The sequence below is a fragment of the Petrotoga sp. 9PWA.NaAc.5.4 genome (assembly GCF_002895485.1).
GTDB lineage: Bacteria > Thermotogota > Thermotogae > Petrotogales > Petrotogaceae > AZRK01.
On record NZ_AZRK01000042.1, the window covers coordinates 1 to 57671 of the forward strand.

The 57671-nt window shown below is 31.1% G+C and carries 50 protein-coding genes, 2 tRNA genes and 2 pseudogenes (1 of these 54 running past the window's edge); 37 read left to right on the forward strand and 17 right to left on the reverse strand.

Translation table 11 applies throughout. The annotated features are described in order from the left end of the window. The 3 genes from X924_RS10250 to mcrC form a co-directional block, all read left to right on the forward strand. On the forward strand, positions 1-109 hold a 109-nt coding region (locus X924_RS10250; RefSeq protein WP_233186626.1), incomplete at its 5' end, for an ATP-binding protein. 311 nt (positions 110-420) lie between these two features. After that, a complete protein-coding gene (locus X924_RS08240) occupies positions 421-1446 on the forward strand; it encodes an AAA family ATPase (RefSeq protein ID WP_121958439.1) in 1026 nt (341 codons plus the stop codon). Then, a complete protein-coding gene (mcrC, locus tag X924_RS08245) occupies positions 1446-2492 on the forward strand; it encodes a 5-methylcytosine-specific restriction endonuclease system specificity protein McrC (RefSeq protein WP_121958440.1) in 1047 nt (348 codons plus the stop codon). Before X924_RS08240 ends, mcrC begins: the two co-directional genes overlap by 1 nt. Before the next feature lie 30 nt (positions 2493-2522). On the opposite strand, the pseudogene X924_RS08250 reads toward mcrC, so the two are convergent. After that, positions 2523-2825, reverse strand: a pseudogene (locus X924_RS08250) (ATP-binding protein); the annotation flags it as partial. Positions 2826-3049: 224 nt separating this feature from the next. On the opposite strand from X924_RS08250, the pseudogene X924_RS08255 reads away from it, so the two are divergent. The 6 genes and pseudogenes from X924_RS08255 to X924_RS10500 all read left to right on the forward strand — a co-directional run. Continuing rightward, positions 3050-3262 (forward strand): annotated as a pseudogene (locus X924_RS08255) (hypothetical protein); the annotation flags it as partial. A gap of 67 nt (positions 3263-3329) precedes the next feature. Beyond that, positions 3330-4865 carry a class I SAM-dependent DNA methyltransferase gene (locus tag X924_RS08260; protein ID WP_121958441.1) on the forward strand — a complete coding sequence of 512 codons (1536 nt, stop codon included), beginning with the start codon at positions 3330-3332 and terminating at the stop codon, positions 4863-4865. Next, on the forward strand, positions 4865-6172 hold the full coding sequence (locus tag X924_RS08265; RefSeq protein WP_121958442.1) for a restriction endonuclease subunit S: 1308 nt from the start codon (positions 4865-4867) through the stop codon (positions 6170-6172). Before X924_RS08260 ends, X924_RS08265 begins: the two co-directional genes overlap by 1 nt. Then, on the forward strand, positions 6169-9120 hold the full coding sequence (locus X924_RS08270) for a type I restriction endonuclease subunit R (protein WP_121958443.1): 2952 nt from the start codon (positions 6169-6171) through the stop codon (positions 9118-9120). Before X924_RS08265 ends, X924_RS08270 begins: the two co-directional genes overlap by 4 nt. Next, on the forward strand, positions 9117-9425 hold the full coding sequence (locus tag X924_RS08275) for a M48 family metallopeptidase (RefSeq protein WP_121958444.1): 309 nt from the start codon (positions 9117-9119) through the stop codon (positions 9423-9425). The genes X924_RS08270 and X924_RS08275 overlap by 4 nt, the downstream gene beginning before the upstream one ends. 51 nt (positions 9426-9476) lie before the next feature. Beyond that, positions 9477-9677 (forward strand): type I restriction enzyme endonuclease domain-containing protein, encoded by a 201-nt coding sequence (locus X924_RS10500; protein ID WP_121958445.1) that lies wholly within the window; start codon positions 9477-9479, stop codon positions 9675-9677. Between the two features lie 37 nt (positions 9678-9714). Here the strand turns inward: X924_RS10500 and X924_RS08285 are convergent, their stop codons facing one another. Next, entirely contained in the window at positions 9715-9915 is a 201-nt protein-coding gene (locus tag X924_RS08285; RefSeq protein WP_199172683.1) for an ABC transporter ATP-binding protein, read from the reverse strand. Between the two features lie 273 nt (positions 9916-10188). Here X924_RS08285 and X924_RS10405 point away from each other — a divergent pair, with 273 nt between their 5' ends. The 5 genes from X924_RS10405 to X924_RS08305 all read left to right on the forward strand — a co-directional run bounded on the left by X924_RS10405 (position 10189) and on the right by X924_RS08305 (position 14318). After that, a complete protein-coding gene (locus X924_RS10405) occupies positions 10189-10314 on the forward strand; it encodes a hypothetical protein (RefSeq protein WP_255398043.1) in 126 nt (41 codons plus the stop codon). A gap of 149 nt (positions 10315-10463) precedes the next feature. Beyond that, positions 10464-10616 (forward strand): hypothetical protein, encoded by a 153-nt coding sequence (locus X924_RS10175; protein ID WP_158245356.1) that lies wholly within the window; start codon positions 10464-10466, stop codon positions 10614-10616. A 104-nt stretch (positions 10617-10720) separates the two neighbouring features. Further along, entirely contained in the window at positions 10721-11605 is an 885-nt protein-coding gene (locus X924_RS08295) for a DUF4438 domain-containing protein (protein WP_199172684.1), read from the forward strand. Between the two features lie 203 nt (positions 11606-11808). Then, positions 11809-13203: a YfcC family protein gene (locus X924_RS08300; RefSeq protein ID WP_121958447.1), complete on the forward strand. Its 1395-nt coding sequence runs from the start codon at positions 11809-11811 to the stop codon at positions 13201-13203. Between the two features lie 14 nt (positions 13204-13217). Then, positions 13218-14318, forward strand: coding sequence for a M14 family metallopeptidase (locus tag X924_RS08305; RefSeq protein ID WP_158245357.1), 1101 nt, complete (start codon positions 13218-13220; stop codon positions 14316-14318). A 171-nt stretch (positions 14319-14489) separates the two neighbouring features. Here the strand turns inward: X924_RS08305 and nagA are convergent, their stop codons facing one another. The 9 genes from nagA to pheA form a co-directional block, all read right to left on the reverse strand. After that, positions 14490-15575: an N-acetylglucosamine-6-phosphate deacetylase gene (gene nagA / locus X924_RS08310; protein ID WP_121958449.1), complete on the reverse strand. Its 1086-nt coding sequence runs from the start codon at positions 15573-15575 to the stop codon at positions 14490-14492. Positions 15576-15895: 320 nt separating this feature from the next. Further along, on the reverse strand, positions 15896-16726 hold the full coding sequence (locus X924_RS08315) for an ABC transporter permease (protein ID WP_121958437.1): 831 nt from the start codon (positions 16724-16726) through the stop codon (positions 15896-15898). Between the two features lie 12 nt (positions 16727-16738). Continuing rightward, the gene (locus X924_RS08320) at positions 16739-17692 is read right to left on the reverse strand and encodes an ABC transporter permease (protein WP_121958438.1); all 954 of its coding nucleotides are present in this window, start codon (positions 17690-17692) and stop codon (positions 16739-16741) included. Between the two features lie 17 nt (positions 17693-17709). Next, positions 17710-19218 carry an ABC transporter substrate-binding protein gene (locus X924_RS08325; RefSeq protein WP_199172685.1) on the reverse strand — a complete coding sequence of 503 codons (1509 nt, stop codon included), beginning with the start codon at positions 19216-19218 and terminating at the stop codon, positions 17710-17712. Positions 19219-20044: 826 nt separating this feature from the next. Next, positions 20045-20530 carry an acetolactate synthase small subunit gene (ilvN, locus tag X924_RS08330; protein ID WP_121958450.1) on the reverse strand — a complete coding sequence of 162 codons (486 nt, stop codon included), beginning with the start codon at positions 20528-20530 and terminating at the stop codon, positions 20045-20047. A gap of 10 nt (positions 20531-20540) precedes the next feature. Further along, positions 20541-22235 carry a biosynthetic-type acetolactate synthase large subunit gene (gene ilvB / locus X924_RS08335; protein WP_121958451.1) on the reverse strand — a complete coding sequence of 565 codons (1695 nt, stop codon included), beginning with the start codon at positions 22233-22235 and terminating at the stop codon, positions 20541-20543. 32 nt (positions 22236-22267) lie between these two features. Continuing rightward, positions 22268-23923, reverse strand: a complete 1656-nt coding sequence (gene ilvD / locus X924_RS08340; protein ID WP_121958452.1) for a dihydroxy-acid dehydratase — start codon at positions 23921-23923, stop codon at positions 22268-22270. A gap of 12 nt (positions 23924-23935) precedes the next feature. Further along, complete coding sequence (gene gdhA / locus X924_RS08345; protein ID WP_121958453.1) at positions 23936-25300, reverse strand: NADP-specific glutamate dehydrogenase; 1365 nt, start codon at positions 25298-25300, stop codon at positions 23936-23938. 30 nt (positions 25301-25330) lie between these two features. Further along, positions 25331-26224 carry a prephenate dehydratase gene (pheA, locus tag X924_RS08350; RefSeq protein WP_121958454.1) on the reverse strand — a complete coding sequence of 298 codons (894 nt, stop codon included), beginning with the start codon at positions 26222-26224 and terminating at the stop codon, positions 25331-25333. Positions 26225-27054: 830 nt separating this feature from the next. Here pheA and argJ point away from each other — a divergent pair. The 12 genes from argJ to proB all read left to right on the forward strand — a co-directional run bounded on the left by argJ (position 27055) and on the right by proB (position 43338). After that, a complete protein-coding gene (gene argJ, locus X924_RS08355) occupies positions 27055-28260 on the forward strand; it encodes a bifunctional glutamate N-acetyltransferase/amino-acid acetyltransferase ArgJ (RefSeq protein ID WP_369826037.1) in 1206 nt (401 codons plus the stop codon). Further along, complete coding sequence (gene argB / locus X924_RS08360; protein WP_121958456.1) at positions 28257-29156, forward strand: acetylglutamate kinase; 900 nt, start codon at positions 28257-28259, stop codon at positions 29154-29156. Before argJ ends, argB begins: the two co-directional genes overlap by 4 nt. Continuing rightward, positions 29143-30324, forward strand: coding sequence for an acetylornithine transaminase (locus X924_RS08365; protein WP_369826038.1), 1182 nt, complete (start codon positions 29143-29145; stop codon positions 30322-30324). The genes argB and X924_RS08365 overlap by 14 nt, the downstream gene beginning before the upstream one ends. 44 nt (positions 30325-30368) lie before the next feature. Next, on the forward strand, positions 30369-33608 hold the full coding sequence (gene carB / locus X924_RS08370) for a carbamoyl-phosphate synthase large subunit (protein ID WP_121958458.1): 3240 nt from the start codon (positions 30369-30371) through the stop codon (positions 33606-33608). Positions 33609-33663: 55 nt separating this feature from the next. Continuing rightward, the gene (locus X924_RS08375; RefSeq protein WP_121958459.1) at positions 33664-34905 is read left to right on the forward strand and encodes an argininosuccinate synthase; all 1242 of its coding nucleotides are present in this window, start codon (positions 33664-33666) and stop codon (positions 34903-34905) included. 299 nt (positions 34906-35204) lie between these two features. Next, positions 35205-36536, forward strand: a complete 1332-nt coding sequence (gene argH / locus X924_RS08380) for an argininosuccinate lyase (protein ID WP_121958460.1) — start codon at positions 35205-35207, stop codon at positions 36534-36536. After that, positions 36533-37567 carry an N-acetyl-gamma-glutamyl-phosphate reductase gene (gene argC, locus X924_RS08385; RefSeq protein ID WP_121958461.1) on the forward strand — a complete coding sequence of 345 codons (1035 nt, stop codon included), beginning with the start codon at positions 36533-36535 and terminating at the stop codon, positions 37565-37567. The genes argH and argC overlap by 4 nt, the downstream gene beginning before the upstream one ends. Before the next feature lie 263 nt (positions 37568-37830). Further along, complete coding sequence (gene nifV / locus X924_RS08390; RefSeq protein WP_121958462.1) at positions 37831-38967, forward strand: homocitrate synthase; 1137 nt, start codon at positions 37831-37833, stop codon at positions 38965-38967. Continuing rightward, entirely contained in the window at positions 38960-40219 is a 1260-nt protein-coding gene (locus X924_RS08395; RefSeq protein WP_121958463.1) for a 3-isopropylmalate dehydratase large subunit, read from the forward strand. Before nifV ends, X924_RS08395 begins: the two co-directional genes overlap by 8 nt. Positions 40220-40699: 480 nt before the next feature. Then, entirely contained in the window at positions 40700-41206 is a 507-nt protein-coding gene (locus X924_RS08400) for a 3-isopropylmalate dehydratase small subunit (protein ID WP_121958464.1), read from the forward strand. 8 nt (positions 41207-41214) lie between these two features. Continuing rightward, on the forward strand, positions 41215-42210 hold the full coding sequence (locus X924_RS08405) for an isocitrate/isopropylmalate dehydrogenase family protein (RefSeq protein WP_121958465.1): 996 nt from the start codon (positions 41215-41217) through the stop codon (positions 42208-42210). Positions 42211-42225: 15 nt separating this feature from the next. Then, positions 42226-43338 (forward strand): glutamate 5-kinase, encoded by a 1113-nt coding sequence (gene proB, locus X924_RS08410; protein ID WP_121958466.1) that lies wholly within the window; start codon positions 42226-42228, stop codon positions 43336-43338. Positions 43339-43393: 55 nt separating this feature from the next. On the opposite strand, the gene X924_RS08415 is transcribed toward proB, so the two are convergent. The 3 genes from X924_RS08415 to tig all read right to left on the reverse strand — a co-directional run bounded on the left by X924_RS08415 (position 43394) and on the right by tig (position 44956). Then, positions 43394-43470, reverse strand: a tRNA-Cys gene (locus X924_RS08415). Between the two features lie 18 nt (positions 43471-43488). After that, positions 43489-43565 (reverse strand) — tRNA-Asp (locus tag X924_RS08420). A 50-nt stretch (positions 43566-43615) separates the two neighbouring features. Further along, complete coding sequence (gene tig / locus X924_RS08425) at positions 43616-44956, reverse strand: trigger factor (RefSeq protein WP_121958467.1); 1341 nt, start codon at positions 44954-44956, stop codon at positions 43616-43618. Between the two features lie 252 nt (positions 44957-45208). Here tig and X924_RS08430 point away from each other — a divergent pair, with 252 nt between their 5' ends. Then, positions 45209-45931, forward strand: coding sequence for a WecB/TagA/CpsF family glycosyltransferase (locus X924_RS08430; RefSeq protein ID WP_121958468.1), 723 nt, complete (start codon positions 45209-45211; stop codon positions 45929-45931). An 8-nt stretch (positions 45932-45939) separates the two neighbouring features. Here X924_RS08430 and X924_RS08435 read toward each other — a convergent pair whose 3' ends face one another. Genes X924_RS08435 through X924_RS08445 form a run of 3 tightly spaced genes read right to left on the reverse strand, consistent with a single transcriptional unit; the run spans position 45940 to position 48387 of the window. Next, a complete protein-coding gene (locus X924_RS08435; protein ID WP_121958469.1) occupies positions 45940-46881 on the reverse strand; it encodes a hypothetical protein in 942 nt (313 codons plus the stop codon). Between the two features lie 3 nt (positions 46882-46884). Continuing rightward, positions 46885-47997, reverse strand: a complete 1113-nt coding sequence (locus X924_RS08440; RefSeq protein WP_121958470.1) for a DUF4097 family beta strand repeat-containing protein — start codon at positions 47995-47997, stop codon at positions 46885-46887. A gap of 15 nt (positions 47998-48012) precedes the next feature. After that, positions 48013-48387, reverse strand: a complete 375-nt coding sequence (locus X924_RS08445) for a DUF2089 domain-containing protein (RefSeq protein WP_121958471.1) — start codon at positions 48385-48387, stop codon at positions 48013-48015. Between the two features lie 467 nt (positions 48388-48854). On the opposite strand from X924_RS08445, the gene X924_RS08450 reads away from it, so the two are divergent. The 10 genes from X924_RS08450 to eno all read left to right on the forward strand — a co-directional run. Then, positions 48855-50135 (forward strand): alpha-amylase family glycosyl hydrolase, encoded by a 1281-nt coding sequence (locus tag X924_RS08450; RefSeq protein WP_121958472.1) that lies wholly within the window; start codon positions 48855-48857, stop codon positions 50133-50135. A 70-nt stretch (positions 50136-50205) separates the two neighbouring features. After that, positions 50206-51117: a signal recognition particle-docking protein FtsY gene (gene ftsY / locus X924_RS08455; protein WP_121958473.1), complete on the forward strand. Its 912-nt coding sequence runs from the start codon at positions 50206-50208 to the stop codon at positions 51115-51117. Positions 51118-51121: 4 nt separating this feature from the next. Further along, entirely contained in the window at positions 51122-51787 is a 666-nt protein-coding gene (locus X924_RS08460; protein WP_121958474.1) for a DUF2225 domain-containing protein, read from the forward strand. Further along, positions 51784-53589 (forward strand): 3D domain-containing protein, encoded by a 1806-nt coding sequence (locus X924_RS08465; RefSeq protein WP_121958475.1) that lies wholly within the window; start codon positions 51784-51786, stop codon positions 53587-53589. The genes X924_RS08460 and X924_RS08465 overlap by 4 nt, the downstream gene beginning before the upstream one ends. Before the next feature lie 53 nt (positions 53590-53642). Then, positions 53643-54119: an Rrf2 family transcriptional regulator gene (locus X924_RS08470; protein ID WP_121958476.1), complete on the forward strand. Its 477-nt coding sequence runs from the start codon at positions 53643-53645 to the stop codon at positions 54117-54119. Beyond that, on the forward strand, positions 54109-55197 hold the full coding sequence (mnmA, locus tag X924_RS08475) for a tRNA 2-thiouridine(34) synthase MnmA (protein WP_121958477.1): 1089 nt from the start codon (positions 54109-54111) through the stop codon (positions 55195-55197). The genes X924_RS08470 and mnmA overlap by 11 nt, the downstream gene beginning before the upstream one ends. 18 nt (positions 55198-55215) lie before the next feature. Then, on the forward strand, positions 55216-55701 hold the full coding sequence (coaD, locus tag X924_RS08480) for a pantetheine-phosphate adenylyltransferase (protein WP_121958478.1): 486 nt from the start codon (positions 55216-55218) through the stop codon (positions 55699-55701). 128 nt (positions 55702-55829) lie between these two features. Continuing rightward, positions 55830-56423: a translation elongation factor Ts gene (gene tsf / locus X924_RS08485; RefSeq protein WP_121958479.1), complete on the forward strand. Its 594-nt coding sequence runs from the start codon at positions 55830-55832 to the stop codon at positions 56421-56423. 157 nt (positions 56424-56580) lie between these two features. Then, positions 56581-57282 (forward strand): UMP kinase, encoded by a 702-nt coding sequence (gene pyrH, locus X924_RS08490; protein WP_121958480.1) that lies wholly within the window; start codon positions 56581-56583, stop codon positions 57280-57282. Between the two features lie 116 nt (positions 57283-57398). Then, positions 57399-57671: the 5' end (the start) of a phosphopyruvate hydratase gene (eno, locus tag X924_RS08495; protein WP_121958481.1), read on the forward strand. Its footprint extends 1026 nt past the window's final position; the window shows 273 of its 1299 coding nt (coding positions 1-273); it begins with the start codon at positions 57399-57401; its stop codon lies beyond the right edge, outside the window.

Below are 57671 nucleotides of genomic sequence, written 5' to 3' on the forward strand. Positions count from 1 at the left end.
AGCTATTTTAGACAGACTTTTGCACCATTCACATGTGATTGCAATAAAAGGAGAATCTTACAGATTAAAAGAAAAACTGGATTTGTTTTCAAACGTTTCTAATTCTTAATTCTATTTTTTGTACATTATTATTTTCCATTTTTTGTACACTATGGTATTGACTTTTACACTTCTGAAATAAATAAAATAACCTTCATTAGAAATTTTGACAAGGTAAGCGCACAATATGGTATAAAATGGAACATAACTATTATACTATATTGGATCAGACCATATTCTTATTTAAGTCTTGACGAGCCAAACAGAGAATATTTATTAAAAGAAGATTCGCTTTATCGTGAAAATATCTTAAACATTTCAAACTTAAAGAATCCCCCTAATGGAAATATTTACTTAGATATAATAGATGTATTCAAAGAAATGTTTAAAAATCCTGATAATCCTCATCACAGTTTTCCAGATTTGTCATATGAAGCATTGAAATTGCGGAAAAATAAAAATAAGGAAACAAACATAAATGAGGACGAAGAATTAACCTTGAAAAAAACTGTACAAGAACTTGACGAAAAATATAAAGAAAGTAAATATGAAAAATATACAAAAGAAGACTTTCTTAAAGAAGTTTTTATGGATGAAAGAAAATACAACACTCTTGTAAATTTATTAAAAATGAAAAAAAATCTCATTTTACAAGGTCCACCAGGTGTTGGGAAAACTTTCGTTGCAAAAAGACTTGCTTATTCTATTATTGGAGAAAAGGATACTGAAAGAGTAACAATGATTCAATTTCATCAAAGCTACAGTTACGAAGATTTTATCTTAGGCTATCGCCCAAAAGAAGACGGTTTTGAACTTAAAACAGGACCTTTTTATGAGTTCTGTAAAAAAGCTAGTAATGATCCTAAAAGAGAATACTTTTTCATAATCGATGAAATAAATAGAGGTAATATAAGCAAGATTCTTGGAGAATTACTTATGCTCATAGAAAAAGATAAAAGAGGGGAAGAGATTAAATTACTTTATACGGATGAATTATTTACTGTTCCCGAAAATTTGTATATAATAGGAACGATGAATACAGCAGACAGAAGCATTGCAATAATTGATTACGCATTAAGAAGAAGATTTTCATTCATTGATCTTAAACCTGCTTTTAAATCAGATACTTTTAAAACTAATATTATAGAAAAAAACAGCAATCCTAAATTTAAATCCCTCATTGACAAAATCGAAGAATTGAACGAGGAAATTCGTAAAGAAGACTCTTTAGGCGAAGGATTTCAAATTGGTCATAGCTACTTTTGCTCTAATGGTGAACCTGTAACAAACGAGTGGTTAGAAAATATTGTTGAATATGAAATAATTCCACTTTTAAAAGAATATTGGTACGATAATTCAGAAAAATGTAAAAAGTGGGAAGAAGAACTAAAAGGTGTTATTAAATAATGATTAAGATTCAAAATATTTACTACATGTTGTGTTATGCTTTTGAAGTTTTGAAAAAAGATTCATACAAAAAACTTGAAACTGAGGATTTTGAAAATGCAGCAGATTTATTTGCTGAAATTTTAGCTTTAGGAATTGCTGAACAAATTAAAAAAGGCATTATCAAAGATTATGAAATTAGAATCGAAGAGACAAGTTATCTAAGAGGAAAAATTGATATCTCTTCTTCTATTAAGCAGCAATCAATGTTACGTTCAAAAATGGTTTGTGTCTATGACGAGTTTACTGAAAATACTTATCTGAATCAAATTTTAAAAACAACCATGAACTTGTTGATTCGAAATCCTGATGTTGAAGCAAAACAAAAGCAATCTTTAAAAAAACTGATTTGTTACTTTAACAAAATAGATGAAATAGATCCTTACAAAATACAGTGGTCACGTTTAACTTATCACAGAAACAATGCAACGTATGAGATGTTGCTGAATATCTGTTATTTAATTATCAACGGATTACTGATGACAGAAGAAAAAGGAACCAAAAAGTTGGCAAAATATTTAGACGATCAGCGCATGAGCAAACTTTTTGAGAAATTTGTTCTCAATTATTATCGTAAACATTATCGAGAACTTGATCCCAGTTCCACCATTATCAAGTGGGACACAGATAATGAAGACACAGAATTTTTACCGATGATGAAAACTGACGTCATGCTTAAAGGAAAAGAGAGAATTTTAATTATCGATACAAAATATTATTCTAAAACCATGCAAAAAAATGTATTATACGACGCTCAAACGATTCGATCGAATAACTTGTATCAAATTTACGCTTACGTAAAAAATGCAGATAAAACAAATTCAGGAAACGTAAGTGGTCTACTATTGTATGCCAAAACTGATGAAGATATTGATTTAAATAAAGATTACATCATTGGAGGTAATCGAATAAGCGTGAAAACTTTGGATTTAAATACAAATTTTAGAGAAATAGAAAAGCAATTAAATAAAATAGTAGAAGAATTAGAACTTTTAAAAAATAGGTAATTTCTAAATTGTTGAAAAAGAGTGATGAAAGATACATTGAAAAAATTGGTTAGAACTGTCATTATCTATAGGCAAATATCCTATCTCATCTATTACAAGAACTTTGCATTTTGCAAAATGTTTTAGTCTTGTTTGTAGTCTATTTTCCAATAATGGCTTTTTTAGTTGTGAGATTAAGTCATAGAAATTGATAAAATATGTTGAATATATGTGTTTTGCACATTCTATTACGATTGAAACTGCTAAATGTGTCTTACCTACACTAGGTGTTCCTACAAAAAGTATATTTTCATTGTTCTCCACAAATCTTAAACTTTTTAAATTCAATATCTCTTATAAGGCTGTTTTATCATTCCCTTATTTTTCTCCAAGTTTGTATATGGGTAATTGTTTGATATAATATTAAAGATAAACACCTCTTGAAAGTATTAGAGTAAAAGAGGGGCGAATAAGCATTTTAGGTAGTTTATAGAAACTGAAATCTTTTCTTTCTAATTAGTTTTATAAAATAAAAAATTGTTTGATGAGCAATTATTTAGAAGAGGGGAAATATATAGATGGCAAAAAAAAGCAAGAATAATGTAAATCAAGAAAAGCCTCTTGAGAAGCAGCTTTGGAAGGCTGCCGACAAGCTGCGAAAGAACATTGATGCTGCGGAATACAAACACAAGGACACAAAAGAAAAAGAAAATCCATCGCTTAAAGGAGTCTTGCCCAAGTTATATGCCCGCGGCAACCTCGGCCCAACAAGCCTTGGCGGATTAAACGATGGTTCGTTTTTAAATGATGTCCATAAAGACCTAAAAGCAGTTATGCAGGGAAGGGGGAGGTTAAACTATGCAGGGAAATGAACTTGACGTAAAAACGTTGGAAAACTGGTTATGGGAAGCTGCCTGTAAAATTAGGGGTCCCATCGATGCTCCTAAGTATAAAGATTACATTCTGCCCCTTGTATTTTTAAAAAGGCTCTCGGATGTATTCGATGATGAAATAAATAGACTCTCCCAAAAGTACGGCTCAAGGGAGATTGTTGAACAGTTATTAGCCCAGGACCACAACCTCGTCCGTTTTTATCTCCCTAAAAAGACCAGGTGGGAGGAAATTGCCAAACAGACCACCAATGTTGGAGAATATCTAACCGATGCTGTTCGCACCATCGCCAGAGAAAATTCCAAACTTCAGGGCGTTGTGGATGCAGTAGATTTTAATGCCACTGCTGCAGGACAGAGAATTATCAGCGATGATAGATTAAAAGAGCTCATAGATGTTTTAGGTAGATACCGACTGGGCTTAGATGATGTAGATGCTGACATTTTAGGGCGGGCTTATGAATATCTATTGCGGAAGTTCGCTGAGGGTTCTGGACAAAGCGCCGGAGAATTTTACACCCCCGGAGAAGTTGCTATATTGATGTCTTACATACTGAACCCCGAGCCCGGGGATGAAATATATGATCCCTGCTGTGGCTCGGGAGGTTTACTGATAAAATCTCATTTGCGGTTTAAAGAGAAATATGGAGGGGATTCTTCTCTTGAACCTCTAAAATTTTATGGCCAAGAGATACTACATTCCACATTTGCCATAGCCAAGATGAATACTTTTATTCACGATATGGAAGCTCATATTGCTCTCGGGGATACAATGAATAGGCCTGCATTTTTAACGCCAGAAGGGTCGCTCAGAAAATTCGACCTCGTTACTGCCAACCCGATGTGGAACCAGAATTTTCCTCCCTCTACTTATGAGAATGACCCATACAATCGCTTCATTTTTGGTTATCCTCCTTCCAGCAGTGCAGACTGGGGCTGGATTCAGCATATGTTTGCATCTTTGAATGAAAAAGGTAAAATGGCGGTAGTAATCGATACCGGTGCAGTTTCCCGGGGTAGCGGGAATGTGGGAAAGAATAGGGAAAGGGATATAAGAAAGGAGTTTGTCGAAGGAGATTTTGTAGAAGCTGTTTTATTGCTGCCAGAAAATCTGTTTTATAACACAACCGCACCAGGAGTTATCATAGTAATTAACAAATCTAAGCGAGACGAGAGAAAAGGGCAGATATTGCTCATCAACGCTTCTAAACTGTTTAAAAAAGGTAGACCCAAAAATTACTTCCCCGATGAGAACATAAAGCAAATTTCTGATATATATCTTAACTGGATAGAGGAAGAAGGTATAAGCAAAATCATCACCCGAGAAGAGGCAGCCAGAAATGATTATAACTTGAGTCCTTCTCGCTATGTTGCTCAAAATGGTGAAGATGATACCCTACCTTTAGAAGATGCCATTGTCCAGTTAAAAGAGGCAGAAGAAGAAAGAGCAAAAGCAGATGCCCAACTAAAGGAAATACTAAAAGGGTTGGGGGTGGAGCTTTAATGTATGAGCTAAAGGGAGGCCTACCAGAAGACTTCAAAATGACAGAACTCGGACCACTACCAGAGGAGTGGGAAGTGGTGAAGCTGGGAGATGCCATAGAAGAATTAAAAGAAAAGAATAAAAGTAACGTGGATCTCAAAGTGTTTACTGTTTCAAATATGGAAGGTTTTGTTCTTTCTGATAGGTTTTTTGGAAAGCGAGTTTATAGCAAAGACACGGATAACTACAAAATAGTTCGGCAGGGTTATTTTGCCTATAATCCTTATAGGATCAATGTAGGCTCTATTGGACTGTTCAAGGAAATAATAGGGTTGGTTAGTCCTGCGTATGTGGTTTTTAAAGTCAAAAGAACAGATTGCTTGCATCCTGAATTTCTCTTTAGACTTTTGAAAAGTCCATTTTACATGTCTGAAATACAAAGAATTGCGATGTCTAGAGGAAGCGTGAGAAGAAGTTTATCCTATAGAGATTTATCGGACTTCAAAATTCCTCTTCCTCCTCTTTCTGAGCAGGAAAAAATTGCCGCTGTTCTCTCCGCTGTTCAAGAGGCAAAAGAGAAAACAGAGGCAGTGATAAGAGCCACCAAGGAATTCAAAAAATCGATGATGAGCTACCTCTTCACCTATGGTCCTGTGGCACTACCGGATGCAGAAAATGTACCACTCAAGGAGACAGAAGTAGGTATGATACCGGAGGAGTGGGAAGTGGTAAGGCTGGGAGATGTTGCTAATAAATCATATAGTGGAGGTACTCCCTCTACATCAAAAGAAGAATATTGGAATGGCAGCATACCTTGGACTACATCAGCAATAATCGGAGAAGAGGACGTATTTCTTGATAAATTTCAAAAGACAATTACCAAAAGTGGATTAGAATCTTCTTCAACGAAGATTACACCTAGGAATACTCTTTTAGTTGGAACTCGTGTGGGCGTAGGAAAGGCTGTTATTACTAGATTAGATGTTGCCATAAATCAAGATCTTACGGCTATTGAACTTAACACACAACGCATGTTACCTGTGTTTATAGCATACTTTTTTAAAATAGAAGGTATTCAAAAATGGTTTGAAAACAATAAGCGGGGGGCGACTATCAAAGGAATACCGAGAAAAGATCTGCTGAACATTTTAATTCCTCTTCCTCCTCTCCCCGTTCAACAAAAGATTGCCTCGATTCTATCTGCTATCGACCGGAAGATTGAAGCAGAGGAGGATAAAAAGAAAGCCCTGGAGGACTTGTTTAAGACTCTTTTGCATAACCTTATGACTGCTAAGATAAGAGTCAATAACCTGGAGGTGGGAGCATGAGTTCATTGGGAGGGGAAAGATATGCCGTTCAGAACCCTATCATTAACTATGTAAAAGAGCAATCGGCAGAATATATTTCCGAGGATGGAAACAAAATATTCATAAAGCTGGGATGGGAATATGTCAGCCCTAATGAAGCATTAAGGTTGAGAGGTGGCAAGACGGGTCTCGTATTCAAGGAGATATTCATCAATCAGATGCAAAGACTCAACCCTAGTTTTATGGACCATCTTCTTGCCGAAGAGGTAATTAAAAAGCTGGAAACTGTTCCACCCAACATTGAAGGTAATTTTACCGTCTGGAAATATCTCAAAGGCTTAGGAACGATATTCGTTCCTGGTGAAAAGCGGGAGAGAAACATAAAATTTCTGGATACCGAAGACATAGACCGGAACACTTTTCACGTAACCGATGAGTTCGAATTTACCAACGGGATTAAGACTATCAGGCCGGATATTGTTTTCCTCGTAAACGGTGTCCCTCTTTTGTTCATCGAAACAAAAGCCGCTTATAAGATAGGAGGGATAAGCGAAGCTTTAGAACAGGTGAAAAGATATCACAGAGAATGTCCTGAGCTTCTGGCTGTTCTCCAGGTTTATGCTCTGACTCACATCTTGAAGTATTACTATAGCGGCACCTGGAACACCTCTGAGAAACTCCTCTTTAACTGGAAAGAAGAAGTTAGTGGCGACTTTGAAAGCCTGGTTAAAACATTTTTAGATAGAGAAAGAGTGGTTAAACTTCTTGTGGATTTCCTAATGTTTACCAAGCAGGATGATGAACGCAAAAAAGTTATTTTAAGGCCCCACCAGATGAGAGCAGTTAATAAAATAGTGGAAAGAGCAGAAGATTCAACCAAGAAAAGAGGCCTGATATGGCATACCCAGGGTTCAGGTAAGACATACACGATGATAGTGGCTGCCCAAAAGATAATAGAAAACCCTATTTTTGAGAATCCAACAGTTATTATGCTTGTAGATAGGAATGAGCTGGAAAGTCAGCTCTTTGGAAATCTTGCTGCTCTCGGCATTGAAAATGTGGAGGTTGCAGAGAATAAAAAGCATCTGCAAAATCTGCTTTCTCGAGATAGAAGAGGCTTGATTGTTACAATGATTCATAAATTTGAGGATATGCCTGAAAATATAAATCTTCGAAAGAATATTTTTGTCTTGGTAGACGAGGCACACAGGACTACGGGTGGGAAACTGGGTAATTTTTTGATGGGCGCGATTCCCAATGCCACGTATATTGGTTTCACAGGCACTCCTATTGATAAAACCAGTTATGGTAGAGGAACATTTATCACCTTTGGTAGAGACGACCCACCCAAAGGATACCTCGATAAATACAGTATTGCCGAGTCTATAGAAGATGGTACCACTGTTCCTCTATATTACACCCTTGCCCCTAATGAGCTTCAGGTTGATAAAGAATTGCTGGAAAAAGAATTCCTCGACCTGGCTGAGGCTGAAGGAATGAGCGATATTGAGGAACTAAACAAAGTGCTGGATAAGGCAGTAACCCTCAAAAATATGCTCAAAAATAGAGAAAGAGTTGAAAAAGTCACCAGGTATATCGTTGATCATTATCAGAACTATATTGAGCCTATGGGATATAAAGCCTTTTTGGTTGCTGTAGATAGAGAAGCCTGTGCTCTATACAAAGAAGAACTGGACAAATATTTACCACCCGATTATTCCAAAGTTGTTTACAGTCCCTCTTATAATGACCCACCTGAACTTTCCAGATACCGTATTTCAGAAATTGAAGAGAAAAGGATAAGAAATGCTTTTAGAAAGCCTGATGAGCTACCGAAAATATTGATTGTGACAGAAAAACTGCTTACCGGTTTTGATGCGCCGATTCTCTATTGTATGTATTTGGATAAGCCAATGAGAGACCATGTCCTTTTACAGGCTATCGCAAGAGTAAACAGGCCTTATGAAGATGATGAAGGAAGAAAAAAGTCCTCCGGATTTGTCCTCGACTTTGTCGGTATTTTTGACAACCTTGAAAAAGCTCTGGCTTTTGACTCTCAAGATATCGAGGGAATTGTCCAGGATATTGAGGTTTTAAAGAAGAGATTTGAGGAGGAAATGAAAAAGGCCAGAGAGGAACACCTTACTCTTATCAAAGGAAAAACTCCCGATAAGGCATTTGAAGCAGTGTTGGAACACTTCAGAGATGAAGAGAAGAGAAAGGAATTTTATAAATTCTTCAAAGAGTTATCTGCTATTTATGAGATTATTTCACCGGATGCTTTTTTAAGACCCTATGCAAACGACTATGAAACACTTTCCAGGATGTATAAAAGTCTTATAGAAAACTATGAGCGGGGGATTCCTATAGACAGAGAATTTACTCGAAAGACTGCTATTCTCGTTCAGGAGCATACCGGAAGCGGCGTAATTGGACCTACGCTGGATATCTGTGAAATAGACGAAGAAACTCTGAGAAGAATTGAAAAAAGTAAAGCCTCTGACACAGAAAAGATATTCAACCTGATAAAGAGCATTGCCCTCACGGTTGAAAAAAAAGGAGACCAATCCCCTTATTTGATTTCTATTGCTGAGAAAGCTGAGTTGATAACCAAGCTGTATGAGAGCAGGCAAAAAAATACCCAGGAAACACTTGATGAGCTGAAGAAAATAATTGATGAAATCAACTCTGCTCAGAAGGAACAAGCGGAAAAAGGTATGTCTGTTGATATTTTCACCATTTACTGGATGTTGAAAGAAAAAGGTTTCCGAGACGCTGAGACAATGGCCAATCAAATGAAAGAAGTACTTGAAAAGTATCCCCACTGGCAAAAAAGTGAAAAATACGAAAGAGAAGTCCGGTCTAAACTCTATGAAGTTATATTAAATTTATGCCCGACAGATATTCCCAAAGCCATAGAGGTGGTTCAGAACATAATGGATATACTTAAAGCAGGTGGTACAGAATGATAGCTCCCGAAGAATTTAAAAAAGATGTTTTAATGTTAGCTAAAGAGGTGAGAGTTAACCCCCGAGAAATCCATATTCAGACGATGAAAAGAAAATGGGCTAGTTGCTCAAGTAGAGGTAGATTAACTTTCGATAAATCCTTATTGAATGAACCTAAACAAGTAAGATTCAAAGTGATTTTACATGAACTCCTTCATCTAAAATATCCCAATCACGGCAAAATGTTCAACTCTCTATTAGATACATATCTGCAAGCAAGCATCAACTCAAATAACGGAGGAGAAACTGAGCCTCCAGTTGCTTAGCAAAAATAAGTGCAAGAAATTTGGGAATTAAAATGTTGAGTCTTAAGAACTATTAAGAAAGAGTTGGTAGCAGGGGTCAGCAATTGCGCATCCATTGATTGGACCATAAAAGAGAGTGCCAGAGCCAAGTTAAGAGTAGCGGTAAAAAGGACTTTGAGGAGGTATGATTACCCGCTCGACATGCAAAAGTTAGCTACCGAAACCTTTATCAAGCAGGTAGAAATGATTGTAGATGAGTTAGTTCTGTCTTAGCCAATGGAAAAAGAGTAATAATCATAATCCTCTTTTATTAAATATATATCCTGACTTTGACAGTTATATAAGGGAAAGGCAAAATCCTGTCACTTTCTTCTTCAGGGAGATCGAGTATTTCAAAGAACCGATGGGAGAGTATGGCTGCTCTTTGTAGTTGGACTAAATTCTCATTTATTATGCTAATTGGTTCATAAATCGATGGTACAAAAGAATAAAATGCAATTAAAGTGTCCAAGGAGATATTTCCTCTTATCGCAAATAATCCTCCAATTTCTAGCTTTCCCTAATACTTTTATAACAGACTTTCCATATATTTTCTATTTTAAATTCTGTAAAAAAGAATGATTTTAGATCACTGGATTTTAATCCGTTTTTTATATGAAAGTTTGTGTATGTCACTTCTACTAATTGAGGTTGTTTAATTTGTTGTAGAGACTCTATATTTTGTTTTATCATTTCGAAAGAAGGGTATCCTCCTTAAGACATAAACACCAAAACAAAGACAAAAATGTTAGAAAGTCATGAAGACATTCAAAATAAGATAGATAACTTAGAAAAATATCAAGAAATAAAAATAACCATAGAAAATTATATGAAAGAATTAGAAAAAATAGAACAAGCTATAAAATTGTAAAAATTGAGTATTATTTTCGCTGGTTTTTAACAATTTAAGGATTTGTTTAAGGAATAGAGTTATAAAAGTTTTACTGTAACTGTAAGATGTAGGATTCCTGCACAATAAGAAATTGGGATGAAGTGAATATTTTGTTGGGGGAAAATTCTTTGATTTCGTCAAAAACGATGTATGTTTCTTCGTCATCCCAATATTCTGCACAGTCTTTCTTACATTTTTCTAACAATGTTCTTGTTTTAAAAGCTATATCGCCTATGATTATTTATCCATCTTCACAGAGTAGTTCTTTCAGTTATAAATAAATCTTTTTTAATTTTGTTATAAATAGTATCATTAGAATAAATAAAAGGGTATCATTAGAATAAATAAAAGATTATTTAATTAAATGCAAAAGGAGGATGTTTGAGTGAGAACAAATCGGGATAGATTGGTTATGATTTCTGTACAAGGTACTATTTCTAATCCAGAACATACGGGTAGACATTCTGTTTCTCATAGTGGAGAACCATTTTTGCTGCCTGGAACAGGTGGCATCACATACAACGTTAGAGTTGGGGACTGTGCTTTTGGTTGGGAAGTTGATCATGTGGAGCCTGGAGTTTCTACGTTGTTAGATCAGAAAGATAGAAATTCCCCACAAAATAGAGGTTACCATTTTTATTCATGCGTTGGTAATGAAGCAAAGGTTGTTACAGGGGATGCTAAAGGAGCAAAAGGAATTGTTACTGGGCATCATGGTGGTGCAGAACATATTCTTATTGATTTTTCTGAAGAAGTTTTGGATAAATTAACCCTTGATGATAAATTTTTAATTAAAGGTTTCGGACAAGGTTTGAAATTGTTAGATTATCCTGATGTACATGTGTACAATTTAGATCCGAATCTTTTGGAAAAGATGGGTATAATTGAGAAAAATGGTGAACTACATGTTCCTGTTGTTGCGGTAGTTCCTCCTTTTTTGATGGGATCGGGAATAGGTTCTACAACTATGGGAACAGGGGATTATGATATTATGACAGCTGATTATAATGCTTTAAAAGAGTATGGCTTGACTGAGTTAAGATTTGGGGATTTGGTGTACATACAAGATCATGACAATTCTTATGGTAGATGTTACAGGAAAGGTGCCGCCTCAATCGGTGTGATTATACACAGCGATTGTAAACTAGCAGGACATGGGCCTGGAGTGACGATTTTGATGACATGTGCAAAGAGCATATTAAAGCCGATTATTTCACAAGATGCGAATATAGCAAAAATTCTTAAGATTGGTAGATTTGAAGAGAAGTAAAAAATTATTAATTTTAAATGGAGGTTAATATGTTTTAAATTTCTGACAAGCTTGAAATAGCTCATGATACTTTTAGTGTATGGGTTGAAGCACTTAAGATTGTCGAGAATGCGAAAGTAGGTCAGTTTGTTATTGTAATGGCTTAAAAGGTAGTGTATAATAGAAAATAAAAAATTTCATTTTTATTAAATGGGGGCAGATATATGGAAAAATCGGCACAAATAGGGAGAAAAACCTTCATAACATCTGCTTTAATAATTTTTTCAATTATGATGATTGCGGGGATTTTAACAAAAGTGTTACCTTCGGGAGAGTATCAAAGACAAATAATTGATGGAAGAACCATTATAATTGAAAATTCTTATCAAATTATTGATAAACCTGATTATCCAATTTGGAGATGGTTTAGCGCTCCTATTGAAGTGTTATGGAGTTCTGATGCCGCTCTTGTTATTACGATAATTGTTTTTATATTAGTGGTTTCTGGTTCAATATATGTTTTAAACAGAAATCATGTAATAGAGTATATTATTAAAAAAATTGTAGCAAAATATCACAATCAAAAAACGATTTTGTTATCTTTAATTATTTTGATTTTTATGCTTTTAGGTGCACTAATGGGGATTTTTGAAGAGATTATTCCTTTGGTTCCAATAGTTATTATGTTCTCATATTTTTTAGGTTGGGATGATTTAACAGGTTTGGGAATGAGTCTTTTAGCAACAGGGTTTGGTTTTTCGGCTGCAATAGCAAATCCTTTTAGCTTGGGAATAGCTCAGAGTATTGCAGAAGTTCCTTTGTTTTCAGGAATTGGGTTAAGAATAATTATTTTCCTTACTACGTATATTCTATTACTCCTTTTTATGATTCAATATACTAAAAAACATGAACATAAAGTAGTACCTCAGAAAGATGATATTTTAGATTATAACAAAGATGTATCAAAGGCTTCTAAAGTTTTGATTTTAATTATTTCTATACTTTTTTTGTTAATTCTGATTTCTGGATTTACTGGATTTATGAGTAGTATGATGCTTCCTATAGCTGGGGTATTATTTTTATTAGCTGGATTAATATCTGGTTATGTTATAGAGAAAAACATTATGAAAGTAATCAAAGACTTTTTTAAAGGAATTATTCCAATACTACCAGGTGTTGTTTTAATACTAATGGCAATGTCTGTTAAATTGATTATAACAAATGGGAAGATCTTAGATACAATATTATACAATGTATCGTCTATCATCTCTAATTTTGATCCTGTTGGGGCGATATTTTCTTTATATTTGTTCTTTTTTATTATGAATTTGTTTATAGGATCAGCTTCGGCTAAAGCTTTTTTGACAATGCCAATTATTGCACCTTTGGCAGATTTGGTAGGAATAACTCGGCAAACAGCGGTTCAAGCTTTTGTCTTTGGGGATGGTTTTAGTAATTTATTATACCCTACTAATGCGGTTTTATTGATTGCTTTAGGTATTGCGGGAGTTAGTTATTTAAAATGGTTTAAATTTGTATGGAAAATCCAATTAGTAATGTTTTTAATTTCATTATTCTATTTGTTTATTGCAGTAAAAATAGGTTATGGACCAATTTGATGGAAGGGAAAATCTTGTATAATTATCATTTTGATTATAATAATTGTAGAAAAGAATTTATGAGTTTTAAGGATGATTTATCAAAATACTACTCTTTAGTTTCTAAAGAGTGCTTTCTGGTTGAAGAGGATTGTTATATAGATAGTTTTCGATGTGAAAATCAAACCAATGACAAGATATTGTTGATAACGACTGGTTTACATGGAATAGAAGGATATGCTGGAAATGTGTTTTTGCAAATTTTTGTAAAGGAATTTTTGTCTTTGATAAAACATGATAAAGTTTCTTTATTTTTGATACATTCAATAAATCCTTGGGGGATGAAAAATAAAAGAAGAGTTAATGAAAATAACGTCGATTTGAATAGAAATTTTTTATTTCAAAATAATGATTTGGAAAATGAATCTTATTTAAAAATGAGAAAGTATTTCAAGAAACAAAGACTTGTTAAAACTTCTGATCTGAATTTGGTATTCAGTTTTTTTCAATTATTGCCTTATTTAACTTCTTTGGGAATAAAAGGAATAACTGAAGCTTTAACAAAAGGACAATATATTGATGAAAATAGTGTTTATTATGGTGGTAGACTCGAGCAAAAAGAGACGAAGTACTTAAAAGAAGTTTACGAAAAAATATATAATAGTTATGGGTTTGTCTTACATTTTGATATTCACACGGGGGCAGGGCCAAAAAATAAAATGATAATTGTTAATTCATCTTTTTATAATGATAAAAAGGAGAAATTAGAAAAAGATTTTGAATATTCTCCAATTACAAAAGTAAGCAAAGATTCATTCTATGATATAAGTGGAGATATGATCGATTATATATATAAAAAATATCAAAATGTTTCGAACTTTTATTCAACATGTTTCGAATATGGTACCTTAGGTGAAGGGTTAATAGGTCAATTGAAAAGTTTAAAAACTCTAATTCTTGAGAACCAAGCATTTTATTATGGAACGAAAAATAGTAGGATTCAGTCAAGAATTGATAAATTATTTAAAAAAATGTTTTTTCCAGAAGAGAAAATTTGGAAAGAAAATTTTGAGAATGATTCTAAAAGCGCATTGAGAGGGATTTTAAAGTATTTTGGGTTTATAGTTGAAAACTAATTTAATAAAATTGAGGATCTTAGTAGTGTTTTTATATAATTGAATACATTATTTTAAAGCAAAATACAAGTTTTAGATGAAGTCTAAAAATGTTTAAAATTTCTGTTATGTTGAAATAGTTCGAATACTTTTATTTTATGAGAATACGTAATTGAGAGTGCTTTTAAGCCTTTACATAGTAATAACTCCTTCAAAAATTGTTTGTATTGTATCTAAGTCTTTATTTAAAACGACGAGATTTGCAAAATATCCTGTTTCTATTCTGCCTTTATTAGTTATTCCAAGGTCTATTAAGGCATTATAAGATGATACTTTAGATAATTCTTGAAATGAGCAATTTGTAAATTTTTTAAAATTTTTAACTCCTTCGTTGAATAGTAAAGTACTTCCAGCTATAGTTCCGTCTTTAAGTCTTGCTTCTTTGTTTTTTACTGTTACATCGAGTCCTCCTAAATTATAGTTTCCATCTTCCAAACCAGCAGCTTCCATTGAATCAGTAACTAAAATTATGTTGTTAGCTCCCTTTGTTTTATAAACTAAATTTACAAATTCAGGAGATAAATGAATGCCATCACATATAATTTCTATTTTGAAATTTAAAAGAAAACCTGCTCCTGTGCCACCTATTTCTCTATGGTGTAAAGGAGTTATAGCATTTGGAAAATGGGTAATTCTATTTATTCCTTCTTGAAAAGCTCTTTTGAAAATATTGTATGTAGCAATTGAGTGTCCTAAAGAAATTTTTACATTCTTTTCTTTTAAATAATTAATTACTTCGAAAAAGCCTTCAGCTTCTGGAGCCATGGTAATTAATTTCACTTGTTCTTCAATGATCTCTTCTAACTCTTCAAGCGATGGATTCCTAATAAAGTCAGGGTTTTGAGCTCCTTTCTTTTCTAAATTGAGAAAAGGCCCTTCTAAATGAACTCCTTCTATTGATAAACCTACATTTTTAGTATTTTTTAACACGCTTAAAATTTCTTCTTTTGATGCAGAAACAGTGGTAGGGAAAAAAGATGTTACCCCATATGAGAAATTATTTTTAGCCCAATTTTTAAAATCTTCTGTAGATGCGCTCATTGTGTCTATTTTCTTTTGGGCATGAGTATGGGTATCTACAAAGCCTGGCATAACGATGTAATCATATTTATGATAATCTTTAACTATAACTCGTGAAATTTTTTTATCTTTTATTTCAATATCACCGGTAAATTCACCTTTTATTGGATCAACAATCAAAACTCTGTTTAAATTCATGTTTTTATCCTCCAAGTGTAAAAATTTTAATCAAAGGCTTTTTTCTTTTAAGGTACTCGGTACTTTATATTGAAAAAGGGAGGGGGGCTTCGCCCTGGACCCGTTTTAAATTCAAAAACTTTTTTCAAAATCTTTATTTCTAAAGTCAATGATATTTTTTAAGGTACTCGGTACTTTACACTGAAAAAGGGATGGGGCTTCGCCCTGGACCCTTTTAAAATTCAAAAGCTTTATTTCTAAAGTCAATAATATTTTTTGAGGTAGTCGGTACTTTATACTGAGAAGAAAAGGAGAGGACTTCGCCCTGGACCCTTTTAAAATTAGCGATTTAATTTAGGATCCAAGACGTCTCTTAACCCATCTCCAAGGATATTTACACTTAATACGATAACTGCAATCACCAAACCTGGAAATAATGTTACCCAAGGAGCTACCATAATGAAATTAGTACCTTGACCTACAAGATTTCCTAAGGTTGCTTCAGGTGGTGGAACTCCTAAACCAAGGAATCCTAAAGATGCCTCCGTCAATATGGCTGTGGAAAAGTTCATGGTGAAACTAACTATAAATATTGATAGTATATTGGGAAAAATAACAGAAATCATTATTCCTAAATCACTTTTTCCTAAAGCTCTTGAGGCTTTTACATAATTTGATTCTTTAATAGAAATGGTTGAGCTTCTTATTGTTCTAGCGAAGATTGGAATATATATTATACCTATTGCGATAATTAAATTAATCATATTAGTTCCAAATAATGCTACAATAAACAAAGCTAATACTAACGAAGGAAATGCGAAAAAAGCATCTATTATTCTTGAAATTATTTGATCTATTATACCTCCATAATAACCAGCTAAGATTCCTAAAAAAGTACCTATTATTGAAGCTATAATTATTGAGTTTAAAGCTATTAGCAAGCTATTTTGAATTCCGTAAATACATCTTGAAAAAATGTCTCTACCAAATTGATCTGTACCAAAAATATGTTCGCGAGTTGGAGGATTTAAAATATATTTAGAATTCATTTCGTTTGGAGGAAATGGGGCGAACAGTTTTGGGAAAAAAGATATAAATATAAACAAAAATATTATAAATGCGCTTATTAAATTTAGTTTGTTTTTGCTAAAATTTTTTAAAAATCTTTTCATCTAATTTCCCCTTTATTCCAGATTTACACGTGGATCAACTAACGTGTATATAAAGTCTATTAATAAATTTAAAACAATAATTAAGACCACAATAAATAAGATTATTCCCTGTATTACTGGATAATCTCTTTGGTTAACTGCTTGAAGTAATAGTCTTCCTATCCCAGGTAATGCAAACATATTTTCTATAACAATGCTTCCACCAAATAAAAATCCTAATTGTATTCCTGTAAAAGTAATTACAGGAATTAAAGCATTTCTAAACGCATGCTTAAAAATTACTTCGTCTTTTTTCAAACCTTTTGACAAGGCAACTTTAACGTAATCTTGTGACAAAGTTTCTATCATGCTTGTTCGCGTAATTCTTAGTATTTGAGCTGCTATCATCAAACCAAGAGTAAAAGAAGGAAGTAAAAAAATTTGTATGTTTTTTAAAGGATTTTGTAAAAATGGAACATATCCAAAAATCGAAAAATTTTTAGAATAAGTGGAAACAAGAACTATAAAAATTGTACCAATCCAAAAAGCAGGAGAAGATAGACCAATTAGTCCTAATACTTTTATTGTGCTATCTACAGGAGTATTCTTTTTTGTAGCTGAAACTATACCAAGAGGAATGCCTAAGATTATGCTGAATATTATCGATAACAAAGCTAACTCTAAAGTAACGGGAAGACGCTGCAGTATCATGTCTGCAACATCTTCCCCACTTCTTAATGAAATACCAAGATTTCCACTTAGAACACTTTTGATCCAAATGAAATATTGAGTAAATAAGGGTTTATCTAATCCAAAATCCTCATACATTTTTTGTATTTGTTCTTCAGATAGATAATTTTGTGTTCCAATAATAATATCAACTACATCACCAGGAACAAGTCTAACTAATGTAAAAACAATAATAGTAACGATAAAAATAGTAGGAATAGAGAGTAACAATCTACGTAGAAAATAAGTAAAACTCACCAAATCACCCTTTATTTTTATTTATTTAACCAAGTTTCTCTCAAGAAAATTAAGCTTTCATTTGCCAAAGGTGTAAATCCTTCAACATAGTTTTGACCAGCATAAATTATATTTGGAGAGTATAAAAAAAGAATAGGAGATTCTTTAACTAAAATTTTTTGTAATTGATTATATATTTGAATTCTCTTTGAAACATCTATCTCTGTTCTTCCATCCTGTAAAAGTTTGTCTACTATAGGATTTGAATATAAAAATACATTAGTTGATCCACCAGAATGAAAAGTTCTATAAAATTGGATATCAGGATCTATAGAACCAGAATTAAGGGAAACAAAAGCATCAAAGTCGCTATTTCTCCATTTGCTTATGAAAATTCCCCATTCTACCAAATCAATATTAACTTTAACATTAATTTTTGCTAATTGTGATTGTATTACTTGAGCAATTTTATCAAGACTATATCTATTTGAGACTACTAAATCAAATTCAAAACCATTAGGATACCCATTGTCAGATAGAATTTTTTTAGCTTTTTCTATATTATATTCATATTCTTCAAAACTGCTTGGAGGTAATGCCCAGGGTTTCAAAGTTGGATTTAAAGGTCCTGTTATTGAACCTTCACCAAAAGCTACCATATTAATTATTTCTTCTCTGTTTATAGCTAAGCTTAAAGCACTTCGAATTGATGGATTGGTAAAAGGTTCTCTTGTAGTATTATATCCTAACAAATAATAACTTAAAGATGGTTTTTTAAATGTTTTATAATTATTAGTTGGTAAGCTTCTTAGTGTTAAGGGTTCTTTTACTTCGATTAAATCAACATCTTTATTTCTTAAAGCAGTGGCTCGCGATATTTCTTCAGGAATTATTCGAAAAACTATTTTGTCTAAATAAGGTTGTTCAGAAATAAAGTAATTATTATTTTTATTTAAGGTAATATGGTTTCCTGTCATATATTGATATAAATAAAAAGGACCTGTGCCGTTGGTTTCTAATTGTAGATTGTGTCCTGAGGTTACAAATTTTTTTGAAACAATTGCGCTGTTAACGCTTGCAAAGTTAGGTAGTAAAGAATTAACCATAGGAACTTTTAATTTAAATTGAATTTTGTTTGGCCCTACAATACTTATGCTTTCAACTTCAACATAATAAGTAGCTGCTGGAGATCCTACATCTTTGTCTCTTATCCTTTCAAAAGAAAAGATAATGTCATCTAATGTTAGTTTATCTCCGTTGTGAAAATAAACGTTGTCTCTTATAGTAAATATTATAGTATATGGATCAGGGATCTCATATTTTTCTGCGATATTTGGTACTAAATTCATGTTTTCATCATATTTTAATAGTCCGTCATAAATATTTTCTAAAATTCTAAAAGATGAAAAAGCAGTTACTAAATGAGGATCTAAACCTATAGGTTCCGTTTCAATTCCGATTTGTAAGGTACCACCTGACTTTTGTGAAAAACCAAAAGCTCCAAATAATAGTGTGATCATTAAGATCACAAAAAATACTTTTTTCATACCAACTACCTCCTAATGTAATATTTTTTACTCCTTTTAGAAATTCCAAAATCTTTATTATATGTATATTTTAGCGTTGATTCTTTTAAAAAATATCTCCCCCCTGGGCCCATTTTAAATTCAAAATCTTTTTTCAAGAACTTTATTTCTAAAGTCAATAATATTTTTAGGTACTCGGTACCTTATACTGAAAAAGGGTATGGCTATGCCCTGGACCCATTTTAAATTCAAAACCTCGTTTTTATAAAATCTCTGTTTCTAAAGTGTCTATCTAATCCTTACAATATATGAATTTTTTAATTCTTTTGGTACATGTAGCAAAGAAAAGGGGTAGAGGGCTCCGCCCTGGACCCATTTTAAAATTCAAAACCTCGTTTTTATAAAATCTCTGTTTCTAAAAGTGTCTATCTAATCCTTACAATATATGAATTTTTTAATTCTTTTGGTACATGTAGCAAAGAAAAGGGGTAGAGGGCTCCGTCCTGGACCCATTTTAAAATTCAAAACCTCGTTTTTATAAAATCTCTGTTTCTAAAAGTGTCTATCTAATCCTTACAATATATGAATTTTTTAATTCTTTTGGTACATGTAGCAAAGAAAAGGGGTAGAGGGCTCCGCCCTGGACCCATTTTAAAATTCAAAACCTCGTTTTTATAAAATCTCTGTTTCTAAAGTGTCTATCTAATCCTTACAATATATGATTTTTTTAACTCTTTTGGTACTTGCAACCAAGGAAGCAGAAAGAGGGCTCCGCCCTGGACCCGTTTTAAAATTCAAAATGCTTACTTTCTGAAACGCTTCATTTTTAGAGTCACTATTTTTATTATTAAGAGACGCTTAATTCTCTATCAAGAGCAATTATTCCTGTTCTTACAATTTCTTTTATTCCAAAATCTTTTAATATTTCTATAAAAGCAGTTATTTTGTTTTCATCTCCAGTAACCTCTACTGTAACAGTTTCTATAGAAAAATCTACAATTTTACCTCTAAAGACGTCTACAACTTGAATTACTTGGCTTCTTTGATTTTTATTGCAATTTACTTTTATCAAAGCCATATCTCTTTCTACCATATTTGTTTGATTCAGATCGGTGATTTTTATTACATCAATTAGTTTGTATAACTGTTTTTTTACCTGTTCAATAGTATCGTCATTACCTTCAACTACAATGGTCATTCTTGAAAATTCAGGTTTATCTGTTTCTCCAACATTTAAACTGAGAATATTGAAGTTTCTTCTACTAAATAATCCAGATATTCTTGCTAAAACTGCAGGCTGATTAGATACCGTTACTGATAAAATATGTCTCATAGTTACCTCCTCAATACTCTACTTGTTTTATTAGCGTTTTAAGATCGAGCATTTTTTTCAAAGATCCACCCTCTGGAACCATTGGAAATACGTTTTCATCTTGAGGAATGATAACATCTAATAATACTGGCCCAGAATACTCAAAAATTTTTTTCAAGGAAATGTCTAAATCTTTTGGATCTTTTACTCTCATAGATACAATACCGTATGCTTCAGCAAGTTTTACAAAGTCTGGATTTGTTAGTATTGTAGAAGAATATCTTTCGTTAAAAAATAATTCTTGCCACTGCCTTACCATTCCCAGAGTGCCGTTATTTAAAATAATTATTTTTATAGGGAGATTATTATTTTTAATAGTAGCTAATTCTTGAAGATTCATTTGAAAACTTCCATCACCAGAAATAGTTACGACTAACTTATCTGGATTACCTATTTGTACTCCCACACTTGCGGGTAAACCAAATCCCATAGTTCCAAGTCCACCAGAAGTTATAAAAGTTCTTGGTTTGGTATATTTAAAGTATTGTGCTGCCCACATTTGATGTTGTCCAACTTCCGTTACAATTATGGTATTTTCATTAGTTAGTTCTTTAATTTTTTCAATAAGATATTGCGGTTTTATATTAGACGTATCTTTTTCATAGTATAATGGGTATTTTTTCTTCCAATCTCTTATCGTTTCTAACCATTCATTTCTTTCAATTTGTTTAACTAATGGAATTAATTTTTTTAATACATTTTTTGCATTTCCTACTATAGGAACATTAACTTTTACATTTTTATTTATTTCTGCAGGGTCAATATCTATATGTATAATTTTAGCATTTGGAGCAAAAGTTTCTATTTTTCCTGTTACTCTATCATCAAAACGAACGCCTATACCAATTATTAAATCTGCTTCAGAAATGGCATAATTTGCATATTTTGTACCATGCATACCAAGCATTCCCAAAGATAGTTCGTCATTCTCAGGGAAAGAACCAAGACCCATTAAAGATGTTGTCACAGGGATTTTAGCTTTCTTTGCTAAAGTTGTTAATTCTTCTGAAGCATCGGAATTAATAACTCCTCCACCAGCAAAAATAACAGGTTTGAGAGAATTATTTATTTCTTCAGCTGCTAATTTTATCTGTAAATAATTTCCTTCATAAGTAGGCTGATAACCAGGTAGATCTATTTTCTCAGGGTATATGAAATCTGCATTTGATTTAAGTACATCTACAGGTAAATCTATAAGTACAGGCCCAGGTCTTCCGCTTTTTGCTATGTAAAAAGCTTCTTTGATAACTCGTGCCAAGTCTTTAACATTGGTAACCATATAGTTATGTTTGGTAATAGGTATTGTTATACCTCTAATATCAACTTCTTGAAAAGAATCCGTACCTAAAAGACTTGTAGGAGCTTGACCAGTAAAAGCTACTATTGGGATTGAATCCATATAAGCTGTTGCAAGTCCTGTTACTAAGTTGGTTGCTCCGGGACCAGAGGTAGCAATGCACACTCCCACTTTTCCAGTGCTTCTTGCATAACCATCTGCAGCATGTGCAGCACCTTGTTCATGACGAACTAACACATGACGAATAGGTGCATCAAATAATGCATCATACAAAGGAATAACCTTTCCTCCGGGATAACCAAAAACAACATCGACATTTTCTCTGAGTAAAGATTCAACCAAAATCTTTGCTCCGGAATAAATAGGCATCAAACCACCTCACAAAATTTTTCAATTTTATATTATTCTAAGTAAGCTCCTTTATCTGCAGTTTGAACATGATAACTATAACGTTTTAAATATCCTTCATAATTATTATTTATAGGTTTAAAACTCCTTAGACGATTATTTAATTCTTCTTGAGAAACTTCCAAGTTTAAGGTTTTTTGAGGAATGTTAATTGAGATAATATCTCCATTTTTAATTACTCCAATAGGTCCTCCCAAAGCAGCTTCGGGAGAAACATGACCGATAGATGCTCCTCGAGTCGCACCTGAAAATCTTCCGTCAGTTATTAAAGCAACTTTTTTATCTAAACCCATTCCTGCTAATGCAGAAGTGGCTGCAAGCATTTCTCGCATTCCTGGTCCGCCTTTTGGACCTTCGTATAATATTACAACAACGTCTCCTTCTTTTATTTTTCCTTGGTATATAGCTTTTAGAGCCTCTTCTTCTTTAATAAAAACTTTTGCTGGTCCTTTATGAACCATCATTTCATTTGCTACCGCAACTTGTTTGACAACGGCTCCGTTAGGGGCAATATTTCCTCTTAATACTGCTAATCCGCCATCGTTATGATAAGGTTTGTCTATTGGTCTGATAACTTCATAGTCTATAAACTTAACTAAATCGACAACCTCTCTTAGCGGTTTACCGGATACTGTTAAACATTCCAAATGTAGTAAATTTCTTTTTGAAAGTTCTTTCAATACGGCGGGTATTCCGCCTGCATAATATAAATCCTCAATATGATGTATTCCCGCAGGAGATAAACTACATATATGTGGAGTTTTTGAACTTATTTTATTTATTAACTCCATGTCAAAATCTATGTGAGCCTCATGTGCTATAGCAGGTAAATGTAAAGCGGTGTTTGTAGAACAGCCTAAAGCCATATCCAATGTTAAAGCATTTTCTATAGATTTTTCATTTACTATATCCAAAGGTTTAATACCTTTTTTTACTAACTCTACAATTTTTTTGCCGCTTTCTGTAGCTAAGCGCATTCTGTTAGAAAAAACTGCCGGAATAGTACCATTTCCCGGCAGTGAAAGTCCCAAAGCTTCTGTTAAACAGTTCATTGAATTAGCAGTAAACATTCCAGCACAAGACCCATAGCCTGGGCAAGCCATCATCTCCATGTTATTTAATTCTTCTTGAGTCATCTTTCCAGAGCTTGCAGCTCCTACTGCTTCAAACATATCATGAAGGTCTATTTTTTTACCGTTGTATCTTCCAGCAAGCATTGGTCCACCACTAATTACAATGGTTGGTATATTAACTCTCAAAGCTCCCATTATCATACCTGGAACTATTTTATCGCAATTTGGAATAATAACTAAACCATCAAATTTGTAAGCTTTAACAACGGATTCTATAGAATCAGCAATTAAGTCTCTACTTGGTAAAGAATAGTTCATACCGTTATGCCCCATAGAAATACCGTCACAAATTCCAATAGTTGAAAAAGCTAAAGGAGTTCCTCCTGCAGCGTATACTCCGTTTTTCACATGGTTACAGATTTCATTTAAATGCTTATGACCGGGAATTATATCACTTGCAGAGTTAGCAATTCCAATTATAGGTTTTTCGATTTCATCTTTTGTTAAACCCAAAGCGTAAAATAAAGATCTGTGAGGAGCCTTATCTATTCCTTTTTTTACTTCGTCACTGTTCATTAAAACCCTCCTTCAAACTATTCCTTGAATTAACATAGCATTCGCTACTTTCTCAAAAGAAGCTATATTTGCTCCTTTTAATAAATTACCAGGTTCATTAAATGCTTCTGCGGTTTCAGATGCAATTTTATATATTTCGTACATAATTTTCTTTAATCGTTGGTCTACTTCTTCGTAACTCCAATACGTTTTACCTGCGTTTTGGATCATTTCTAAACCAGATACAGCAACTCCACCCGCATTGCTTGCTTTTGCTGGAGCAAACAGAACTTTGTTTTTAATAAATAGGTCTATTCCTTCTTTTGTTGTCGGCATGTTTGCACCTTCTCCAACAGCTTTTACCCCATTTTTTATTAGAATTTTAGCAATTTCTTCATCTATTTCATTTTGAGTGGCACATGGTAAAGCTATGTCACAAGGTATTTTCCAAATATTTTTACTATTTTCATTATATTCTGCGTTTGGTCTAAATTTTATATATTCTGTTAAACTTTTTCTTTGTTTTTCTTTTATAGCTTTAAGAATTTCCACATCTATTCCATCGTAATCATATACAAATCCGGAAGAATCACTGCAAGCAAGAACTTTAGCGCCTAATTGTTGAGCTTTTTCTATAGCATATATAGCGACATTCCCTGAACCTGAGACTATAACTTTTTTATTTTCCAAAGTCAAACCATTGTCTTCTAACATGCGGGATACAAAATAAATTAATCCATAACCAGTTGCTTCTTTCCTGACTAAACTTCCTCCTATACGGATGTTTTTGCCTGTCAAAGCGCCGACTTCATAAGCTCCTTTTAATCTTTTAAATTGTCCAAATAAGTATCCTATTTCCCTATCTCCTACTCCAATATCTCCCGCTGGTACATCTATATCGTCGCCAATATATCTACTTAATTCTGTCATGAAGCTTTGACAAAATTTCATTATTTCCATATCTGACTTTCCCTTAGGATTAAAATCTGAGCCTCCTTTTCCTCCGCCCATTGGCAAACCTGTTAAAGCATTTTTAAATATTTGCTCAAATCCTAAAAATTTTACGATGCTAGTGTTTACTGTTGGATGAAATCTTAATCCCCCTTTATAAGGCCCTAAAGCACTGTTGAACTGAACTCTAAATCCTCTGTTAACTCTTGTTCTTCCTTTGTCATCTATCCAAGGCACTCGAAAATATACGACCCTTTCAGGTTCAACAATTCTTTCAAGAATTCCTGCTTCCAAGTATTCTTTTCGTTCTTCAAGTAAGGGTGTAATAGATGTTAAAACTTCTTCAACTGCTTGGTGAAACTCTTTTTCCCCCGGATTTCTTAGTTTAACGGTCTCCAAAACCTTAAAAACATAATCATTAACATTAACTCTTTCTTCAATTTCCATAAAAACCCCTCCCTTAAAAATTTAAAAAATTTAATTTTTTATAACTTCCTCGGTAGAATTCATTTCCCTTTTTAATGGATAACTTCCAAGAAATTTAAAAAAAGAACATATATTTTTAATGTCTTTCAAAGCACATTCTATTTTTGGATTATGAATGTATCCTTCTAAATCAATATAAAAGAGATATTCACCTAACTGCTTTTTGGTTGGCCTAGATTCTATCCTGGTTAAATTAATGTTTTCTCTTTTAAAAATTTCTAATATATCGCATAAGACTCCGGCTTTGTTATATTTGGGAGCACATATTATAGATGTTTTATACCTGTTTACTTCATTTTCTAAATCTTTTACAAAAGTCACTTCATTATTTTTATTTTTTATAACTAAAAACCTTGTATAATTGTTATTAGAATCCTGAATGTCTGAAGCTAAAACCTTTAAATTGTACAATTGGATAGCTCTTTTAGAAGCAATTGCGGCAGAATTTGGAATATTTGAGATTATTTCACAAGCATTTGTAGTACTTGCTGTAAATATTATTTCGACGCTTTTTAAGTTCTTTTTTATAAACTTATTACATTGATTTATAGCTTGTTGATGAGAGTAGAGCACTTTAACTTTTTCTAAAGATAAAGTTTCATTCGATAATAAAAAATGCCTTATTGGGACGATACATTCACCAACGATAACTACATCGGAAATTTCAAATAATAAATCCATAACTGTGCTTACCGAACCTTCAATAGAATTCTCTATGGGTACAATACCATAAAAATTTTTATTGTTTTCAACTACTTCAAAAACTTCTGTTATAGTTTTTTGAGGATAAAAATTATTATCATTACCAAAATATGATATTGCTGCGATTTCGCTAAAAGTCCCTTTGGGGCCTAAAAAAGCACAGTTTAGATGATTCAGCAACATAAAAGCATGCAACTCCTTTAAAATTAATAACTTTTAATCCAACTATTACGAAATTTTTTTCATAGATGTATACGAATTGAAAAAAGTTTCATTTTAGCTAATTATTGGTAACTATTTAAGATTATCTTAAATTATTAGTGATTATACATCAAAATCTTCTTTTTTTCAAAATTTTATATAAAATAGCGAAAAGGTTTTATATAAAGCATTTAATCGCTTATTAATAAATTAGATAATTTTAGTCGTTTTTATGATTTACTTAATATTAACTTTTATGAAACATAATTATAACATTATTTTGCCTTGATTTTTAATAAAAAATCCTTGGAAAATCCTTTATTTAACTATTTTTATATTAGTTATTTAATTAAAATTGACAAAATTAATTTTTTCTGATACAATTTAAAAAATTATTGAAAAGGGAGTTTTTTAAGTATATGAATTTGAAGGATAATTGTTTTTTTATAAATACTAATGTTATTTCTAATGAAAATAATAATAGGAGGCGCCAATGTAGCCGGTGGTTCATAAGCACCGGTACGTTGGTGCTTATGAGATAGGAATTAAAGAAATTCCTATCGATTTAAAATCACACGGCTACATCTAAATTAGATGTAGCCGTTTTTTTATTACTTATGAACTTAGTAACTTTAGAAAGAGAGATTTTCTGAAAAATGAGTTTTTAGATTTAAAACAGGTTCGTGGCGGAGCTCCATTCTCTTTTTCTTAGCTACAGATAGCATAGAATATAAGTTTAATAAATTTCTAAAGTAAGTATAAAAAATCTTAATAGGAGGAGAACTATGTTTGAATTAATATCTCAAAAAACAATAAACTTACCGATAGGTTACAAAATGGCAGGGATTCATTGTGGAATAAAAAAATCAAAAAAAGACCTTGGAGTTATTTATTCAGTAGAAAAGGCTAATGCAGCTGCGGTTTTTACAACTAATAAGGTTAAAGCTGCCCCAGTTCTTTTAAGCATGAAAAATATTGAAAACAACGAAATTCAAGCAATAATTGTTAATAGTGGAAATGCCAATGCATGTACAGGCGAAAAGGGATATTCTGACTCTTTAGAAATGGCTTCTAAGACAGCTTTGGCTTTAGACATATTACCTGAAGATGTGTTTGTATGTTCAACAGGTGTAATCGGTATGCCTTTAGATATGGAAAAAATTGTTTCAGGTATTACCAAAATTTCACAAATTTTATCTACAGGATCAGAAAAAAACGATGATTTATTGAATTTTGCAAATGCAATTATGACAACGGATACTTTTCCAAAAGTTTATTCTAAGGAAGTTTTAATTCATGGAAAGAAGATTACGATTGTTGGTATAGCAAAGGGTTCTGGAATGATACATCCTAATATGGCAACTATGTTATCTTTTATATTAACAGACGCTAATATTGAAAAGTCGGCTTTAAATAAAGCTTTAAAAAATTCAGTTAACGATTCCTACAATATGATAAGTGTAGATGGAGATACAAGCACTAACGATACTGTAGTAATTTTAGCTAACAAAAAGGCAGCAAATAAAGAAATTTTTGAAGATACAGAAGAATTTTATATTTTTTGTGAGGCTTTAAATGAAGTTAATACAGCTTTGGCCAAAATGATCGTAAAAGATGGTGAAGGAGCAACTAAGTTTTTGGAAGTAGAAGTTACAGGAGCTAAAACTGTAGAAGATGCCAAATTGATATCTAGGACTGTTATTAAATCAAATTTAGTTAAAACAGCTTTTTTTGGAGAAGATGCTAATTGGGGAAGAATAATTGCAGCAGCAGGTTATTCGGGTGCAAATTTTGACCCAGGCAATGTATATATTTATCTTGAAAATAAAGTTGGAAAAATAAATGTTTGCCAAAATGGACATTTCATTAATTTTAGTGAAGAAAAAGCAAAAGAAATATTGAAAGAAAAGGAAATAAAGATATTGATTAATTTAAGGGAAGGGAAAGAAAAAGCAGTAAGTTGGGGTTGTGATATGAGCTATGATTACATAAAAATAAACGGAGGATACAGATCATGATAAAAGAAGAAAAGTATCTAAATGAAATCGAAAAAGCAGAAGTTTTAGTTGAAGCATTGCCATATATTAAAAAGTTTTCTGGCAAGATTGCTGTAATCAAGTACGGTGGTAATGCTATGACAGATGAAGAAAGTAAAAGAATGGTTATGCAAGATATTGTTTTAATGAAGTATGTTGGGTTAAATCCTGTAATTGTGCATGGTGGAGGTCCTGAAATAAATAATATGTTGAAACAATTAAACATCGAAACAAAATTTGTAAATGGATTGAGAGTTACAGATGAAAAAGTTATGGAAATAGTGGAAATGGTGCTTGTAGGAAAAATAAACAAAGAAATAATTTCTACTATAAATGCTTTAGGAGGTAAAGCCGTAGGAATAAGTGGAAAAGATGCAAATTTAATATTGGCAAAAAAAGACGAAACTTATGGTGACTTAGGTTATGTTGGAGATATTGTTGAAATAAATAAAGAAATAGTTTTGACATTAATTGAAAAAGGTTATATTCCTGTAATTGCTCCATGTGCTATAGGAATAGACGGAAAAACATACAATGTAAATGCAGATGTTGCTGCTGGTGGAATAGCTTCAGCGTTAAAAGCTGAAAAATTCATACTTTTAACTGATGTAGAAGGTGTTTTAAAAGATACACACGATAAAAATAGCGTTATTCCAAGAATGAGCTATGAACAAGCCAAAGAATTTTTAAATTCAGGATATGTAAGCAAAGGTATGATCCCAAAGTTAAAATGCTGTATCAAGTCAATAGAAAACGGAGTTAAAAGAGCTCATATAATTGATGGAAGAATATCGCATGCGTTGCTTTTGGAGATTTTTACTGATAAAGGTATAGGAACTATGATTGCAAAGGAGTGTTATGATGATGATAACTTATAAAGAAGATAAAAATCACGTAATGAATACATATTCAAGATATCCTATCAAGTTGGTAAAAGGTAATGGGTGTAAAGTTTGGGATAGTGAAGGTAATGAATATCTCGATTTTGTAGCAGGAATTGCTGTTAATTCCTTAGGGCATTCTCACCCTGAAGTAGTAAATGCGATAAAAGAACAATCAGAAAAACTTATACATTGTTCGAATTTATATTGGAATGAAAATCAGATAGAACTGGCAAATATTATCTGTGAAAATTCTTTTGGAGAAAAAGTATTTTTTGCTAATAGCGGTGCTGAAGCAAATGAAGCAGCGATAAAATTGGCAAGAAAATACGGAACTTTAAAATATGGTGGGAAAAAGTACAAAATAATAGCAGCAACAAATTCTTTTCATGGAAGAACTTACGGGGCTTTAACTGCTACAGGCCAGTTTAAATATCAAAAGGGGTTTGAACCTTTAGTACCAGGGTTTAAGTATGTTAAATATAACGATATTGATGATTTAGAATCTGCCATTGATGATGAAACTTGTGCGGTCATGTTAGAGCCAATACAAGGTGAAGGTGGAATAAATGAAGGAGATAAAAATTATTTACAAGAAGTTAGAAAGTTATGCGACGAAAAGGACATATTATTGATTTTTGATGAGGTTCAAACGGGAATTGGAAGAACAGGAAAACTTTTTGCTTATGAACATTTTGGTATAGTTCCAAATGTAATGACATTAGCTAAAGGTTTAGGAAGTGGTTTTCCAATTGGTGCAATGATTGTTGATGAAAAAGCAGATGTTTTTGTACCTGGAGATCACGCATCTACTTTTGGAGGAAATCCTCTTGCATGTGCCATAGGAATAAAAGTTATGAAAATAATTAGTGATAAATCTTTTTTAGATCAAATAAAAGATAAGGGGGATTATCTTAAGAAACATCTTTTTTATATTAAAGAAAAATATTCTATTATGGAAGAAGTTAGAGGGAAAGGTTTGATGATCGGATGTAAATTAAATATGCAAGAAGGTGGAGAAATAGTCAAACAAGCAATGAAAAAAGGATTGTTAATAAATATAGTAAACCACAATGTTTTAAGATTTGTTCCACCATTAATAGTTACAAAATCAGAAATTGACCAAGCTTTGGAAATATTAGAAGATGTCTTTAAAAATTTTTAAAAAGAAAAATTTTCCGGAAGGTTTATGAAAACAGGAGGGGAAAAATGCCAAAAAATAATGATATAAAAAGGGTGTTAGTAATTGGTTCGGGACCTATCACCATAGGTCAAGCTGCAGAATTTGATTACTCAGGTACACAAGCATGTAAATCATTGAAAGAAGAAGGATGTAAAGTTATTCTTGTAAACAATAATCCCGCTACAATTATGACTGATATTGAAATAGCTGATAAAGTATATGTAGAGAATCCAGAATTAGATGTTATTGAAAAAATCATTTCGAAAGAAAGACCTGATGGAATTCTTGGGACATTGGGAGGACAAACAGGACTAAATCTTACTATAAAGCTTAAAGAAAGCGGAATTCTTGATAGATACAACGTTAAAGTGTTAGGAACTTCTGTAGAGTCTATAAAGACAGCAGAAAGTAGAGAATTATTTAAAAAGAAGATGTTGGAAATAAAAGAACCTGTAGCTGAAAGTATTACAGTAAATAACGTGAAAGAAGCTTTGAATTTTGTAAACAATGTAGGATTCCCTTTAATTATTCGTCCGGCTTTTACTTTAGGAGGTACTGGTGGAGGCTTTGCGTATAACGAAAAAGAATTGGTTGATTTTGTGGAATCAGGGTTAAGTAAAAGTATGACAAAAGAAGTACTGATAGAAAAATCTTTATATGGTTGGAAAGAAATTGAATTTGAGGTTATAAGAGATAAATCGGATAACTGTATAATTGTGTGTGATATGGAAAATATCGATCCTGTAGGTATTCATACTGGTGATAGTATTGTAGTTGCACCTTGTCAAACATTGAAAAAGTCGGAAATCCAACTGTTAAAAAATTCTGCTATTAAAATTGTAAAAGCCTTAAAAATTGAAGGAGGCAGTAATATACAATTTGCCTTACATCCTTATAGCGGTGAATACTATGTGATTGAGGTAAATCCAAGACTTAGCAGATCAAGCGCACTTGCTTCTAAAGCAAGCGGGTATCCGATAGCAAGAATTGTCTCGAAAATTGCTTTAGGATACAATTTAAATGAAATAAAAAATCCAGTAAACGAAGAAACAACAGCGTTTTATGAACCTTCACTTAATTATACAGTAACTAAAATACCAAGATGGCCGTTTGATAAATTCATAAATGCGGATAAAGAAATAGGGACACAAATGAAATCTACTGGAGAAGTAATGGCAATAGCTTCGAGCTTTGAAGAATCTTTACTAAAAGCGGTAAGATCTTTAGAAATCAAAAAATACGGATTAAGAGACGAGAAAGTTCATCAAGAAGATGATAATAAATTAATTGAAAATCTGAAAAAGCCAACAGATAAAAGATTGTTTTATATAGCTGAAGCTTTAAGAAGAGAAATGAGCATAGAAAAAATTTATGAATGGACTTTTATTGATCCATGGTTTTTAAAAAAGATAAAATCGATAGTTGAAATGGAAAAAAAGATAAAAGGCTCTATCTTAGATGAAGATGTATTGATTAAAGCAAAAAAAATGGGTTTTACCGACAAAGAAATTGCAGAATTGAAAGGTTTAAATGAACAAGAAGTATTGTCTCTTCGAAAAACATACAAAATATTTCCATCTTATAAGTTTGTTAATACTCACCCACAACATCCCAAGACTTCTGCGGAATATTTGTATTCTACCTATTATGATAAAGATGACGAAGTAAATGTTCATAATATGAAAAAAGTTGTAGTAATAGGATCTGGACCCATACGAATTGGACAAGGAGTAGAATTCGATTATTGTACAGTTAAAGCTTTATGGGCGTTGAAAGAAAGTGGAATAAAATCAATCATTATCAACAATAATCCGGAAACTGTGAGTACTGACTTTGATACGGGAGATAGACTTTACTTTGAACCTTTAACTTTAGAAGACGTTTTAAACATTCTCGAAAAAGAAAATCCTATAGGGGTTATGGTTATGTTTGGTGGTCAAACAGCTCTTAACTTAACTGAAGCTCTTGAGAAAAACGGAATAAAAATTTTAGGAACTCAATATGAAAATATAGATTTAAGTGAAGATAGAAAAAAATTTTCTATGTTATTAAAACAATTGGGAATCAAGCAGCCTCAGTGTGGCTATGCTACTTCTTATGAAGAAGCTATCGAAATAGCTAAAGACATAGGATTTCCACTTTTAGTAAGACCTTCTTATGTTATTGGGGGGCAGTCTATTGAAAAAGTAAGAAATTTTGAAGAACTATTTAGCTATGTAAATCAGGCTTTAAAGCTATCTTCAAATAGACCTATTTTGATAGATCAATACATAGATGGGAAAGAAGTAGAAATAGATGCTGTTTCTGATGGTGAAAATATACTAATTCCAGGAATTATGGAACATGTAGAAAAGGCTGGTATTCATTCTGGAGATAGTTTCGCCATATTTCCTGCAAGAAACTTGACAAAAGAAGAAAAAGACAAAATAGTTGAATATTCAACAAAGATTTCAAAAGCTTTGCATGTCAAAGGTCTTATAAATATCCAATTTATTGTTAAAGATGGAGAAGTTTATGTTTTAGAAGTTAATCCCAGAGCTTCAAGAACCGTTCCTATAATAAGTAAAGTTACAAGAATTCCTTTGGTTAAAATAGCTGTTGATATAGCTTTGAATAAAACCTTAGATGAAATGGGCTATAATGAAGTTATTTTAGAAGATATCACTTATACTGTAGTCAAAGCACCGATCTTTTCTTTGGAAAAGTTATCTAATGTAGAAGTAGCTTTGGAGGCTGAAATGAAATCAACAGGTGAAACTATTGGTATTGATTTAAACTATTATAATGCTGCTTACAAAGCATTGAAAAGTGCTGGATTAAATCTTCCAACAAAAGGAAAGATACTGATTTCTTTATCAAAAGAAAGTTTTAAAGAATCATATTCGGTAATAAAATATTATGAAACCAATGGATATGAATTGTATGGAACGATAGGTACGGTTGAGTATTTTAAAATGCTCGGTATAGAAATTGAACCTTTGAATTTTGAAAAAGCTATAGACTTGATAAAAGAAAAGTTCTTTGATGTTGTTATAAATATTCCTACTAAAGGTAAAGAAATCAAAAACTATGGATTCAAATTGAGAAGTACGTGTGTTAAATATGGTGTTACTTTATTTACTTCTTTAGAAACTTCAAAATTTGCTCTTGAAGCATCAAAAAATTTAAATATAGAAGATAGTAGTATCCTATCATTAAATGAATACCTCAAAATACTTGAGAACAGAAAGAAAAATTCTATTAAAGTAACTAAAGCAACTAATTAAAAAAATTTTATAATTATAACTTTAAAAATAAAAAAGTTGAAGAGGTGAGTGATTTATGGAAAAAGAAAAAGTTGTGTTGGCATATTCGGGAGGTTTAGATACGTCTGTTATTATTCCTTGGTTAAAAGAAAACTATAATTTTGAAATTATTGCTGCTTGCATTGATGTTGGTCAAGGTAAAGAAATTGAAAGTATTAAGGAAAAAGCACTTTTAAGTGGTGCGAGCAAGGCCTATGTAGAAAATGTTAAAGAGGAATTTGTTAAAGACTATATTTTCCCTACTTTAAAAGCAGGAGCCGTATATGAAGGGAAGTATCTTTTAGGTACCTCTTTTGCACGTCCACTTATAGCAAAGAAATTGGTTGAAATAGCTCATAAAGAGGATGCAAAATTTATTGCACATGGGTGTACAGGAAAAGGCAACGATCAAGTAAGATTTGAAGTTTCCATAAAAGCGCTTGATCCAACTATACAAATAATTGCTCCATGGAGAATTTGGAACATAAAATCACGAGAAGAAGAAATAAAATATGCTATTGAAAAAGGAATACCGGTTAATGTCACTAAAGAGAAAATATATAGTGTTGACAGAAACTTATGGCATGTGAGTCATGAGGGTGGAGATCTTGAAAATCCTTTGAATGAGCCAAAAATAGATTTGTTCGATATTATAACTCCTCCCGAAAAAGCTCCTGATGTCCCTGAATATATAACTATTGAATTTAAATCCGGAATTCCTGTTAAAATAAATGGTGAATTTTTAAATCCTGTTGAATTGATAGAAAAAGCAAATGAAATAGCGGCAAAAAATGGAATAGGAATAATTGATATGATAGAAAATAGATTAGTAGGAATGAAATCAAGAGGTGTATACGAAACTCCAGGAGGAACAATATTGTATTATGCTCATAAGGAGTTAGAAACATTAGTATTGGATAAAGATACCATGAGATTTAAAGAACTTATTTCTCAGAAATATGCGGATCTTGTATATAATGGCCTTTGGTTTTCTCAGTTGAAAGAAGCGTTAGATGCTTTTGTAGATGAAACACAGAAAGTAGTTACGGGTATTGTTAAGTTAAAACTTTACAAAGGAAATATAATAACAGCAGGTTTGCAATCACCTTATTCTTTGTATAATGAGGATTTAGCAACTTTTGGAGAAGATAAAATATATGATCAAAAAGATGCGGAAGGATTCATAAATTTATTTGGATTACCTCTAAAAGTTAGAGCTCATCAAGTAAATAAATTAAAAATGGAAGCTAACCAATGTGAAGTTAAAATAGAACTTTAAAAATGAGAATTTTCTAAAAAAAGGTTTTGAATTTTAAAAGGTTTTAGGAGTACAAGTTAAAATAGGTACTTTAGAAATGAGAATTTTCTAAAAATAAGCTTTTGAATTTAAAGTGGGTTCAGGGCGGAGCCCTCCTCTCTCTCCTTACCTACACGTAGCGAAAAAGTTAAAGAAATATATAATTAGTGAGGATTAGAGTTGAGGAGGTATTTTTGAAAAAACTAAGATTCAAAACATTTATAAAATCTTAGTTTTATAATTTATAAAGTGAGTAAAGTTAAAAGTTGAGGAGGAATTATATGAAACTTTGGGGAGGAAGATTCAAAGATGGTTTAGATGAAACAATGGAAAAATTTAATTCTTCTATTTATTTTGACATAAGACTTTTACCTTATGATATACAAGCTTCAATCGCTCATGCTGCAGGTTTAAAAAAGGCTGGCGTTTTGACCGAGAAAGAATTTAATATCATAAAAACAGGTTTGGAAGAAATCAATAATCAAGGAAACATTGAAAATATTGATTATACTGTAGAAGATGTGCATACTCTTGTAGAGAAGTTATTAATCGAAAAAATAGGAGAAATTGCAAAAAAATTACATACAGGAAGAAGTAGAAACGATCAAGTTGCTACAGATGAGAGACTTTATTTACGTGAGCAAATTTTATCTATCATAAAGTTAATTGATGAATTGATAAATGTTCTTGAAGAATGTGCAAATAAATCAAAAAACATAATAATGCCTGGTTACACGCATCTTCAAAGGGCTCAACCAATTACTTTTTCACATCATATTTTAGCATATGTTGAAATGTTAAAAAGAGATAAATCTCGATTAAATGATCTAAAAAAGAGAGTTAACATTATGCCTTTAGGATCTGGAGCTATGGCAGGTACTACATTTGATATAGATAGAAAATATGTTGCATCCTTGCTAAACTTTGATGATATTTCTTATAACAGTATAGATGCTGTTAGCGATAGAGATTTTATAGTTGAGTTTCTAAGTGTTTCTTCGATTATAATGATGCATCTAAGTAGATTTTGTGAAGAAATAGTTCTATGGTCTACAAAAGAATTTAATTTTGTAGAAATTGATGAGAAATATTCTACAGGTAGCAGTATTATGCCTCAAAAGAAAAATCCTGATTCTGCAGAACTAATAAGAGGAAAAACAGGAAGGGTTTATGGGAGTTTGATTTCTCTTCTTACAGTTATGAAAGGATTGCCTCTTGCTTATAATAAAGATATGCAAGAAGATAAGGAACCACTTTTTGATACAATAGACACTCTAAAAAATTCTCTAAAGGTTTTTAAAGGAATGATTGAAACTTTGCATATAAAAGGTGAAAACATTCAGCAAGCTGCTAAATATGGTTATATGAATGCTACTGATTTAGCTGACTATTTAGTAAGAAAAGGTTTAACATTTCGAGATGCTCATGAAGTAGTAGGAAAAATTGTTTCTTATGCTATTGAAAAAAATGTTCCTATTGAGCAATTAAGTATCCAAGAATTTAAAAGTTTCTCAAATTTGATCGATGACGACATATATGAAGCTATAGATTTAAAGAACATACTAAAAAGTAGAAAAACGATAGGTTCTGCAAAATGGGAGGGAGAAGTATGAAAATTGGAATATTGGGGGCTACAGGTTATACAGGTATGGAAATCATTAGAATTCTTGCCAAACATCCTAACGCAGAAGTTGTATACTTGACATCCAAAAATTTTGATTCTCAAATAATTTCTGATATAAATCCGCATTTGTATGGTTATTCGGAAGTTATTTTAGAGAATTTAGATATAAAAAAAGCAGTTTCTATGTGTGACGTTATTTTTTCTACCTTACCTTCTGGATATAGTTTTGAAATTGCTAATTTAATTCAAGGTACTCAAAAAAAGTTAATTGATTTGGGAAGTGATTTTCGGTTTGACGATTTTGAAGTATACAAAAAATGGTATAAAGTTGATAATGAAATTAATTATGAACTATATAATAGAGTATATGGTTTAACAGAATTATATAGAGAAGAAGTACAAAAAGCTCAAATTATTGGAAATCCAGGTTGTTATCCTACAAGTATAATTTTAGGGTTAATTCCTGTTTTAAAGAATAAACTAATCGATACAAAAAATATCATTATCGATTCCAAGTCAGGAATATCTGGTGCAGGTCACGAACCAAAATTTGCTAACCTGTTTTCTGAATGTAATGAAAATGTAAAACCTTATAATGTTAACAAACATAGACATATTCCAGAAATTGAACAAGAACTTTCAAAGTATGGTTCAGAAACTCATGTAATATTTACACCACAGATGGTTCCAATGACAAGGGGTATTTTAAGTACTATGTATTGTCAGTTAACAAATGAGATAGATATAAAAGATATATATGATTTATATTCAGAATATTATAATAATGATTATTTTATAAGAATTTTAAAGCCGGGTTTATATCCTACAACTAAAAGTGTTTATGGCTCAAATTTTTGCCATATAGGTTTTGAATTGGATAAGAAGTCTAATATGTTAATAATTATGTCTGTTATAGATAATTTAGTGAAAGGAGCAAGTGGTCAAGCTGTTCAAAACATGAATGTAATGTTGGGGTTATCGGAAAACAAAGGATTGGATTTAGTTCCTGTTTTCCCTTAATGTTTATAAATAAGAATTTATGTATTTTAAATTAGATATGTTGAAAAAAATTGTTAATTAATGTATAATTATAAAAATTTTATTGTTAAAGTAACAATTTTATTAGGTACTTTAGAAATGATAATTTTCTAAAAATAAACTTTTGAATTTAAAACTAAAAGATTGGTAAAACTTAGGTTTTGGAATTTCTAAAAACAGTAAATTTTATAAAAAGGAGGGAGGGTACACTTCTTATCGTTTAGTAATAGAAGTGTACAAAAAATATGCAAAACATATATATTGTAGATACAACTTTAAGAGATGGCGAACAAACAGCAGGTGTAGTTTTCGCTAATGAAGAGAAAGTTCAAATTGCAAAGATGCTTGCTGAACTGGGAGTATACCAAATTGAAGCTGGTATACCAACTATGGGTGGAGATGAAAAGGAAGCAATAAAAAAGATAGTTAAGCTCGATTTAGGAGTTAGTGTTATGGGTTGGAACAGAGCTGTTATAAGCGATATAGAGGATTCTTTAGATTGTGGAGTAGATGCAGTTGCTATTTCTATTTCAACATCTGATATTCATATAAAACATAAACTTAAAAAGGATAGAGATTGGGTTCTTAACAGTATGGTTTCAGCTACAAAGTTTGCAAAAAAACACGGACTTTACGTTTCTGTTAATGCAGAAGATGCTTCCAGAAGTGATATGAAATTTTTGATTAAATTTGCCAAAGAAGCAAAAGAAGCAGGTGCCGATAGATTGAGATATTGTGATACTGTAGGTATGATGGAGCCTTTTATGATATACGAACAAGTCAAAACTATAATAGAAGAAGTTGGCATAAATGTGGAAATGCATACACATAATGATTTTGGATTAGCAACTGCTAACGCATTAGCAGGTATAAAAGCAGGAGCAAAATATGTTGGTGTAACTGTGAATGGATTGGGAGAAAGGGCTGGAAATGCTGCATTAGAAGAGGTTGTTATGGCATTAAAATATATATATAAATTTGATTTAGGTATAAAAACCAATCTATTAAAGGAAATTTGTGAATACGTTGCAGCAGCTTCAGGAAGACCCTTACCTGTTTCTAAAACTATTGTGGGACATAATGTTTTTACACATGAATCTGGGATTCATACAGATGGTGTTCTTAAAAATTCTCAAACATACGAATCTTTTAGTCCTGAAGAAGTAGGTTTGGAAAGGCAAATATTAATAGGAAAGCATTCTGGGAAAAATGCTATTATTGCTAAATTTGAAGAATACGACATTAACTTAACTCAAGAAGAAGCCGAGGAAATTTTAAAGCGTGTGAGAGCACTTTCAGTCCAGCTGAAAAGGACACTTTTTGACAAAGAGTTAATTTATTTATACAATGAATTGAAGGGGGAAAGAGTAAAAGATGCATGAATCTAAAACTATAACAGAAAAAATATTTGCAGATCATTTGGGAAGAAGTGTAGAATCAGGAGAAATAGTAATAGTTAATGTTGATTTTATGATGGGCCAGGATGGAACTAGCCCATTAACTATAAAAACTTTTGAAGAAGTTGGAGCTAAAGAAGTTTTTGATCCGACTAAAATAGCGATGGTTATTGATCATAATGCGCCGAGCCCATCTGAAAAGGTTTCGGCTTTACACCATTTGATGAGAACTTTTCAAAAACAACAAAACATAAATTTTTATGATATTGGTGAAGGTATTTGTCACCAATTAATGCCCGAAAAAGGTCACGTTCTTCCCGGACAAATAGTAATAGGAGCCGATTCACACACTTGTACATATGGAGCTATTAACTGTTTTTCTACAGGTGTTGGTTCGACTGATTTGGCAATTGCTATGGCAAGTGGTAAATTATGGTTTAAGGTACCCGAAACCATTAAAATTGTTTTAAATGGAAAACTTCCTTTTGGCGTATTTTCTAAAGATATAGCTTTGTATATAATTAAAAATTTAACATCAAATGGAGCAACGTATAAAGCTGTCGAGTTTGAGGGACAAGTTGTAGATGATTTATCCGTTGAAGCAAGATTTACCATTTCTAATATGGCTGTGGAAATGGGTGCAAAAGTCGGTTTAATGAAAGCAGATGAAAAAACTATTGAATGGGTGAAAAAGAGAGCAGATAAAGAGTTTAAAACTTATGTTTCGGATCCAGATGCAGCATATGAAAAGATTTATGAGTTTGATATTAATAATTTAGAACCTCAGATAGCAAAACCACATTCGGTAGACAACGTTAGTCCTATATCAGAAGTTGAAGGAGTTCCTATACAGCAAGGATTGTTGGGAACTTGTACAAATGGGAGATTGGAAGATCTTAAAATAGCTGCTAATATACTGAAAAACAAGAAAATTCATCCTAATGTACGATTAGTTGTTGCACCTGCCTCAAGAAGCACTTTACTTGAGGCAATGAAAGAGGGAGTTATTCAAACATTAATTGAATCAGGAGCCACAGTCGTAGCTCCAGGGTGTGGGCCTTGCGTTGGAACACATAATGGGGTTCCTTCAGATGGAGAAAATGTTATTTCAACTGCTAATAGAAATTTCAAAGGAAGGATGGGAAATAACAAAGCATTTATATATTTAGCATCTCCAGCTACAGTGGCTGCATCATGTTTAGAAGGAAAAATTACAGATCCAAGAAAGTATCTGTAAAACATATTTTAATTTAAATATCATAGAAAAAGAGAGGTTTTTGAAAAAATAATGTTTTGAATTTATATCGGGTTCAGTGTGGAGCCCTTCTTTTTCTTTAGTTATAAGTAGCGAAAAAGTTAAAGAAATTCATATTCTGTGAAGATTAGAGTTGAAAAGGTATTTTTGAAAAAACTAAGATTTAAAACATTTATAGAATCGGAGTTTCATAATTTCTAAAGTGAGTAAAACTTAATTTAGGGACTTTAGAAATGAGGATTTTTTAAAAATAAGCTTTTGAATTTATAATGGGTTCAGAGCGGAGCCCTCCCCTCTCTCCTTAGCTACACGTAGCGAAAAAGTTAAAGAAATTCATATTCTGTGAAGATTAGAGTTGAGGAGGTATTTTTGAAAAAACTAAGATTCAAAACATTTATAGAATATGAGATTCATAATTTCTAAAGTGAGTAAAACTTAATTTTTGAGGAGGAAACAGATAATATGATATTAAAAGGTATTTCTCATAAGTTTGGAGATGATATAAATACTGATTATATTATTTCAGGAAAATATAAATTTAGTACTATCAACATGGATGAATTATGTGTACATTTAATGGAGGATTTACGACCAAATTTTTATAAAGAAATAAAAAAAGGTGATTTCATCGTTGCAGGAAAAAACTTTGGCTGTGGTTCTTCCAGAGAGCAAGCACCACTTGTTATTAAACATGCTGGAATAAGTGCAGTAGTTGCTTCCTCATTTGCTCGTATATTTTACAGAAACGCTATAAATATAGGTTTACCCTTAATAGAAGTACCAACTGATAATATTGATGAAGGGAATGAATTAGAAGTTGATTTAGAAAAAGGTATTGTAAAGAATATAACAAAGAGCGAATTTTTAAAAATACAACCTCTTCCCGATGTGATGTTAAAGATATTACAGAGTGGTGGATTAGTGAATTATTACAAAGAATATGGATCCTTAGATTCTATAAATAAGTAGGTGATGAAATGCAAAAAGTTACACTAATTCCTGGTGATGGAATAGGACCAGAAATAACTCAAGTAGTTAAAGACATATTTGAATATATGAAAGTTCCTATACAATGGGAAGAAGTAGAAGCTGGTGAGCATGTTATAAAAGACTATGGAACACCGTTACCCGAGTATGTAATAGCATCAATAAAGAGGAATAAAATAGCGTTAAAAGGTCCTATAACTACTCCCGTTGCTAAAGGGTTTAGAAGTGTCAATGTAACTTTGAGAGAACAATTGAATTTATTTGCCAATTTAAGACCAATCAAGAGTTTAAAAGCCATAAATTCAAAATTTGAAAATGTTGATTTAATTATTGTAAGAGAAAATACTGAAGACTTGTACAAAGGTATTGAATATAAGATTGAAGATATAGCAACTTCTATTCGTATTATAACAAGAAAAGCAAGTGAAAAGATAGGATGGTTTACTTTTAATTATGCTAAAAAAAATAATAGAAAAAAGGTTACCGCTGTTCATAAAGCAAATATTTTAAAATTGGGTGACGGATTATTTTTGGATGCTATTAGAAATATATCAAAAGAATTTTCAGATATAGAATATGAAGAAAAAATTGTTGATAATATGAGCATGCAGTTAGTTATGAACCCAGAAAAATATGATGTAATTGTTGCACCAAATCTATTTGGAGATATTCTGTCTGATCTTGCTGCCGGATTGATAGGTGGTTTAGGTCTTGCACCAGGAGCTAACATTGGAGATGATGTAGCTGTATTTGAAGCTGTTCATGGAAGTGCACCGGATATTGCAAATCAAGGTATTGCAAATCCAATAGCAATACTAAGGTCGTCTATAATGTTGTTAGATTATTTAAATTTAAGTGATTATGCAAAACAATTAGAATCAGCAATTGAAAAATCGTTATTTGATAAAAATGTTCTTACACCAGATTTAAACGGGAATGGTAACACTCTAACATTAAAAAACAAAATAATTTCTTTTTTAAGTTAATTGGTTGTGATTAAATTGAAGAAAACATACGATAGAATTGTTGTAAAGATAGGGAGTAGTTCTCTCAGTTCAACTAAGGGTATAGATGAAAATAAAATTAGAAAAGTTGTAGAACAAATTTCGTTAATTAAGAGTATGGGTAAAGAAATAGTTTTAGTTTCATCCGGCGCAATTGTTACAGGAATGGCAGAACTTAACTATAAGAGCAAACCTTACTCACTTGCTGAAAAACAGGCATGTGCTGCAGTTGGACAAGGTATTCTAATATCTATTTATAATAACATTTTTAGGGAAAATAATTTAAAAACAGCTCAAGTTTTACTAACTGCAGAAGATTTTTCAAATAGACAAAGATATATGAATGCTTATAATACAATAAAAACTCTTTTAGATTTAGATGTAATTCCTATAGTTAACGAAAACGATACTGTTGCTACAGCTGAAATAAAATTTGGAGATAACGATATGCTTTCAGCTCAAGTAGCTGGTCTTATAGAAGCCGACTTGCTTATAATTCTTTCTGATGTTGAAGGACTTTTAAAAGATGTGAATAAAAGTTCTTCAGTTATAAACAAAGTGGAAGAAATTACTCCAGAAGTAGAGTTTATAGCTAATGGTAAAAGCGGGAAATTAGGTACAGGAGGAATGAGTTCAAAAATCAGAGCAGCAAAAATTTCTATTTATTCCGGTATTCCTGCTGTAATAGCGCCAAGTTATAAGGAAAGCGTTATATTAAAAGCTCTGGAAAGCATTGAAAAAGAAAAGTATGATGTAGGAACAACATTTTTAGCAAAAGAGAACAATTTAAGCAAAAGAAAAAGATGGATTTATTATAGTTTAAAGTCAAAGGGAGAAATAAAAATAGATCCAGGAGCAGAAAAAGCTTTAATTAGCGGAAAAAGTCTGCTTGCTGTTGGAATCAAAGAAATACTTGGGAAATTTAACATTGGAGACTTAGTAAAGATTGTAAATGAGAATGGAGAAGTTATAGCTAAAGGACTCGTAAATTATTCTTCTCAAGAACTTAGATTAATGATTAGAAATAAGATGCTTATAAATGAAAGTTTAGGCCCAGAAGAAGTTATACACCGAAACAATATGGTATTAGAAGAAAAAATGTATCCTTAATTTAATAAAAACAAATCAAAAGCTGCTTACATATGACATGTAAGCAGCTTTTGATTGGAGGCAACGGAGGGATTTGAACCCTCGAATAGCGATTTTGCAGACCGCCGCCTTAGGCCCCTTGGCTACGTTGCCTTGTGTTAAGAGGTAATTTGGCGGGGACGACGGGACTCGAACCCGCGGCCACCGGTGTGACAGACCGGCATGATAACCAGCTTCACCACGTCCCCTTTTCAATCATAGATATTTTATCAAAAAAAGATTATTTTGTCCAGTCAGATTATTCTTTTTGTACTTTGTTTTCGTCGTTAGCTTCTGGTTCTGGTTGTGCGCTTTCCGGAACATCATTTTCTGATTCTGCAATCTCTTCATCTTCTTTTGTAAACTCTTCAATTTTAATTTTGTCTTTTATAAATTTTGCTACTTTTTTTCTTAATTCTTCCCAAGCAATTTCTTCCAATATTTGAGGATTAGAAGAGATTATTTCTCGAGTATTTGCATAAGATAAACCATAAACGTTTCCAAAATTCTTAATAGCTTGAGAAAGTTCTTCTTCAGTTACTGAAATATTGTTTTCCTTTGCAATTTTTTCTATGGTAACTATATCTTTTATCCAATTCAAAGCTGATTTTTTAACTTCTTCTCTCAATTTATTTTCATCGTTTCCAAGCTTTTCTAACTGTTCTTCGTATTTTCCTTTATTTTTAAGATCAGTTATATAGGAATCAAGGTAGTAATTTAAACTATCTTCAGATATATCTATTTCTACATATTGTGGGAGTTCTCCTAAAATGTAGTTTATGATAAAATCTTCTTGCCAAGATTTAACTGCTTCTTCTCCTTCTTTTTTTAGTTTTTCTTTCAAAGCACTTAAAGTTTCAACCTCAATATTTAATTCTTTTACAAAATTATCGTTTAATTCAGGAAGTTTTCGTGTATATATTTGCTCAACCCTTACTTTTTGAGTCAATTTTCTTCCTTCGTCTTCTTTTGTTATTTCAAACTCTTCTTTGTTGTTTTTTCCAATTATTGCTTTTACTAAAGGTCTTTCGTCATTTTCTCTTATGGTAAGTTCTGTTTCTTCATCTTTTGAAAGTATTTCACCATTTTCATCTATTAAATCATAAACAATTCTTACATAATCACCGTCTTTTGCAGGAGAATCTTTGGGCTCTAATATTGCATTACTGTTTAAAAGCTCATCCAATCTATTTTGAATGTAATCTTCTACTATTTCTTTTGAAGAGGGTACTCTAACTACCATGTTTTCGTAATTTATATTTTTTATTTCTGGATATGTGTGTATTAAAATTTCAAACTCTATATGGTCATCTTCTTGAGCTTTAGATTCAATTATTATAGGGAACAATAGTTTTTCTTCTTCACTTATTTTATGTCTTAATTCATGTTCCGCTTCCTCCATCAGCAATTCATTAAAACTCTCTCCAAATCGTAATTTAATAATTTCCTTCGGCACTTTCCCTTTTCGAAAACCTTCGAAAGTATAACTGTTATTTATCTCTCTTACCAATTTGTCTTCAATTTTAGTAATTTCATCTTTAAAAAATTTAACTAAATATTTTTTTACGTTTTTATCTTGATAAAGTAAAGTTTTCTCCATTGCCTGTCCTCCTCACATAATGTTCAATTCACCTTATATTTAAAATCCTTAAGTATTATACAATTTATGAGAGAGTATTTTGTTAATTTTAGGTCAATTTTTATTTTTTATCTGTAAAATATTTTTTGTAACTGAATTTTTATTAATAGCAAAAAAAATAGAACAATAGTATAATAGAATATAAATAAAATAGAAGCTATTGTATTGGAGTCTTTTGATTGAATTAGTAAAAATTTTTATGAGGTGAATATTTTGATAGGAAACATTATTATCAAGGATCTAAAAATTCTTTATGGGAAACAAGAAGATATTTATTCTTATATAGAAGAAAGATTAGATAATGAAAAATTGTGGATAGTTACTTTGAATGCTTTAATGTATATGGAGTATTTAAAAGAAAATAATTATACAAAAGCTTTGAAAAAAGCAAGTTTTTCTATTCCAGATGGGGTCGGAATAGTGAAAATGCTAAAAAAGAAAAATATAGAGACTGAAAGATGCCCAGGAATAGATACAATGAAATTTTTATTTAAGTTGTCTCAAGAAAAAAATTATAATATTTTTTTATTAGGTTCTAAAGATGATATCGTTCAAAAGGCTTCAGATAATATTAAGAAAAATTTTTATGTTCAAATTGTTGGTACTAATGATGGTTATTTCAATTTTGGAAAAGAAGAAGAAGAAATTGTAAAAAAAATAAACGATGCTAAAACCGACTTACTTTTTGTTGGTATGGGAATACCTAAACAAGAAATATTCATTTATAGAAATTATGACAAATTAAACGTCAAACTTTTAATGGGAGTGGGGGGGAGTTTTGATGTTTTATCAGGTGAAATAAAAAGAGCTCCTTCTTTTTTTCAAAAGTTTGGATTAGAGTGGTTTTATAGAATGATCGAAGAACCCCATAGATTTAAAAAATTGCCACAACTATTAAAGTTTTATTATAAAATTTTTCTAAATAAATTTGAATAAAATATTTATCAAATAATCTCAATATTTAATCGTGACATATCAGATAATACATTTATATAACAAGTAGAAATAGCTTCTGAAAAGTTATTAGAAACATATGTTCCATCGTCTCTTTTTATCATGTTTTCAAAGTTTTTAAAATTTATGTCTCCAATATGGTTTAATACCAAGCCTACCTTTTTTGGCAAAGTAATATTGATAGATGAAATTTCAGAATTAATTTCTACATTAGAGTTTTCTTTTTCTGAAGGTATCAAGGTGATTTTTGAAGCAGTTACTTTTAAGTTAACTTCTTTTATTTTAATTTCTCTGAAATCTAAAAAAGCATCAGAAACATTTAAATTAGCTTTATAAGAAAAATTAACTTCTTCATTTAAATAGAAAGTAATTTTTGCACGTTGAGGAACTTTCACATTTGAAACTTTTAATTTATTAGAAATTTTCAATGAGTGCAAATCTAATTGTTTTTTAAAAGAAAATATGTTTTTATCGACAATTGCTTTCATTTTTAAAGAGGAATTTATGTTGGATGAATCCAAGGTAAGATTAGTCCAATCTGCTTGAGTTATTATTTCTATCTCCTCAGGGGAAGAACTATGAGGTAACTCAAATTCTATTATTTCGTTTTTAGACTTTTGATGAGACTTTTTTTTAACAAAAAACATATCCAAACCCAAAGCGATAAGATAAGAAGCTATCAATAATAAAAACAACTGCCAGAAGTTTAGGTTTGTCGGGAAAAGATTAAAAAGATCTAAAAGTAGTATTATACCAAATATTAAACTACCTAAATATTCTGTACTTCTTTCTCTAAAAAAATTTAATCCAAAGGTTAAAAACAACACAGAGAAAAAGAGTTGGAATAGATTAAATCCTGTAAAGATATCTGTAAATATTACAGAAACAAAAATTAACAATCCAATTGTTAATAACATTATTCTTCCTGTCATATCTCATAATCCCCTTTCTTTTAAAAATTTTTCCCCTTCTTCATTCGAATATCCTAATTCTTTCAAAAGTTCTAAAGCAAAAATTCTTGAAATTTTTCCTTCTTTCAAAAGTTCTAAAATCTTTTTTTCTTCTAAGGTTAATAGATCATCTCCATAAAAACTTTGTTGTAAATTGCTTTCTTTATTAAGAATATGTTCCTCTTTTTCATTTAATTCTTTGGCTTTAATAGTTAAATCTCCACTGACTAAATCTATTTTTAATAATCGTTGTGAAGATTCTTCTGTAGAATTTTTAATAGTTACTATGTCTAAATTTGATTTTAGTGAAGATGCGAACCGATTAGTATTTCCGTATAAAAATATTTTTTCTTTTCCAAGAATGTTCAAATAAATATCGCTTGATATACCCTTAATTTCGCAATTAAAATCTTTTAATAAATAGTCAATGTCGATATCTCCGCTGATAGCATGTATCTTTACATTTTTTACCTTAGAATCCTTTATTGAAATATCACCTGAAGTAAAGTTTGCCTCTAAATTTTCTATAATTGAATTAAGTATTAATACATCACCACTTGCTAAATCAAATTTTATATTATAAAGTTTTGCATTATTAACTTTGAAATCTCCAGAAGCACTTTTAAAGGTAGTTTCTTCTACTTGTGAACTTTGTAAGTTTAGATCAACATCTCCGGCTTTTGTATTTATGTAAAGTTCTTTCAAATTTTTACTTTTGGTTTTACCATCAATATTAATATCCCCGGCAATTGTTTTTATCGACAAATTTTGAATATTTGTATCATCAAAATTAATGTCTATATCGGCTGAATTTATGTCTAAGGAAATATCCGTTACCTCTTCATTAACGAATAAGTCAATTTTGGCTGTATGGGAAGATTGGGAAAATAAAAAAAATTTTGAAAAAAAAACACCTTTCTCATATTTAATATCGATGTATGTTTTTTCATTTATTTGATCTTTTGAAGTTTTAATTTCGATATCTTCATTTTGATACATTAGATAAGAAGACGGTGCGTACTTAATAACGACATTTCCATGAAAATCTTTGGCGCATAAAATAATGGACTTTGTATTTTTTAAATCAATCATAGGCATTTTTAACTCTCCCTCCTACTTTTTATATTTTTTTAGGATTTCTTTAGCTTCTTCAGGTGTTATATCCCCTTTTTCAATTTTTTCTAATATTTCAAGTGTTTTTTCTCTATTATCAACTTCTTCGGATTCGTATCCTAAAGCAATTGCAACTTCTTCCAATCTTGCTTTTGCAGTCGGATATGAAATTCCTAATTCTTTTTGAAGTTCTGACAAGTTACCACGAGTCTTTATAAAAGTTTTTAAAAAAATTAATTGTTGATCTGTTAAACGTGCGAAATCCTCTAATTCGAAATTCCCAGTTATTTCTGTACCACATTCTTCACATTGATATTTTATAACTTTTAAATTGCCACCACAAACAGGGCATTTTGCTAAACGATACTTAGGCATAAATTTTCCCCCTCAGAAAGTTCTAAGATATAAAAATTATATAATAAAAAATTAAAAAAGTCAATATATAAATTAAAATTTTCAAAAAAATAAAGTATAAAGATTTAAAAAAATTAAAACTATCCATATTTTTTTTACATCTAAATCAAATAAATTTTTTTTCTAATAATTGTTTAAAATTGATATAATCAATGATATAATATGAAAAGTCTTGATTAATTTAGTAGGGGCAGTGACTTTAGGAATAAGGAATTTTATAGAAATAAGGTTTTAATTTTAGTTGGGTTTAGGGCAGAGTTCTTTTTCTTCTTATTCGATAAAAATACCGAAGAAGTTAAAAAAAATAGTCGCTTGGTTAAAATTAGAATAGTAGAGATATTTTTGAAAAAGCTAAAATTTTAAACATTGATAAAATTAAGTTTCAGAGTTTCTAAAGTGATTAAATTAAAATTGTAAGGGGGTTTGCTATGGCAATAGATACACCATCTTGGTTGAAAAACGCAATGATTTACGAAATTTTTGTAAGAAATTATTCTAATGCGGGAACTTTTAATGATGTTTATAACGATATTGAAAGAATAAAAACATTAGGTACGGATATTTTATGGTTTATGCCTTTCTATCCCACTGGTAAAGTTGGGCGCAAAGGTACGCATGGAAGTCCATACTCGATAAGAGATTATGAAGAAATTTCTAATGAAGTAGGAAATAAAGAACAATTTAAAAGATTAATAGACAAGGCACATCAGAACGATTTAAAAATTATGATTGATATTGTATTTAATCATACATCTATGGATTCTAAATTAATTAACACTCATCCTGAATGGTTTTTTAGAGATAGCAACGGTAATTTTATAAGAAAAGTTAATGATTGGACTGATGTATACGATTTAGATTATACCAATATGGATTTATGGGATTATTTATTTGAAGTATTGGAAAATTGGGTAAGTTTAGGTGTTGATGGTTTTAGATGTGATGTTGCTTCGTTGGTTCCTCTTGAATTTTGGAAGTTAGCCCGAGAAAAGATAAATCAAAAAAAGGAAGTAATTTGGCTTGCAGAAACTTTAGACCTTCATTTTTTAAAGTCCCTTAGAGATATGGGATACTATATATATTGTGATTCGGAAATTTATCAAGCGTTTGATTTGACTTATGATTATGATGGATACGATTATTTAAGAGCGTATTTTCGAGGAGAAAAGTCTTTGGAATATTATTTAAATCAGATTTATTTACAAGAAACTATGCTTCCAAATGGTTCTTTAAAAATGAGGTTTTTAGAAAATCATGATAATCCTCGTATAGCAAGTGTTTTAAATGGAAAAGATAAGATTAAAAATTGGACAGCGTTTTACATGTTATTACCAGGGTCAAATCTTATATATGCAGGTCAAGAATTAATGATTGAAAAACTTCCCAATCTTTTTGAGAAAGATCCTATAAAATGGGACAAGGGAGACTATGAATTTTTAAGTTTTTTTAAAAAAATTATTAGTTTATCTAAGGATATTAAATCAAAATGCAGTATTTTTAATATTGAAGAGATTTCAAAAGGAATTGTAAAAATTGAATGGAGTGGCTATGATTCTGAATATATTGCAATTTTGAATTTGGAAGATAGGTATGGAGAAATTCCGGTTGATTTTAATTTGTATGCCACAGATCTTTTAACAAACGAGATTTTTTCAATAGATAAGATTTTCAAAATTAGGAAGTTACCTTTAATTTTTAAAATAAAGTAAAAGAGCTCGATTGAATTGAGACGTAGAACTTTTGAAGTGCAAATATACTTAGAAATATGGAGGCATTGTAATGGGAATTTTTGAAAAGTTTAAAAATGGTTTAAGTAAAACTCGAGAAACGATTTTTAAAAACATAAAAACAATCTTTTCAGGAAAAAGTTTAACAGAAGAGGATCTTGAAGAATTAGAAGAAATATTGATTATGTCTGATATGGGAGTGGAAGTTGCAAATTCGATATTACAGGAGTTAAAAGAACGATATCATCAACATAATTCGACGTCAGATGATCCTCTTCTATTATTGAGAGATATTTTGGTGGAGAATTTAGATAAAGGTAATGTAGAAATGAATTTTGATAAAAAACCATATGTTATATTATTAGTAGGAGTTAACGGGAGTGGTAAAACTACAACAGCTGCCAAATTAGCAAAAATGTATATTGATCACGGTAAAGAGGTTGTTTTAGTGGCTGCAGACACTTTCAGAGCCGCGGCCATAGAACAAATAAAAGAATGGGGAAAAAGATTAAACGCTACGGTTATTGCTCATCAAAAGGGATCTGATGCAGCGTCAGTTGTTTATGATGCTATTAATCATGCAAAATCAAAAAATAAAGATGTAATAATAGTAGATACTGCTGGCAGATTACATACTAAAAGTAATTTAATGGAAGAATTGAAAAAAATAAAAAGAATAATTCAAAAGGAAATTGAAGGCGCTCCCAATGAGACTTTGCTTGTTTTAGACGGTACAACGGGTCAAAACGGGATATCTCAAGCCAAATCATTTATGCAAGCAATAGATATCACAGGGATTATTATTACAAAGTTAGATGGAACTGCTAAAGGAGGGATAGCATTTGCAATAAATCATGAATTAAAAATTCCTATAAAGTTAGTTGGATTGGGTGAAAAAGAAGATGATTTACAAATTTTTGATCCTTTATCATATTGTAACGCTTTATTAGGGATAGGAGAATAAAAAAATGAAAGAGTTTATAAGAGATTTTGTTACATGCCCTATTTGTAAGAAAGAATTTTCTTATGATTCAGTTGTTTCAACGGCGATAAAAGTAAGCGCTTATGATTTGGACTTAAAACCTGAATATCGCGGAATAAATGTTTCTTTATATAACATTATAACGTGTCCAGAATGTTGTTTTACCTTTCAGGAAAAAGATAGAGATATAATTATTGATTATTTGGATGAAGAAAAAATTTTAAAAATCAAGAAATTTTTAGATTATATCAAAAAGATGGATATAGGAGAAATTGATAATACTTCAAAAAAATCTTTGCAATTTTATAAAAATCAACTTTTAATAGCTGCAGAAATATATTCGATTTTAAACCTCCCTATTGAAGTATCTAAAATTTTGATAAAATTGTCTTGGTATTATAGAGAAAATGACGAAACTGAAAAAGAATTAGGAATATTATATTATTGTGGAAAGATTTTAGAGAAAGAATTTCAAAACGCAGAAAAAGAGGATGATTATATTTTTTGTTTGTTTTACTTGGGATATATAAATTATAGATTCAAAAGAAAAAATGAAGCAGCAAAATTTCTCGATACATTATTGCAAAAGTATAAAGATTCAACTAATCCTTATATAAAGGCTGCAAAATTTTTAAGGGGTGAGATAGTTTGAAAAAAATTAGTTTTTTCTTAATTATTTTAACTTTGATTTTTTTATTTTCAAGTTGTACTATTTTTCAACCCGCTCAGGGTAACAACAATTTACCAAGTCAAAACGCTGAGATAGAAGCTTTAAAAAGGCAATTATCGAATATCGAAACACGATTAATTCAAATGGAAACAGAAATTAACACATTATCGGATAAAATTTATCAAAATTCAATAAATTATAGTTATGATTATATTATGGTGAAATCTTTAAAAGAACAATATGATTATCTTCAACAAAGAGTAGTTACTTTAGAAGATTATTTATATGAAGGCAGAAGTTATGAAGATATAGATAAGTTACTTGATTTAGATAAAAGAGTATCTATCTTAGAAAGTTCTAAAAAAAATGATTCGTCTATAAACAATCTTAATGTTTCAACGATAGAATCAGATCAATTAGAAGTAAGAATAATGAGTTTAGAAAATGAAATAAAAGAAATTCAAAACTTTATAAATAATGGTTCAAAAAGCGATCAAAAAGTTTTATTAGACAATATCAATTCATTAAATGAAAGAGTGAACGTTCTTGAACAAAGTTATAAAAATTCTGAGTTTTATTTTTTGCAAAACGGTAATTTAAAAGAACTGATTCAAAAAGAGGTTGAAGATTTTGATATAGAAAAATACGTTGAAAGCATTGTAGAATATAAAGCAGAAGAGACTATTTCAAAATTTTATTATAAAACTCAAAGTGAAGATATAAAGAATGTAAAAAGTTTGGAAACAAAAATAGATGTTATAGAAAAGCAGTTGAATCAATTAAATTATGAGGTTCAAAAAATTTCTACTCAGCCACCAAATTCACTGAATGAAAGGTATTTGGGACAGATTCAAGATTTAGAATTAAAGATTAATTCTCTTTATTCCTCAATTGGAGAAGCAGAAATAAATTCGATACTTGGTAATAATGGAGAAATAAGATATATCGTTAAATCCGGTGACACTTTAATAAGTATATCAAATGCCTTCAATTTGGGAAACAAGGGTGTTCAAATTATTATGCAGGCTAATAATTTGACAAGCACTAATATAAGAGTTGGTCAGGAATTAGTTATACCGGTAAGTAATCTGGAAAATTATATTAAGTGGCCATTTGAGAAAACATTGCCAAACCAATACGATAAAATTGTTATAAGATTTGGTGAAAGAAATGGAAGCGGTATATCAAGTGGAATAGGTGTAATGACTCAAAGCGAACAAATATTTTCTATATTGCCGGGAAGGGTTATAGAAACAGGGAAATTAAATAATGGTAATTTTTATATTAAAATAGATCATGGTAATTCTATCATTTCGGTTATGAGTAATATTAGCACATTAAGTGTTTCAAGTAATAAGTGGATTGATTCGACAACAGTTATAGGTTCTGCGAAAAATGGTGATGTTGTTACTTTAGAAATATGGAAAAATGGGGAACCAAAAGATCCTTTAAAACTCTTTTATAAAGAAGTAGGGGAATTCAGAGCTACATATTATACGGAATGGGACGATAAAATTGTTTACTCTCCAACTTTTAGATTGACAAAATCCGGAGATAAGCCTATTTCGTATAAAACTATAGCAGCTGACCCAAGTGTGTTGCCTTTGGGTTCTATTGTTTATATTCCAGAATTGGCACATTTGCCTAATGATGGTTTTTTTGTAGTTAATGATACGGGAGGTCAAATAAAGGGAAATAAAATTGACATTTATGTAAATGATGTAAGATTAGCTAACCAAACCGAAGAAAAATTGACTGTATATTTAGTTGGACAGAATTCATGAATCTTTTCAGCTTTAAAGAAATGGATGGATTGTCATAAAAAGGAGGAATTAATATGGCTCTTACTGTAAAAAGTAGTTACGCATTAAGAGCATTATTTGAATTAGCAATAATGACAAAAGAAGAGGGAAGAGACAAAGTAACGATATCTGAACTATCAGAAAGACAAAATATACCTAAAGATTTTCTTGAAAAAATTTTTAGTGAATTGCGAGATGCCGGTATATTGAAGTCAATACGCGGAAAATTTGGAGGATATGTATTGCTAAAAGAACCGGATAAGTTAAGATTAAGCGAAATAGTTGGCATATTGGATAAACCCTTGCAATCTTATGATTGTGTTAACGGTGAGTGTAGGTTAGAAATTGATTGTGCTGTAGAATTTGTATGGAAGAGGGTCCATAATTCGATGATGTTAGAATTGGATAAAATGACTTTACAAGATATTATTGAATATGGTACAAAATTGGCAAATGTAAAGAAAGCAAAAATGTCTGAAGATCTTTTAGAGGCGGAAATTGATGGGAAGTAAAAAAGTAGTAATGTTGATGAGTGGAGGAGTAGATAGTTCAGTTACAGCATATTTATTGAAAAAAGAAGGATTTGAGGTATATGGTGTACATTTTAAAACAGTTTCCGATGTTATTTTTTCTCTAATACCAGAGAAAAAAAAGATTTGTTGTAGTCCTTCTGATACTTTAGATGCCAAAAAAGTAGCTGAAAAACTTAAATTAGATGATTTTCAAGTTATTGATATTAAAGATGAATTTAAAGAAAAAATTATTGAATATTTTATTAATACTTATAAGTCTGGTGAAACACCTAATCCTTGTGTTTTATGTAATAGATTTTTTAAGTTTGGTGAAGCAATGAAAATAGTTAAAAAAATGAATGCGGACTTTTTGGCAAGTGGGCATTATGTTGTTAAAGAATATTCAAAAAAATATAATTCGTATGTTTTGAAAAAAGGCGTAGATGAATATAAAGATCAATCTTATTTTTTATCTTATATTGATAAAGATATTTTACCTTATTTGTATTTTCCATTGGGTATTATGTACAAAACTGAAATTAGAGCACTCGCTAAAGAACTTGAATTAAGCGTGGCTGAAAAGGAAGATAGTCAAGAGTTATGTTTTATTCCAGATAACGATTATCGAAGATTTTTGAAAGATAACGGTTTAGAAATTTCTAAAGGGAAAGTGTTAGATTTGCAAGGGAACGAAATAGGTGAACATAGTGGGTATGTTAATTATACAATAGGTCAGAGGTCGGGAATTACTTATTATAAAAATCAAAGTGAAAAACTTCATGTTTACAGGATTGTTCCAGAAAAAAATATATTGATAGTAGCTCCAACTAAAATGTTGTATTCGGATAGATTAATTGCTAAAAAAGTAAATTTTTTTGTAGACGTTAAAGAAACGGAATGCTTTTGTAGAGTGAGAAAGAAAAATGAAGAAAAACCTGCATTTGTTAAAAAAAGTGGGCAAGATATATTAGAATTAACATTTAGAGAGCCGATTTTTAGCGTAACTCCAGGGCAATTCGCAACAATATACGATGACGAGGGAATTATTTTGGCATCGGGAATAATTTCTGAGAGTTAATTCTGGAGGCTAATAATTATGGGAAAAAAGATAGCAGCATATCCCGGAAGTTTTGATCCTATAACTTATGGACATGTAAATATTGTAAAAAGAACAGCAGAAAGGTTTAATAAGCTTTATGTAATAGTTATGAATAATCCAAATAAGGAATATTTGTTTAGCCTTTCGGAAAGGTTAGAAATGGTTAAAACCGATTTGAAAGGCATAAAAAATGTTGTTGTAGATACTTTTGATGGGTTATTAGTAGACTATTTAAAGAGACATCGTATATTTAATTTAATTAGAGGATTAAGGGCGGTAAGCGATTTTGAATATGAATTACAAATGGCAAATGCAAATAGATCACTTTTTCCTGAATTGGAAATATTTTTTTTGATGGCTGATACAGACTTTTCATTTATATCTTCTTCAATGATTAAAGAGATAGCTAACTATGAAGGAGATATTAGTAAGTGGGTTTCAAAGAACGTTGAAATTAAATTAAAAGAAAAGTTGTCAAAATAGTTTTATAAAATTAAACTTTTTTTATTGTAAAAAATAGGTGGATATGTTAAAATAGTTTGGCTATCATTTGTGGACAAATTTTTAATCGTTAATTTAATAAAAATAAACAACTTTAGGAGGTATGTTTGATGGATGTATCAATAGAAAAGATAAAAGATCTTAGAGCCTCAACAGGAGCAGGAATGCTTGATTGTAAAAATGCTTTACAAGAGGCTGATGGGGATATAGACAAAGCTATAGAAATTTTAAGAAAAAAGGGTGCAATTAAAGCTGCTAAAAAAGCAGGAAGAGTAACAACAGAAGGTATAGTATATTCATATATTCATCATAATGAAAAGGTCGGTGTTCTGTTATTATTAGGATGTGAAACGGATTTTGTTGCAAGGACTGAAGAATTTCATGATCTTGCAAAAAAGATTACTCTTCAGATCGCTTCTATGAATCCCAAATGGATTTCTAAAGAAGATGTACCAGAAGAAGTTATAAATAAGGAAAAAGAGATTTATTTTGAAGAAATGAAGAACTCTAATAAGCCACAAAATGTAATAGATAAAATTGTTGAAAATAAATTAGAGAAATTTTATTCTGAAAATTGTTTGCTTGAGCAAGAATATGTCTTTGGGAATGGAGAAAAGATTAAAGATTTGATAAGTGCTATGATTGCTAAAGTTGGTGAAAATATTACAGTTGACAAATTTACAAGATACGCAATTGGAGAATAATTTATAGAAAGGGTGGATATTTCCGCCCTTTTTTAACGCATGTTATAAATATAGGTGATATTGCAGAGTCATCTCTTTCTGTTTGAATAAAAGTACCGAATATGTTAAAGAATTTCATATTTATTCCGGTAAAAATTGTGTGTTTGAGGAGGACAATATGTACAAAAGAGTATTGTTAAAATTAAGCGGGGAAATTCTCTCAGGTGAAGGGAAAAAAGGTTTTGATGAAAAAAATTCACAATATTTTACTCAAGAAATAAAAAAAATTAGAGATATTGATATAAATGTAGGAATTGTGATAGGTGCAGGTAACTTTTTTCGAGGTAAAGAATTGAAAGATTTCAAAATTCAAATAGCAGATCAATTGGGTATGCTGGGAACCGTTATAAATTCGATTTTTCTTAAAAATGTTTTAGAAAAAAACGGTTTAAAAAGTGTAGTTTTTTCAAAGATTGTTGATTTGCCGTCGGTTATGCCTTTACGTTACGATCTTGTCGAAGATTACATTTCTTCAGGACATATCGTAATATTTGCTGGTGGCACATCTAATCCTCTTTTTACTACCGATACTGCTGCTGCTTTAAGAGCAATAGAGATGGATGCGGAAGTTTTGATTAAAGCCACAAAAGTTGATGGAATATACAATAAAGATCCAAAAATTTTTTCAGATGTTGTGAAGTACGATAGAATTACTTATGAACAAGCTATTTCTGAACAGCTAAAAGTTATGGATACTGAATCTTTCTCAATATGTGAAAGAAATAATTTGCCTATAATAATTCTCAATTTTTTTGAAGAAGATAGCTTATTAAAAGCAGTAAAAGGAGAAAAGGTTGGAACATTGGTTTGCGATAAATAATAAAAATTATATGTGCTTCAGAAATGAAGATTTTCCGAAAATAAGTTTTTGGATTTATAAGGTTTTTATAATTTCTAAAGTGAGTATAAAAAATTAAATCAGGAGGTGTTTTATTAATGGAAAAATTTTACGATGAAATAGTTAGTGTAAAAGCAAGAGAAGTTTTAGATTCAAGGGGCAATCCAACTGTAGAAGCCGAAGTAACTTTGTCTACAGGAGCAACTGCTTCCTCAATAGTTCCTTCAGGTGCTTCTACAGGAAAATTTGAAGCTTTAGAACTAAGAGATGGGAAAAAAGACTATTTTTTAGGGAAAGGTGTAACAAAAGCAGTTAAAAATGTAAATGAAATAATAGAAAAAGAAATAGTAGGGTTGAATGCTTTTGATCAA

Coding starts and splice junctions, on each gene's coding strand:
- X924_RS08240 (WP_121958439.1), top strand. CDS start 421: ATGTTTAAAAATCCTGATAATCCTCATCACAGTTTTCCAGATTTGTCA.
- mcrC (WP_121958440.1), top strand. CDS start 1,446: ATGATTAAGATTCAAAATATTTACTACATGTTGTGTTATGCTTTTGAA.
- X924_RS08260 (WP_121958441.1), top strand. CDS start 3,330: ATGCAGGGAAATGAACTTGACGTAAAAACGTTGGAAAACTGGTTATGG.
- X924_RS08265 (WP_121958442.1), top strand. CDS start 4,865: ATGTATGAGCTAAAGGGAGGCCTACCAGAAGACTTCAAAATGACAGAA.
- X924_RS08270 (WP_121958443.1), top strand. CDS start 6,169: ATGAGTTCATTGGGAGGGGAAAGATATGCCGTTCAGAACCCTATCATT.
- X924_RS08275 (WP_121958444.1), top strand. CDS start 9,117: ATGATAGCTCCCGAAGAATTTAAAAAAGATGTTTTAATGTTAGCTAAA.
- X924_RS10405 (WP_255398043.1), top strand. CDS start 10,189: ATGTTAGAAAGTCATGAAGACATTCAAAATAAGATAGATAACTTAGAA.
- X924_RS08300 (WP_121958447.1), top strand. CDS start 11,809: ATGGAAAAATCGGCACAAATAGGGAGAAAAACCTTCATAACATCTGCT.
- nagA (WP_121958449.1), bottom strand. CDS start 15,575: ATGAATTTAAACAGAGTTTTGATTGTTGATCCAATAAAAGGTGAATTT.
- X924_RS08315 (WP_121958437.1), bottom strand. CDS start 16,726: ATGAAAAGATTTTTAAAAAATTTTAGCAAAAACAAACTAAATTTAATA.
- X924_RS08325 (WP_199172685.1), bottom strand. CDS start 19,218: ATGAAAAAAGTATTTTTTGTGATCTTAATGATCACACTATTATTTGGA.
- ilvN (WP_121958450.1), bottom strand. CDS start 20,530: ATGAGACATATTTTATCAGTAACGGTATCTAATCAGCCTGCAGTTTTA.
- ilvB (WP_121958451.1), bottom strand. CDS start 22,235: ATGCCTATTTATTCCGGAGCAAAGATTTTGGTTGAATCTTTACTCAGA.
- ilvD (WP_121958452.1), bottom strand. CDS start 23,923: ATGAACAGTGACGAAGTAAAAAAAGGAATAGATAAGGCTCCTCACAGA.
- gdhA (WP_121958453.1), bottom strand. CDS start 25,300: ATGGAAATTGAAGAAAGAGTTAATGTTAATGATTATGTTTTTAAGGTT.
- pheA (WP_121958454.1), bottom strand. CDS start 26,224: ATGTTGCTGAATCATCTAAACTGTGCTTTTTTAGGCCCCAAAGGGACT.
- argB (WP_121958456.1), top strand. CDS start 28,257: ATGATAAAAGAAGAAAAGTATCTAAATGAAATCGAAAAAGCAGAAGTT.
- X924_RS08365 (WP_369826038.1), top strand. CDS start 29,143: ATGATAACTTATAAAGAAGATAAAAATCACGTAATGAATACATATTCA.
- carB (WP_121958458.1), top strand. CDS start 30,369: ATGCCAAAAAATAATGATATAAAAAGGGTGTTAGTAATTGGTTCGGGA.
- X924_RS08375 (WP_121958459.1), top strand. CDS start 33,664: ATGGAAAAAGAAAAAGTTGTGTTGGCATATTCGGGAGGTTTAGATACG.
- argH (WP_121958460.1), top strand. CDS start 35,205: ATGAAACTTTGGGGAGGAAGATTCAAAGATGGTTTAGATGAAACAATG.
- argC (WP_121958461.1), top strand. CDS start 36,533: ATGAAAATTGGAATATTGGGGGCTACAGGTTATACAGGTATGGAAATC.
- nifV (WP_121958462.1), top strand. CDS start 37,831: ATGCAAAACATATATATTGTAGATACAACTTTAAGAGATGGCGAACAA.
- X924_RS08395 (WP_121958463.1), top strand. CDS start 38,960: ATGCATGAATCTAAAACTATAACAGAAAAAATATTTGCAGATCATTTG.
- X924_RS08400 (WP_121958464.1), top strand. CDS start 40,700: ATGATATTAAAAGGTATTTCTCATAAGTTTGGAGATGATATAAATACT.
- X924_RS08405 (WP_121958465.1), top strand. CDS start 41,215: ATGCAAAAAGTTACACTAATTCCTGGTGATGGAATAGGACCAGAAATA.
- tig (WP_121958467.1), bottom strand. CDS start 44,956: ATGGAGAAAACTTTACTTTATCAAGATAAAAACGTAAAAAAATATTTA.
- X924_RS08435 (WP_121958469.1), bottom strand. CDS start 46,881: ATGACAGGAAGAATAATGTTATTAACAATTGGATTGTTAATTTTTGTT.
- X924_RS08440 (WP_121958470.1), bottom strand. CDS start 47,997: ATGCCTATGATTGATTTAAAAAATACAAAGTCCATTATTTTATGCGCC.
- X924_RS08445 (WP_121958471.1), bottom strand. CDS start 48,387: ATGCCTAAGTATCGTTTAGCAAAATGCCCTGTTTGTGGTGGCAATTTA.
- X924_RS08450 (WP_121958472.1), top strand. CDS start 48,855: ATGGCAATAGATACACCATCTTGGTTGAAAAACGCAATGATTTACGAA.
- ftsY (WP_121958473.1), top strand. CDS start 50,206: ATGGGAATTTTTGAAAAGTTTAAAAATGGTTTAAGTAAAACTCGAGAA.
- X924_RS08460 (WP_121958474.1), top strand. CDS start 51,122: ATGAAAGAGTTTATAAGAGATTTTGTTACATGCCCTATTTGTAAGAAA.
- X924_RS08470 (WP_121958476.1), top strand. CDS start 53,643: ATGGCTCTTACTGTAAAAAGTAGTTACGCATTAAGAGCATTATTTGAA.
- mnmA (WP_121958477.1), top strand. CDS start 54,109: ATGGGAAGTAAAAAAGTAGTAATGTTGATGAGTGGAGGAGTAGATAGT.
- coaD (WP_121958478.1), top strand. CDS start 55,216: ATGGGAAAAAAGATAGCAGCATATCCCGGAAGTTTTGATCCTATAACT.
- tsf (WP_121958479.1), top strand. CDS start 55,830: ATGGATGTATCAATAGAAAAGATAAAAGATCTTAGAGCCTCAACAGGA.
- pyrH (WP_121958480.1), top strand. CDS start 56,581: ATGTACAAAAGAGTATTGTTAAAATTAAGCGGGGAAATTCTCTCAGGT.